At 63.0% G+C, this 57671-nt stretch carries 48 protein-coding genes and 2 tRNA genes (2 of these 50 cut by a window edge); 11 read left to right on the forward strand and 39 right to left on the reverse strand.

From position 1 onward, the window contains the following. Positions 1 to 568, reverse strand: partial view of a LysR family transcriptional regulator gene (locus tag HUK73_RS05415; protein WP_176590984.1) — the 5' portion only. Its footprint begins 356 nt before the window's first position; the window shows 568 of its 924 coding nt (coding positions 1-568); its start codon is at positions 566 to 568; its stop codon lies beyond the left edge, outside the window. Positions 569 to 660: 92 nt separating this feature from the next. Between HUK73_RS05415 and HUK73_RS05420 the strand changes: the two genes are divergently transcribed. After that, a complete protein-coding gene (locus tag HUK73_RS05420; RefSeq protein ID WP_176590985.1) occupies positions 661 to 2754 on the forward strand; it encodes a malate synthase G in 2094 nt (697 codons plus the stop codon). A 98-nt stretch (positions 2755 to 2852) separates the two neighbouring features. Then, entirely contained in the window at positions 2853 to 5519 is a 2667-nt protein-coding gene (alaS, locus tag HUK73_RS05425) for an alanine--tRNA ligase (protein ID WP_176590986.1), read from the forward strand. 74 nt (positions 5520 to 5593) lie between these two features. Here the strand turns inward: alaS and HUK73_RS05430 are convergent, their stop codons facing one another. The 6 genes from HUK73_RS05430 to HUK73_RS05455 form a co-directional block, all read right to left on the reverse strand. Then, positions 5594 to 5872, reverse strand: a complete 279-nt coding sequence (locus HUK73_RS05430) for a hypothetical protein (RefSeq protein WP_176590987.1) — start codon at positions 5870 to 5872, stop codon at positions 5594 to 5596. Positions 5873 to 5961: 89 nt separating this feature from the next. Beyond that, positions 5962 to 7641 carry an acyl-CoA dehydrogenase family protein gene (locus HUK73_RS05435; RefSeq protein WP_176590988.1) on the reverse strand — a complete coding sequence of 560 codons (1680 nt, stop codon included), beginning with the start codon at positions 7639 to 7641 and terminating at the stop codon, positions 5962 to 5964. Continuing rightward, the gene (locus tag HUK73_RS05440; protein ID WP_176590989.1) at positions 7638 to 8504 is read right to left on the reverse strand and encodes an enoyl-CoA hydratase; all 867 of its coding nucleotides are present in this window, start codon (positions 8502 to 8504) and stop codon (positions 7638 to 7640) included. Before HUK73_RS05440 ends, HUK73_RS05435 begins: the two co-directional genes overlap by 4 nt. 11 nt (positions 8505 to 8515) lie before the next feature. Continuing rightward, a complete protein-coding gene (locus HUK73_RS05445; protein WP_176590990.1) occupies positions 8516 to 9298 on the reverse strand; it encodes an SDR family NAD(P)-dependent oxidoreductase in 783 nt (260 codons plus the stop codon). Beyond that, complete coding sequence (locus HUK73_RS05450; protein WP_176590991.1) at positions 9295 to 10548, reverse strand: CaiB/BaiF CoA-transferase family protein; 1254 nt, start codon at positions 10546 to 10548, stop codon at positions 9295 to 9297. The genes HUK73_RS05445 and HUK73_RS05450 overlap by 4 nt, the downstream gene beginning before the upstream one ends. 132 nt (positions 10549 to 10680) lie before the next feature. Next, positions 10681 to 11055, reverse strand: a complete 375-nt coding sequence (locus HUK73_RS05455; RefSeq protein WP_176590992.1) for a cytochrome c family protein — start codon at positions 11053 to 11055, stop codon at positions 10681 to 10683. A gap of 122 nt (positions 11056 to 11177) precedes the next feature. Here HUK73_RS05455 and HUK73_RS05460 point away from each other — a divergent pair, with 122 nt between their 5' ends. After that, the gene (locus tag HUK73_RS05460; RefSeq protein ID WP_176590993.1) at positions 11178 to 12074 is read left to right on the forward strand and encodes a DMT family transporter; all 897 of its coding nucleotides are present in this window, start codon (positions 11178 to 11180) and stop codon (positions 12072 to 12074) included. A gap of 24 nt (positions 12075 to 12098) precedes the next feature. Here the strand turns inward: HUK73_RS05460 and HUK73_RS05465 are convergent, their stop codons facing one another. The 6 genes from HUK73_RS05465 to HUK73_RS05490 form a co-directional block, all read right to left on the reverse strand. Then, positions 12099 to 13295 (reverse strand): acetyl-CoA C-acetyltransferase, encoded by a 1197-nt coding sequence (locus HUK73_RS05465; protein WP_176590994.1) that lies wholly within the window; start codon positions 13293 to 13295, stop codon positions 12099 to 12101. Positions 13296 to 13317: 22 nt separating this feature from the next. Continuing rightward, on the reverse strand, positions 13318 to 14472 hold the full coding sequence (locus HUK73_RS05470) for an acyl-CoA dehydrogenase family protein (RefSeq protein ID WP_176590995.1): 1155 nt from the start codon (positions 14470 to 14472) through the stop codon (positions 13318 to 13320). Between the two features lie 93 nt (positions 14473 to 14565). Further along, positions 14566 to 15774, reverse strand: a complete 1209-nt coding sequence (locus HUK73_RS05475; protein ID WP_176590996.1) for a CoA transferase — start codon at positions 15772 to 15774, stop codon at positions 14566 to 14568. After that, a complete protein-coding gene (locus tag HUK73_RS05480) occupies positions 15767 to 16783 on the reverse strand; it encodes an NADP-dependent oxidoreductase (protein WP_176590997.1) in 1017 nt (338 codons plus the stop codon). Before HUK73_RS05480 ends, HUK73_RS05475 begins: the two co-directional genes overlap by 8 nt. Before the next feature lie 10 nt (positions 16784 to 16793). Next, positions 16794 to 17939 (reverse strand): acyl-CoA dehydrogenase family protein, encoded by a 1146-nt coding sequence (locus tag HUK73_RS05485; protein WP_176590998.1) that lies wholly within the window; start codon positions 17937 to 17939, stop codon positions 16794 to 16796. Between the two features lie 27 nt (positions 17940 to 17966). Next, entirely contained in the window at positions 17967 to 19148 is a 1182-nt protein-coding gene (locus HUK73_RS05490) for an acyl-CoA dehydrogenase family protein (protein ID WP_176590999.1), read from the reverse strand. Positions 19149 to 19418: 270 nt separating this feature from the next. Here HUK73_RS05490 and HUK73_RS05495 point away from each other — a divergent pair, with 270 nt between their 5' ends. Together HUK73_RS05495 and HUK73_RS05500 are read left to right on the forward strand one after the other, a co-directional pair. Then, complete coding sequence (locus tag HUK73_RS05495) at positions 19419 to 20645, forward strand: cytochrome P450 (RefSeq protein ID WP_176591000.1); 1227 nt, start codon at positions 19419 to 19421, stop codon at positions 20643 to 20645. Between the two features lie 14 nt (positions 20646 to 20659). After that, entirely contained in the window at positions 20660 to 20851 is a 192-nt protein-coding gene (locus tag HUK73_RS05500) for a ferredoxin (RefSeq protein WP_176591001.1), read from the forward strand. 33 nt (positions 20852 to 20884) lie between these two features. On the opposite strand, the gene HUK73_RS05505 is transcribed toward HUK73_RS05500, so the two are convergent. Next, entirely contained in the window at positions 20885 to 22360 is a 1476-nt protein-coding gene (locus HUK73_RS05505) for an aldehyde dehydrogenase (protein WP_176591002.1), read from the reverse strand. Between the two features lie 11 nt (positions 22361 to 22371). Next, on the reverse strand, positions 22372 to 23760 hold the full coding sequence (locus HUK73_RS05510; RefSeq protein WP_255326202.1) for an MFS transporter: 1389 nt from the start codon (positions 23758 to 23760) through the stop codon (positions 22372 to 22374). A gap of 378 nt (positions 23761 to 24138) precedes the next feature. Between HUK73_RS05510 and HUK73_RS05515 the strand changes: the two genes are divergently transcribed. From HUK73_RS05515 to HUK73_RS05525, 3 genes are all read left to right on the forward strand, one after another. Further along, positions 24139 to 27186, forward strand: a complete 3048-nt coding sequence (locus HUK73_RS05515) for a TonB-dependent receptor domain-containing protein (protein WP_176591003.1) — start codon at positions 24139 to 24141, stop codon at positions 27184 to 27186. 319 nt (positions 27187 to 27505) lie between these two features. Next, a complete protein-coding gene (locus tag HUK73_RS05520) occupies positions 27506 to 28849 on the forward strand; it encodes a UDP-glucose/GDP-mannose dehydrogenase family protein (RefSeq protein WP_176591004.1) in 1344 nt (447 codons plus the stop codon). 162 nt (positions 28850 to 29011) lie between these two features. After that, positions 29012 to 30352 carry a family 16 glycosylhydrolase gene (locus HUK73_RS05525; RefSeq protein WP_369805442.1) on the forward strand — a complete coding sequence of 447 codons (1341 nt, stop codon included), beginning with the start codon at positions 29012 to 29014 and terminating at the stop codon, positions 30350 to 30352. Here HUK73_RS05525 and HUK73_RS05530 read toward each other — a convergent pair. From HUK73_RS05530 to HUK73_RS26685, 16 genes are all read right to left on the reverse strand, one after another. Then, entirely contained in the window at positions 30337 to 31257 is a 921-nt protein-coding gene (locus tag HUK73_RS05530) for a glycosyltransferase family 2 protein (RefSeq protein WP_176591006.1), read from the reverse strand. The two genes, HUK73_RS05525 and HUK73_RS05530, sit on opposite strands and share 16 nt — an antisense overlap. Further along, positions 31257 to 32342, reverse strand: a complete 1086-nt coding sequence (locus tag HUK73_RS05535; protein WP_176591007.1) for an acyltransferase — start codon at positions 32340 to 32342, stop codon at positions 31257 to 31259. The genes HUK73_RS05530 and HUK73_RS05535 overlap by 1 nt, the downstream gene beginning before the upstream one ends. Then, positions 32339 to 33469 (reverse strand): endo-1,4-beta-xylanase, encoded by a 1131-nt coding sequence (locus HUK73_RS05540; RefSeq protein WP_176591008.1) that lies wholly within the window; start codon positions 33467 to 33469, stop codon positions 32339 to 32341. The genes HUK73_RS05535 and HUK73_RS05540 overlap by 4 nt, the downstream gene beginning before the upstream one ends. Further along, the gene (locus HUK73_RS05545) at positions 33466 to 34434 is read right to left on the reverse strand and encodes a glycosyltransferase family 2 protein (protein WP_176592828.1); all 969 of its coding nucleotides are present in this window, start codon (positions 34432 to 34434) and stop codon (positions 33466 to 33468) included. Before HUK73_RS05545 ends, HUK73_RS05540 begins: the two co-directional genes overlap by 4 nt. After that, positions 34434 to 35393: a glycosyltransferase family 2 protein gene (locus HUK73_RS05550; protein WP_176591009.1), complete on the reverse strand. Its 960-nt coding sequence runs from the start codon at positions 35391 to 35393 to the stop codon at positions 34434 to 34436. Before HUK73_RS05550 ends, HUK73_RS05545 begins: the two co-directional genes overlap by 1 nt. Continuing rightward, positions 35390 to 36319 (reverse strand): glycosyltransferase family 2 protein, encoded by a 930-nt coding sequence (locus HUK73_RS05555; RefSeq protein WP_176591010.1) that lies wholly within the window; start codon positions 36317 to 36319, stop codon positions 35390 to 35392. The genes HUK73_RS05550 and HUK73_RS05555 overlap by 4 nt, the downstream gene beginning before the upstream one ends. Before the next feature lie 8 nt (positions 36320 to 36327). Further along, on the reverse strand, positions 36328 to 37692 hold the full coding sequence (locus tag HUK73_RS05560) for an O-antigen ligase (RefSeq protein ID WP_176591011.1): 1365 nt from the start codon (positions 37690 to 37692) through the stop codon (positions 36328 to 36330). Position 37693: 1 nt separating this feature from the next. Beyond that, positions 37694 to 38986 (reverse strand): polysaccharide biosynthesis protein, encoded by a 1293-nt coding sequence (locus HUK73_RS05565; protein ID WP_176591012.1) that lies wholly within the window; start codon positions 38984 to 38986, stop codon positions 37694 to 37696. Next, the gene (locus HUK73_RS05570; protein ID WP_176591013.1) at positions 38979 to 39779 is read right to left on the reverse strand and encodes a WecB/TagA/CpsF family glycosyltransferase; all 801 of its coding nucleotides are present in this window, start codon (positions 39777 to 39779) and stop codon (positions 38979 to 38981) included. Before HUK73_RS05570 ends, HUK73_RS05565 begins: the two co-directional genes overlap by 8 nt. After that, positions 39776 to 40681 carry a capsular biosynthesis protein gene (locus HUK73_RS05575; protein ID WP_176591014.1) on the reverse strand — a complete coding sequence of 302 codons (906 nt, stop codon included), beginning with the start codon at positions 40679 to 40681 and terminating at the stop codon, positions 39776 to 39778. Before HUK73_RS05575 ends, HUK73_RS05570 begins: the two co-directional genes overlap by 4 nt. Next, on the reverse strand, positions 40678 to 42036 hold the full coding sequence (locus tag HUK73_RS05580; RefSeq protein WP_176591015.1) for a GNVR domain-containing protein: 1359 nt from the start codon (positions 42034 to 42036) through the stop codon (positions 40678 to 40680). Before HUK73_RS05580 ends, HUK73_RS05575 begins: the two co-directional genes overlap by 4 nt. Then, positions 42033 to 43472 (reverse strand): ATP-binding protein, encoded by a 1440-nt coding sequence (locus HUK73_RS05585; RefSeq protein WP_176591016.1) that lies wholly within the window; start codon positions 43470 to 43472, stop codon positions 42033 to 42035. Before HUK73_RS05585 ends, HUK73_RS05580 begins: the two co-directional genes overlap by 4 nt. Continuing rightward, positions 43469 to 44278, reverse strand: coding sequence for a polysaccharide biosynthesis/export family protein (locus tag HUK73_RS05590; RefSeq protein WP_176591017.1), 810 nt, complete (start codon positions 44276 to 44278; stop codon positions 43469 to 43471). Before HUK73_RS05590 ends, HUK73_RS05585 begins: the two co-directional genes overlap by 4 nt. A 27-nt stretch (positions 44279 to 44305) precedes the next feature. Then, on the reverse strand, positions 44306 to 45478 hold the full coding sequence (locus HUK73_RS05595; protein WP_255326204.1) for a hypothetical protein: 1173 nt from the start codon (positions 45476 to 45478) through the stop codon (positions 44306 to 44308). Positions 45479 to 45781: 303 nt separating this feature from the next. Beyond that, positions 45782 to 45982: a hypothetical protein gene (locus HUK73_RS05600; protein WP_176590057.1), complete on the reverse strand. Its 201-nt coding sequence runs from the start codon at positions 45980 to 45982 to the stop codon at positions 45782 to 45784. Positions 45983 to 46237: 255 nt separating this feature from the next. Continuing rightward, positions 46238 to 47629, reverse strand: coding sequence for a sugar transferase (locus HUK73_RS26685; RefSeq protein ID WP_255326205.1), 1392 nt, complete (start codon positions 47627 to 47629; stop codon positions 46238 to 46240). A gap of 664 nt (positions 47630 to 48293) precedes the next feature. Here HUK73_RS26685 and HUK73_RS05610 point away from each other — a divergent pair. Beyond that, positions 48294 to 48773, forward strand: a complete 480-nt coding sequence (locus HUK73_RS05610) for an Lrp/AsnC family transcriptional regulator (protein WP_176592830.1) — start codon at positions 48294 to 48296, stop codon at positions 48771 to 48773. An 80-nt stretch (positions 48774 to 48853) separates the two neighbouring features. Here HUK73_RS05610 and HUK73_RS05615 read toward each other — a convergent pair. From HUK73_RS05615 to HUK73_RS05645, 7 genes are all read right to left on the reverse strand, one after another. Beyond that, positions 48854 to 48929: transfer RNA gene (locus tag HUK73_RS05615), tRNA-Lys, on the reverse strand. A gap of 36 nt (positions 48930 to 48965) precedes the next feature. Then, positions 48966 to 49041, reverse strand: a tRNA-Lys gene (locus HUK73_RS05620). A 124-nt stretch (positions 49042 to 49165) separates the two neighbouring features. Beyond that, positions 49166 to 50278: a rod shape-determining protein RodA gene (rodA, locus tag HUK73_RS05625; RefSeq protein WP_176591019.1), complete on the reverse strand. Its 1113-nt coding sequence runs from the start codon at positions 50276 to 50278 to the stop codon at positions 49166 to 49168. Then, entirely contained in the window at positions 50275 to 52341 is a 2067-nt protein-coding gene (gene mrdA / locus HUK73_RS05630; protein WP_176592831.1) for a penicillin-binding protein 2, read from the reverse strand. Before mrdA ends, rodA begins: the two co-directional genes overlap by 4 nt. Positions 52342 to 52343: 2 nt before the next feature. After that, a complete protein-coding gene (gene mreD / locus HUK73_RS05635; RefSeq protein WP_176591020.1) occupies positions 52344 to 52874 on the reverse strand; it encodes a rod shape-determining protein MreD in 531 nt (176 codons plus the stop codon). Continuing rightward, complete coding sequence (gene mreC, locus HUK73_RS05640; protein WP_176591021.1) at positions 52871 to 53788, reverse strand: rod shape-determining protein MreC; 918 nt, start codon at positions 53786 to 53788, stop codon at positions 52871 to 52873. Before mreC ends, mreD begins: the two co-directional genes overlap by 4 nt. An 11-nt stretch (positions 53789 to 53799) precedes the next feature. Beyond that, positions 53800 to 54846 carry a rod shape-determining protein gene (locus HUK73_RS05645; protein ID WP_007685698.1) on the reverse strand — a complete coding sequence of 349 codons (1047 nt, stop codon included), beginning with the start codon at positions 54844 to 54846 and terminating at the stop codon, positions 53800 to 53802. A gap of 147 nt (positions 54847 to 54993) precedes the next feature. Here HUK73_RS05645 and mutL point away from each other — a divergent pair, with 147 nt between their 5' ends. Further along, positions 54994 to 56772: a DNA mismatch repair endonuclease MutL gene (mutL, locus tag HUK73_RS05650; protein ID WP_176591022.1), complete on the forward strand. Its 1779-nt coding sequence runs from the start codon at positions 54994 to 54996 to the stop codon at positions 56770 to 56772. 2 nt (positions 56773 to 56774) lie between these two features. Further along, a complete protein-coding gene (locus tag HUK73_RS05655) occupies positions 56775 to 57287 on the forward strand; it encodes a hypothetical protein (RefSeq protein WP_176591023.1) in 513 nt (170 codons plus the stop codon). Between the two features lies 1 nt (position 57288). Here HUK73_RS05655 and HUK73_RS05660 read toward each other — a convergent pair whose 3' ends face one another. Next, on the reverse strand, positions 57289 to 57671 hold the 3' portion of the coding sequence (locus HUK73_RS05660; protein ID WP_176591024.1) for a MaoC family dehydratase. It continues 82 nt past the right edge of the window; the window shows 383 of its 465 coding nt (coding positions 83-465); its start codon lies off the right edge, out of view; the stop codon is at positions 57289 to 57291.

Genomic DNA, 57671 nt, shown 5'->3' on the forward strand with positions numbered 1-57671 from the left:
CGAGCAGGCGATGTTTCCGCAGATCGGCGACGATCTCCGGAATCCCGAACCGCTCCAGATAGGCGGGCGCGGCGCACAGCACGCGCCGGTTGGTCGCCAGCCGGTGCGCCGACAGCCCCGGTCCCGGATCGGCGGTGATGCGGATGGCGAGGTCGGCCCGCGTCGCCAGCAGGTCGGCATAGTCGTCCGACAGGTCGATCCGCATCCGCACCTTGGGATGCGCTTCCAGAAACCGCTCCAGCCATGGCGCGACATGCATTCGCCCGAAGGAGGTGGGCGCTGTCACCCGCAGCGTGCCCGATGCTTCCGCCGACGTGCCGGACACGCGTCGCTCCGCCTCATCCAGCGCGGCCATGATCGCACGCAGATCCTCATGCAGCCTTTCGCCCGCCGGGGTCAGCGCCAGCCGACGGGTCGTCCGGTGGATCAGATGCGTGCCCAGCCGCTCCTCCAGCCGGACCAGCCGCTTCGACACCATGGCGGGCGAAATACTGAGCCGGCGCCCAGCCGCAGCCATGCCGCCTTCATCGACGATGGTCGCGAACAGGTCGTAATCCGGGTCCATCATTTGTTTCACCAGAGGAAAGTCTGAATTTGAATAATAGCGTCTACACGGCATAATGCGACCCGTCTATGGTGCTGCGCAAAGGAGATCATCCGATGACGAGCATGACCGACCGCGCGGGCCTTCAGGTCGCGCAGGACCTGACGACCTTCATCGAGGAGCGGGCGCTTCCGGGCACCGGCATCGACGCCGATCGCTTCTGGCAGGGCACGGCCGCGATCTTCGCGCAGTTCGCGCCCGAAAATGCGACGCTGCTCGCCAAGCGCGACGATCTTCAGAACCGGATCGACGCTTATTATAGCGAACGGGTCGGCCAGCCTGCGGATGCGGCTTCGCTGCGCGGTTTCCTGAGCGAGATCGGCTATCTCGTCCCCGAACCCGCGCCGTTTCAGGTCGGCAGCGAGAATGTCGACGATGAGGTTGCCCGTCTTGCCGGGCCGCAGTTGGTCGTCCCGATCCTCAACGCGCGCTTCCTGCTGAACGCGGCCAATGCACGCTGGGGCAGCCTGTATGACGCGCTCTACGGCACCGATGCCATTCCGGGTGCGGCTTCGGGCAAGGGCTATGACGCGGCTCGCGGAGCGCAGGTCATCGGCTGGGCCAAATCCTTCCTCGATGAAGCTATTCCGCTCGCCAACGGGTCATGGGCTGATCTGAAGAGCGACGACATCCGGTTGGCCGATCCGACCCAATATCGCGGGCGGAGCGAGAAGGGCCGCCTGTTCCGCCACAATGGCCTGCACATCGAAGTCGTCTTCGATTCCGCGCACCCCATCGGCAGGGACGACCCGGCGGGCATAGCCGACGTCATCCTCGAATCGGCGCTGACCACCATCTGCGACCTGGAAGACTCGGTCGCTGCCGTCGATGCGGAGGACAAGGTTGCCGCCTATACCAACTGGCTCGGTCTGATGCAGGGCGATCTGACCGACACCTTCGAGAAGAACGGCGCGCTGATGACCCGCGCTCTTAACCCGGACCGCAGCTATACCGCGCCCGATGGCGGCAACTTTACCCTGCCGGGCCGCAGCCTGCTTTTCGTTCGCAATGTCGGTCATCTGATGACTACGCCCGCCATCCTGCTCCCCAACGGTACGGAAGCCCCGGAAGGCATTCTCGACGGCATCGTCACCAGCCTGATTGCCATGCACGACCTGAAGCGTGACGGCGGCAACAGCCGCACCGGCAGCGTCTATATCGTCAAGCCCAAGATGCACGGCCCGGAGGAAGTTGGCTTCACCAACCGTCTGTTCGACGCGATCGAGGATCTGCTGGGCCTTGCTCGCCACACCCTCAAGGTCGGCGTCATGGACGAGGAACGCCGCACTTCCGCGAATCTCGCAGCCTGCATTGAGGCTGTCCGTGACCGCATCGTCTTTATCAACACGGGCTTCCTCGACCGCACCGGCGACGAGATGCACACTGCGATGCGCGCCGGCCCGATGATCCGGAAAGGCGAGATGAAGACGTCCGACTGGATCACGGCCTATGAGGACCGCAACGTTCAGATCGGCCTCGCCTGCGGCCTGTCCGGTCGTGCCCAGATCGGCAAGGGCATGTGGGCCGCGCCGGACCGCATGGCCGACATGCTCGACCAGAAAGTCGGTCATCCCAAGAGCGGCGCCAACACCGCCTGGGTTCCGTCCCCGACGGCAGCGACGCTGCACGCGACTCACTATCACCGCATTGACGTCTTCGCCCGCCAGACCGAGCGCAAGGCCGAAGCCATCGCCCCGCTCGAAAAGCTGCTGGCGATCCCGGTCGCGCAAGGCCGCAACTGGTCGGAAGTAGAAATCACGCAGGAACTGGACAACAACGCGCAGGGCATCCTCGGCTATGTCGTCCGCTGGATCGATCAGGGCGTCGGCTGTTCCAAGGTTCCCGACATCCACGATATCGGCCTGATGGAAGACCGCGCCACGCTGCGCATTTCCTCGCAGCATATGGCGAACTGGCTGCTCCACGGCGTCTGCACGAAGGAAGAGATCGACGCCGCCTTCATTCGGATGGCCGCCAAGGTTGACGCCCAGAACGCAGGCGACCCACTCTACCGGCCGATGAGTGGCAATCCGGCAAGTCTCGCCTGGCGGGCCGCCCGCGCCCTCGTCTTTGAAGGTGTCGCGCAGCCTAATGGCTATACGGAGCCTCTGCTCCACAAATATCGGGCGCTCGCCAAGGCCGCGGACTGAACAAAATGCGGCCGGGCTGAACGCCCGGCCGCATTTCCTATGCGATCCGACGAAAAGCCCCGCTTGTGCGCCGGGCCGGTTCCAACTAAATCGCCCCCATGACATCGACCAACGACATTCGCCGCTCCTTCCTCGACTATTTCGGGGCCAACGGCCACACCATCGTTCCGTCAGCGCCTCTGGTGCCGCACAACGACCCGACGCTGATGTTCGTCAATGCGGGTATGGTGCCGTTCAAGAATGTCTTCACGGGCCTCGAAACCCGCCCCTACAACAAGGCGACGTCGAGCCAGAAGTCGGTCCGCGCCGGCGGCAAGCATAACGACCTCGACAATGTCGGCTACACCGCGCGCCACCACACCTTCTTCGAAATGCTGGGCAATTTCAGCTTCGGCGACTATTTCAAGGAACAGGCGATCCTGCACGCCTGGACCCTGCTGACCAAGGAATGGGGCATCCCGGCGGAAAAGCTGACCGCCACCGTCTATCACACCGATGACGAAGCCTTCGACCTCTGGAAGAAGATTGCGGGCCTGCCTGAAGAGCGCATCATCCGCATCCCCACCAAGGATAATTTCTGGGCGATGGGCGATAGCGGCCCCTGCGGTCCCTGCTCGGAAATCTTCTACGACCATGGCGATCATATTTGGGGTGGCCCTCCGGGAAGCCCGGAGGAGGATGGCGACCGCTTCGTCGAGATCTGGAACCTTGTCTTCATGCAATATGAGCAGGAAGCGAATGAGATCGTCAGCGAACTGCCCAAGCCCAGCATCGACACCGGCATGGGTCTGGAACGCATCGCCGCCGTGCTTCAGGGCGTCCACAACAATTACGACACCGACACCTTCAAGGCGTTGATCGAGGAATCCGCCGCGCTGACCCGCACCGCCGCCGACGGCGAGTTTCAGGCCAGCCACCGCGTCATCGCGGATCACCTGCGCTCCACCAGCTTCCTGATCGCGGACGGCGTGCTGCCTGCGAACGAAGGCCGCGGTTATGTGCTGCGCCGCATCATGCGCCGGGCCATGCGCCACGCCCACATCATCGGCGCGAAGGAGCCGTTGATGCACCGTCTGGTGCCCAGCCTCGTCTCCGAAATGGGCGGCGCCTATCAGGAATTGGTCCGCGCCCAGCCGCTGATCGAGGAAACCTTGGCTCGCGAGGAAACCCGTTTCCGCCAGACGCTGGAAAAGGGCCTCAAGCTGCTCGACGAAGCGACCGGCGACCTGTCGGAAGGCGGCACGCTCCCCGGCGAAACCGCGTTCAAGCTCTACGACACTTACGGCTTCCCCTATGATCTGACCGAAGACGCGCTGCGTTCGCGCGGTCTTGGCGTCGATCGGGAAGGTTTCGACAAGGCGATGGCCGAGCAGAAGGCCGCCGCCCGCGCCGCATGGAAGGGTTCGGGCGAAAAGGCGTCGGACGAAATCTGGTTCGACATTGCCGAAAGCGCCGGCAGCACCGAGTTCATCGGCTACACCGCCACCGTGGGCGAGGGCGAAGTCCTAGCGCTGGTCAAGGACGGCGCCCGCATCGACGCTGCCGGGCCGGGCGATGACGTCACCATCATCACCAATCAGACGCCTTTCTACGGAGAAAGCGGCGGTCAGATGGGCGACGCTGGCACGATCAGTTCGCAGGCCGGCCTCGTCGCGGACGTCGAGGACACGGCCAAGCCGCTCGGCCGCCTCCACGCCCACAAGGCGAAGGTCGGCGCGGGCAAGATCAAGGTCGGCGACACGGTGCACCTCAGCGTCGATACCCACCGCCGCGACCGCATCCGCGCCAACCACAGCGCCACGCACCTCCTGCACGCCGCGCTGCGCAACGAACTGGGCGCGCATGTGACGCAGAAGGGCAGCCTTGTCGCGCCGGATCGCCTGCGCTTCGACTTCTCGCACCCCGAAGCGCTGACGCACAGCCAGATCGCGGCGATCGAATCTCAGGTCAACGAACAGATCCGCCACAATGAAGCGGTGACGACTCGCCTGATGACCCCGGATGATGCGATCGCTGCTGGCGCGATGGCCCTGTTCGGCGAAAAATATGGCGACGAAGTCCGCGTCCTGTCGATGGGCAAGGGCGATGGTCAGGATAATGGGCACAACTATTCGGTCGAACTGTGCGGCGGCACCCATGTCCGCGCGACCGGCGACATCGCGATCCTCAAGATCATCTCGGAAAGCGCGGTTTCATCCGGCGTCCGCCGTATTGAAGCGCTGACCGGCGAAGCCGCGCGCCTCTGGCTCTCCGACCGCGAGGATCGCCTGCGCCAGTCTGCCGCCGCGCTCAAGACGACCCCGGAAGAAGTCCCCGCCCGCATTGCAGCGCTGGTCGAACAGAGCCGCAAGCTCGAACGTGAACTGGCTGAAGCGAAGAAGGCGCTGGCCCTCGGCGGCGGTGGTGCCGCTCAGGCGGCTGGCCCGGAAAAGGTCGGCGCGATCAACTTCATCGGCCAGGTGATCGAAGGCCTCGACCCCAAGGAACTGCGCGGCCTCGTCGATCAGAACAAGGCGACACTTGGCAGCGGTGTCTCAGCGGTCCTCGCAGTGGTCGATGGCCGCGCCACCATCGCGGTCGGTGTCACCGATGATCTCAAGGACAGCATCAGCGCCGTAGACCTCGTCCGCGCAGGCGTCGAAGCGCTGGGCGGCAAGGGTGGTGGTGGCCGCCCTGACATGGCGCAGGGTGGTGGCCCTGAAGGCGACAAGGCTCAGGCCGCCATCGACGCGGTCAAGGCTGCGCTCGCCAGCGTCCCCGCATAAGCGCCTTTTGGCCAGTTAAATCCCGAAAAGGGCCGGTTCCGGGAACGGAACCGGCCCTTTTCGCATGACCAATATCAGCAGCCGTGGCGCCGGTTTTGTGCCGCGTCATGTTTCTTGTCGAGATGCCGGCCCAACAGCGCACCTCCGACGCCGCCTGCAACGGTCGCTACCGGGCCACCCACGACAGCATGACCCAGAAGGGCGCCGCCGGCACCGCCCGCGATCAGGCCGGTCGTGCCGCTGCTGCGTTTGCAACGTGAGTGATGGTGCCGGGCTGCCATAGCAGCGTCGGGCACAAGTGCCGGAGTCAGGATCGCCAAGGAAAGGACTGCGCCCATGATCTTCGCTTTCATGACTCTACTCCTGTGTGTGGCATGTGTGGCTGACAATGGTTTGATCAAGCAACAAACCATATGAACTGTCACTTAATGTCACCCCAGATTCAATTCCCTCCATCCAGCAAACGCCGGGCGATCACCTGCGCCTGAATTTCACCCGCGCCCTCGAAAATGTTGAGGATGCGCGCATCGGCCAGCAGGCGGCTCACTTGATATTCGGTGGCGAAACCATTGCCGCCATGGATTTGCAGCGCGTTGTCGGCCGCCGCCCAGGCGACGCGTGCGCCGATCAGCTTGGCCATGCCCGCTTCCAGGTCGCAGCGCTTGCCTTCATCTTTCTTGCGCGCCGCGAAATAGGTGAGTTGGCGGGCGCCCATGATCTCGGCCGCCATCATCGCCAGCTTGTTGGCGACGCGGGGAAAGTCGAAGATCGGCCGCCCGAACTGTTTGCGGTCGAGGGCGTAGCCCAGGCCGATGTCGAGCGCGGCCTGCGCCACGCCGATGGCGCGGGCGGCAGTCTGGATGCGGGCGGATTCGAAGGTGGCCATGAGTTGCTTGAACCCTTGCCCTTCGACCCCGCCGAGGAGATTGGCGGCGGGCACGCGGAAATCCTCGAAGCCGATCTCATATTCCTTCATGCCGCGATAGCCGATCACCTCGATCTCGCCTCCGTTCATGCCGGGGGTGGGGAAGGGATCGTTCACCGTGCCGCGCTGCTTGGGCGCGATCAGCATGGAGAGGCCGCTGTAATTTTTCGTTTCCGGATTGGTGCGGACCAGCAGGGTCATCACGTCCGCGCGGGCCGCGTGGGTGATCCATGTCTTGTTGCCGGTCACGCAATAGTCGCCGTCCGCCAGCGTGGCGCGGGTGCGCAGCGAACCAAGGTCGGAACCGGTGTCCGGCTCGGTAAAGACAGCGGTAGGCAGGATTGAGGCATTGGCGATCTGGGGTAGCCAGTGCGCCTTCTGCTCCTCCGTGCCGCCGGTCAGGATCAGTTCCGCCGCGATTTCCGAGCGGGTGGCGAGCGATCCGACGCCGATCCAGCCGCGCGACAGCTCCTCCGAAACGACGCACATGGCGGTCTTGCCCATGCCGAGGCCGCCAAATTCCTCCGGGATGGTCATGCCGAATACGCCCATTGCGCCCAGTTCCTCGACCAGCGGCAGGGGGATCAGCTCGTCCTTGAGGTGCCATTCATGCGCGAAGGGCGCGACTTTCTCGTTCGAGAGCGCGAAAAATTGTTCGCGCACCATGTCGAACATCTCGTCAAGGCCGCAATTTTCCAGCGTCGCATGGCCGCGCTGGTCTACCAGATGGCGGGCGATGGCGCTTTTGACCGCCTGACCACCGCCCTGACGAATGAGGGTGCGGAAGGCCGGGGCGTCAAGCGCTGACAGATCATCGGTCAGGTCGGTGGCGCGGATGACCTCGCCCTGATTCATGGGGATGCCGCCCAGCATCTGCGCGCCATATTCGGCGAAGAGCAGTTGCGCGAGCAGGGCTTCGATCTCTCCGAACGCGCCGTCGGCGGCGAGATTGGCGGCCCAATTGGCCACTTCCCGCATCATTTCGGCATAGGAGGCGAACCAGCCGAAGCCGTGGACGACATGTTGTTCGACATCGGCCAGTTCGCGGTCGACCTGCCCTTTTTCGTTGGTGATGCGGGCCTTGACCTGCGGCTGGGCGGCGGCGGCGAAGGCTTGCGCCGCGTCGGCCGCACCCGACAGCAGGGCCGGGAGGTCGGGAAGCACTAGCACCGTCTTGTCCATTGCTGCCGCGTTCATCCTTCGCCTGCCTGTTTCTTGTTCGCCGCCGCCATCGCCTTGGCGTCGAGGCCGCCCACGAGATTGCCGGTCATAAGCTGGTTATGGGCATGGGCAAGGTGGTGCATGTGGAACACGCCGTCCATCGCCTGCCGCTTGCCGCGCAGATCCTCGACGAAGTTGAACGCCTGCTTGGTCAGCGCCAGCCCGAAGCGGTCATGCTGGGCGATCTCGGCGGCGATCTTGGCGACTTCCTCGCGCAAAGTCTCGCGCGGGAAAATCTCGTTCACCATGCCGAACTGATAGGCGCGCTGGGCGGGCATTCGCCGCCCGAGCAGCAGCAATTCGCGCGCGACCCGCGGCGGCAGCTCAAAGGCATGGGCGAAATATTCCACCCCCGGCTGGGCCATGCGCTGCACCGGGTCCTGGAAGAAGGCATCCTCTGACGCCACGATCAGGTCGCAGACCCAGGCCAGCATCAGCCCGCCTGCGATGCAGGCGCCCTGCACCATGGCGATCATCGGTTTGGGAATATCCTGCCAGCGGCGGCAGAGGCCAAGATAGCCGTCCTGTTCCAGCACATATTGCCGCTCGGCCCCGCCCTTGTTGAGATGATCCCACCACATGCTCGTGCGGAAGCGCGGCATGTGGCTGTCCTTCTCCGGCGTGCCGATGTCGTGCCCGGCGGAGAAATGCTTGCCCTCGCCGCCGAGGACGATGACCTTGACCTCATCATCCTCGACCGCGCGCTTGAAGGCATCGTCCAACTGGCCGAGAAGTCGGTAATTCTGCGCATTGCTATATTGCGGGCGGTTCAGCATCACCCATGCAACGCCTGCTTCGACCTTATAGGTCACATATTCGGGCTGCACTTCCTCGGACATCGCATCTCTCCTCAGCGGGGCGGCATGCGCAGGCCGCCATCCAGCCGCACATATTCGCCGTTCCAATAGTCATTCTCGATCATCGACAGCGCCATGGCGGCGAACTCCTCAGGCTTTCCGAAGCGCTTGGGGAAGGGCACTGTCGCGGACAGCGCATCGCGTACCTTGTCGCTCGCCCGAGCCATCAGGGGCGTGTCGAAAATGCCGGGCAGGATCGCGTTGACGCGGATGCCTTCGCCCATCAGGTCGCGGGCCATGGGGAGGGTCAGGCTGACGATGCCGCCCTTGGACGCGCTATAGGCCGCCTGGCCGATCTGCCCGTCTATGGCCGCGGCGCTGGACGTATTGATGATGACGCCGCGCGCATTGTCCTCCAGAGGTTCCAGCGTCAGCATTCCCGCCGCCGCCTTGGCGCAGCAGCGGAAGGTGCCGATCAGGTTGATCTGGATGATCCGCTCGAACTGGTCGGTCGGGAACGCCTTGATCGCGCCCGTCTCGCGGTCTCGGGCAGCGGTCTTGATCACATTGCCGGTGCCCGCGCAGTTGACGATGATCCGTTCCTGCCCGTGGACGGCGCGCGCCTTTTCGAACCCGGCATCGACCGAGGCTTCATCGGTGACATCGACCTTGCAGAAGGTGCCGCCAATCTCTGCCGCGACCCTGTTTCCGGTCTCCTCGTTGAAGTCGAACAGGGCGACCTTCACACCCTTTGCGCCAAGCGCGCGGGCGGTTGCTTCGCCAAGGCCGGAGGCGCCGCCGGTGACGATGGCGGCTATGCTGTGGTCGAGCTTCATGTCCCATTCCTCTCCTTCGACGGGCGCTGGGCGATCGCACCCTCGGCAGTCAGCGCATCGAGCGTCGCATCGTCGAGGCCGAGCCACTGGCCCAATATCTCCCGGCTATGTTCGCCCACGCGCGGCGGGCAGTAGCGATAATCGGCGGGGGTCGCGGACAGCTTGCCCGGATAGGCGACGGTCGGGATTTCGACGCCATCCTCCTCGCGGCGGAAACGGTGGACGGTGTTGCGCGCCTCTATGAAGGGGTCTTCGAACACATCCTTGATGCTGTTCACCGGCCCGGCGGGTACGCCCTTCGCCACGAAACGCTCCATCAACGCGTCGCGGTTGAGGGGGCGCACCAGTTGCTGCACCTTCGCCTCGATCGCGTCACGATTGATCAGCCGCTGGGCGCTGGTGGCGAAGCGGGGATCGGTGCCCAGTTCGGGATGGCCCATTTCCTCGCACAGAGCGCGAAACTGGCGGTCATTGCCGACCGCGATGATGATCATGCCGTCCGCAACCTCAAAGGTCTTGTAGGGTACGACGGTCGGATGGCGATTGCCCAGCCGTCCCGGCACCACGCCGCCGACAAGGAAATTCGCGCCCTGATTGGCCAGCATCGCGATCTGCGTGTCGAGCAGCGATACGTCGATCTGCTGTCCTTCGCCGGTGCGTTCGGCGTGGCGCAGCGCCATCATGATCGAAACGGTCGCATACATGCCGGTGGAAAGGTCCGCCATGGCGACGCCCGCACGCAGCGGCCCGCCATTTTCCTCCCCGGTGATGCTCATGAAGCCGCCCATGCCCTGCGCCACGAAGTCGTAGCCGCCCCGGTCGGCATAGGGGCCGTTCTGGCCGAAGCCGGTGATCGAGCAATAGACGAGTCGCGGATTGACGGCGCGCAGGCTGTCATAGTCGAGGCCATATTTGCGGAGACCGCCGACCTTGAAATTCTCCACCACTATGTCCGCTTCGGCGGCGAGTTTGCGGATGAGGTTCGCGCCCTGCGGCGAAGCCAGATTGATCGCGGCTGATCGCTTGTTGCGGTTGCAGGAAAGATAATAGGCGCTGGTGCCGATCTCCGCCTCGCCATCCGCGCCGGTCAGATAGGGCGGACCCCAGGCGCGGGTGTCGTCACCATGGCCGGGCAGTTCGATCTTGATCACGTCCGCGCCGAAATCGGCGAGGATCTGTGTCGACCAGGGACCGGCGAGGACCCGCGACAGGTCCAGCACTTTCACCCCTTCAAGAGCGCGGGCGTTCATGTCCGCGCTTTGATCATCATGTCGTTGGAAGATCGCATCCGCTCCTGTCCCTCTGTTGGATCATTGGATTCAACAGATAGCGGGACAGGGCGGTCAGTGCAATGATTATTGCACTATAGGATAGTTTTCAGATCATTTCTTGGAGGCGCTGGCCAGATAGGCGATCAGATTGGCCCGATCCGCCGGATTGGGCAGGCCGGCGAAGATCATCTTGCTGCCGGGCACCTGGGCGGCGGGTTTGGTCAGGAAGGCATCCAGCGACTTGGCATCCCAGCGAATCTTCGCGTTCTTCATCGCAGGGGAATAGGCGAAGCCCGGTACGGAGCCGGAAGTGCGGCCGATGACGCCCGCCAGCGAGGGGCCCAACCGGTTCACGCCCGGATCGACGGTGTGGCAGGCCATGCAACGCGCGAAGACGGCCTTGCCTTTGGCAGCGTCGCCGGTCTGCGCCAGCACGGGCGATGCGATCAGAACTGCGGCGGCAATAGCGGTAAATTTGGCAATCATCCGGAATCCTCTTTCCTTCATCCCACACTGGAATCTATACCACTGTGCACAAATAAACATTAGCAGCAAGAGTCTGAACGGCCATTGAAGCAGTCAGGCCGCCATAACAAGAAGGAAGCGCGATGGAGGAGACTGCAGGAGAGGTGGCCCGGCGTCTAGGCCCGGTGGGCATGATGCTGGCGTTGCTGGTCAATGTGATGTTCGCGTTGAATGTGATCGCGATGAAGGTGGTGGTGGACGCGACCGCGCCGCTGTTGTCAGTGGCGCTGCGGATGGGGACGGTATTCCTGCTTTGCGCGCCCGCCATTCGCCCGTTGCCGGGCAGGACGGGATGGCTTGCCCTCTACGGCTTTCTGAATGGCGGCTTCTTCCTGCTGCTGCTGAACCTTGCGCTGTTCATGGCGACCAATGTGGGGGCGTTGGCGATTGCGGGCCAGTTGAGCGTGCCTTTTTCCCTGCTGCTGGGCGCTCTGCTGCTTGGTGAAAAGCTCAATGGCCGAAAGATTGCGGGCGTCATATTGGCCTTTGCGGGGGTGGCCGCTCTGGTGTTCGACCCGCATATCCTGACCGAAATTCCAGCCGTTCTGGTCATGGCGTGCGCGGCGATGATCTGGGGCGGTGCGACGCTTGTGCAGCGCAAGCTTGTTGGCGTGAGCGTCATGAACGGGCAGGCGTGGAACGGCCTGATGGGGATGGCGACGCTGGCGCCCTTTGCGCTGATCTTCGAACGGCCGGCGATTGCGGGGCTGGCGCATGTCGGCTGGGTGCCGGTCGCCTGGTTCGCGTTCACATGCCTGGGATCGACGATCATCGGGCAGGGGACGCTGGCCTGGCTGCTTCAGCGTTATCCGATTTCCACCATCATGCCGCTGATGCTGGCTTCGCCGGTCATGTCGACCGTGTTCGCGTCGCTCTATTTCGGGACGCCGATTACCGCGGTCATGGTTGGCGGCGGGACGCTGGCTCTGATCGGGGTGACGATCATTGCACTGTCGCCGGACCGGAAGGAGGTGGGGTAGGAAAATCCTCCCCACCCTGTCCCGTCAGGCGCGCTCGAACACGGCGGCAAGGCCCTGACCGCCGCCGATGCACATGGTTTCCAGCCCATAGCGCCCATCGCGCCGCTGCAATTCGCGCAGCAGATTGGCGAGTATCCGCCCGCCCGTCGCGCCGATCGGATGCCCCAGTGAAATGCCCGATCCGTTGACGTTCAGCCTGTCGCGATCATCCCAGTTCCAACCCTTCAGGCAGGCCAGCACCTGCGGCGCAAAGGCTTCGTTGAGTTCGACCAGATCGATATCGTTCCAGCCAAGCCCTGTCCGCGCAAACAGCCGTTCCACCGCCGGGACCGGCCCGATCCCCATGCGTGACGGATCGCAGCCCGCCGCCGCCCAGCTATGCAGATAGCCCATGGGTTCAAGGCCGAGTTCATGGAGCTTGTCCTCCGCCACCACGAGGCAGGCAGCGGCGGCGTCATTCTGCTGGCTGGCATTGCCAGCGGTGACGACGCCGTCCTTTTCGATAGGCTTGAGCAGCGCCAGGGATTCCGGCGTCGCGTCGGCGCGGAAGCCTTCGTCTTTCGCGAACATGACGGGCTCCCCCTTGCGCTGGGGCACGGGAACGGGGACCAGTTCGTCGTCGAACTTGCCCGCTTCCCAGGCGGCGGCGGCGCGCTGATGGCTCATCGCGGCATATTCGTCGCAGGCTTCGCGCGAGATATTATAATCCCTGGCGAGATTGTTGGCCGTCTCGATCATGCCGCTGATGATGCCATAGCGGGCGACGGGCTGGGACATGACGCGACCCCGCGTCAGGCGATCATGGAACTGCGTCGAGCCGGAGCGCGCGCCCCAGCGATGGTCGATCGAATAATATTCGACGTTCGACATGCTTTCGACGCCGCCCGCGATGACGATATCGGCTGCGCCCGTCTGGATACGCATGGCGGCGTCGACCACCGCCTGAAGCCCGGAACCGCAGCGCCGGTCGAGCTGCACGCCGGGAATGGATTCGGGCAAACCCGCCGCCAATGCCGACCAGCGGCCGATGCACGGCGCTTCGCCATTGCCATAGCCCTGGGAGAAGACCACGTCGTCGATCCTCTCCGGGTCGACCTTCGTGCGTTCGACCAGCGCCTTGATGACGATCGCGCCCAGATCGCCCGCTGTCATGGATTTCAAAGACCCGCCATATTTTCCGACAGCGGTGCGGATGGGGGCGACGATGGCGGCTCTGCGCATGGGAATTTCCTTTAAATATAGGTCATCGGGCGGCTTCGGCCTGCCGGATCATCTGCTTGGCGATGATGGTCTGCTGGATCTGGCTCGTGCCCTCATAGATGCGAAGCAGCCGGACATCGCGATAGAAGCGCTCGACCTTATATTCGGCCATGTAACCCGCGCCGCCATAAATCTGCACGGCCTTGTCCGCGATGCGCCCCACGGCTTCGGATGCGTGATATTTGAGTGCCGCGCATTCGAGGCTGACGGGTTCGCCCGCATCATATTTCGCGGCAACCGACTGCATCAGCGCCTCGGCCGTCAGCATGTCGACCTTCATGTCGGCCAACATGCCCTGCACCAGCTGAAAATCGGCGATCCGCTGGCCGAACTGCTTCCGCTCCAGTGCGTAGGAGAGCGCCATGTCGATCAGCCGCCGACACATGCCGAGCGACACGGCGGCGATGTGGATGCGCCCGCGATCCAGCACCTTCATCGCGGTTTTGAAGCCGCGCCCCGGCACGCCCCCGATGATGTTCTTTGCCGGCACCACCACATCGTCGAGGATGACGTCGGTGGTGATTGACCCCTTCTGCCCCATTTTCTTGTCGGGCTTGCCGAAGCTGATGCCGGGCGTGTTCGCGGGCAGGATGAAGGCGGAAATCCCGGCCGCGCCCTTCACATCGGGTTCGGTCCGCGCCATCAGCGTGAAGACGCTGGCGCGCGGAGCGTTGGTGATGAAGCGCTTGGTGCCGGTGATGCGGTAATTGTCGCCATCCCTGATCGCGACGGTGCGCAGCGAGGCTGCATCCGATCCCGCTTCCGGTTCGGTCAGCCCGAAGCTGGCGATTGCCTCGCCAGTTGCGAATTTGGGCAGCCATTCGCGCTTTTGTTCCTCGGTCCCGTCCATGACGATGCCCTGGCTGCCGATACCGACGGTCGTGCCGATGACGGAACGGAAGACGACCGAGGCGCGCGTGATTTCGCGGATGATCGCCGCTTCCTCCGCCATGGTGCAGCCGAGGCCGCCAAATTCCTCCGGCACGGAAAGGCCGAACAGGCCCATGTCGCGCATCTGCTGGATGATGCTTTCGGGGATGGCATCGGCTTCCTCGACGGCATCCTCGGCAGGGATCAGCTTTTCCGCGACAAAGCGCTGGACGGTGGTGCGGAACAGCTCGAATGTCTCGGCGTCCATCGTGCAATCTCCTCTCTGAAATTCAGTATGCGACCTTGGCCACCGTCGCGTCCATCCCGTCGCCGCGAATGGCGCGGCAACGGCGCCTCACGGTCATGCCACCAGGCCTTCATCATGCAGCCGCCCAATGGCCCCGCTGTCGAGGCCGAGGACGGCGGTGAGCACTTCATCGGTATGCTGCCCGAGCTTCGGCGCAATCGCCACGGCGCCGCGCGCTTCATTCGCCAGCGTGCCTGCCGGGCCGGATGTGGGATAGGTCAGGCCGCTGGGATGCGTCAGCGTTTCGAACAGGGGATTGGCGGTGAACAGGCGCGGGTCGCTCGTCACCGCCTGATGCAGCGTCTGATATTCCCCCCAGGTGACGCCGCCTGCGTCGAAGGCGGGCTTGAGTATCTCTGCGTCTCGCGCCGCAAAGGCGGCCTCGAACAGGGGGAAAAGGCGTGCCCGGTGGGCGAAGCGGGCGCCTTCATTCCGGGCGAAGCTGACGCCCAGTTCCGCTTCGATCGCGCCGATCGCATCGTTCAACTCCAGCGTCTTGAGCAGGCCGGTCCACTGGCGCGGGGTGATGGCGACGACGATCAGCCGTTTGCCGTCCGCTGTCAGGAAATCGCGCCCGAAGGCGCCGAACAGGTCGTTGCCCATGCGGGGGCGGTCGCCAGCGGACAGCACTTCCGCCACCGATCCCAGATGCGAGAGGCTGGATGCCGCCAGATCGGACAGCGGCACCCGGATTTCCGCGCCCTGACCGCTGATCCGGCGCCGGATCAGGGCCGATGTCATGGCGAAGGCGGCATAGGCCCCGCCCAGCAAATCCCATGCTGGCAGGACATGATTGACCGGCCGCACATCATCGGCAGGTCCCGTCATCTGTGGTACGCCGACCGCCGCGTTGATCGTATAGTCGACTGCGGGCGATCCATCCGCCCAACCCATCACCCGCACGGTGATGATGTCCGTCCGCCTGGCCGCCAGCGCGTCGTGGCTCAGGAATCCCTTCACCGGATAGTTGGTGAGGAACAGCCCCGCATTCTCCCCCGGCGCGGTTGCCAGAGCCACCGCCAGTTCGCGGCCTTCGGGGCGGCCAAGGTCGATGGCGATCGATTTCTTGCCCTTGTTCAGCCCCTCCCAATAGAGGCTGTCGCCATTGGGCGCGATTGGCCAGCGGCGATAGTCCGGGCCACCGCCGATCGCGTCGAAGCGGATCACTTCGGCGCCCATTTGCGCCAGATGCAGTCCGCAGGACGGCCCGGCGATGAAGGCCGCACCCTCGATGACGCGCAGCCCTTTCAACAGTTCATACATGCAGTTTCACCATGGTTCGGCCGATATTGGCGCCGGTGAACAGACCCCAGAAAGCGTCCAGCGCTTTGTCGATCCCTTCATAGACCGTCTCCGCCGAAGCCATTTGTCCGGCAGCGTTCCAGGCTGTCATCCGTACCACCATCTCCGCTTCAAGATCCATATGGTCGAGCGCGATGAAGCCCTCCAGGCGGATGCGCTTGGTCATGATCATGGTGAGGTTGCGGGGCACGACCGGCGCGTCGGTGACATTATATTGCGAAATCATTCCGCACACCGCGAAGCGCGCGAAATTGTTCGCCAACGACAGCGCGGCCTGAAGATGGTCGCCGCCGACATTCTCGAAATAGACGTCGATGCCGCTGGTGCCGATGGCTTTCACCTCACGGGCGAGCGCCTTGGTGAGGTTGGGTTCAGCCTTGTAATCGATGGCTGCGTCGACCTTCAGTACATCGCGCAGGAAGGCGGTCTTTTCCGGGCCGCCCGCCGAGCCGATGACCTTGCAGCCGCTATTGCGCGCGATCTGGCAGGCGATCGATCCCACCGCACCCGATGCGGCGGAGACGAACACCACCTCATCCGGCTTCAGCTGCGCGATACGGATCAGCCCAGCATAGGCGGTAAGGCCGGGCATTCCGGCAAAACATAGATAGGCCTGAGCCGGCAGGGCGGCCTTGTCCCGCTGCTGGAGCGCGCCGGCAGGTGCGTTGAAAATTTCCCGCCAGCCGAGCCGCGAGAAAACCAGATCGCCCGGCGCGAAAGCCGGATCGTTGGAGGCGATCACCTCTCCGATCGCCGGTCCCTCCATCGGCGTGTCCAGCGCGAAGGGTGGGACATAGCTTTTGGCATCGTTCATCCGCCCACGCATGGCAGGGTCTACCGCCATCCAGAGGTTGCGGACCTGCACCTCACCCGGCCCAGGCGATGGCGTATCGACGATGACCGTCGCGAAGTCTTCCGCGACGGGCGTGCCGATCGGGCGGCGTTTCAGCTGTATTTCCCGTGATTGCATCTGCCCTGCCTTAATAGCCGTTGAGCCGTGCCCAGCGTTCGCGATGCCAGGCGGTCGAGCCATAGCATTGCGCCGCCACCCGCGCGCGCTTCAGATAAAGACCGGCGTCATGTTCATGGGTCATTCCGATGCCGCCGTGAAGCTGCACCATCTGGGAGGAAATGCCTTGCAGAGTCTCCCCCACGGTCGCCTTCGCCAGCGAGGCGAGGGCGGGAAGGGCGGGGTCGTCCGCATCGATGGCCTCCAGCGCTGCCTCGACCGCCGAGCGGGCAAGTTGCAATTCGCCGAACATCTCTGCCGCGCGATGCTGCAACGCCTGAAAAGAGCCGATGATCGCCCCGAACTGCACCCGCGTCTTGAGATAATCGAGCGTGGTGTCGAAGGCCTGGGTGGCATTGCCCAGCATTTCCGCCGCCAGACCGATGGCCGCGCGGTCGAACAGTGCGTCGAGCAGGTCGACGCCATTGCCTACCTCACCCAGTACGGCGTCCGCGTCCACGACGACATTATCGAAGGAGAAGAGGGCGGGACGGCGTGCATCGATCTGGTCCAGCACCTGACGCGTCAGACCGGGGGCGTCGGTTGCCACAAGAAACAGCGTGATCCCGTTCCGGTCGCCCGGCGCGCCGCCGGTGCGGGCGGCGACGATGGCGAGGGTCGCGACCATGCCGTCCTGCACCGGGCGCTTGATGCCGTTCAGAATCCAGCCGCCTGTTGAAGGCGTCGCCGTCAGGGCGATCTTCTCACGCCCATGTTGCGGACCTTCCTCCGCCGCCAGCGTACCGATGGCCGATCCGTCTGCAATAGCCGGCAGCCAGCGAGCCTGCTGCGCTTCGGTGCCGCCCAGCCGCAGCGCGGATGTCGCGACCAGCGCGGAACTCAGCAGCGGAGAAGCCGCCACAGTTCGCCCCAGTTCTTCCAGCACCAGTCCCATGCTGCGATAGCCGAAATCCGACCCTCCATGCGCTTCCGGCACCAGAATGCCTGTCCAGCCCATTTGCGCCATTTCGGCCCAGGCTGCGGGATCATAGCCGTCCGCATCGGGCCGTCCGCCGCCGTCATGGCCATAGAGCGACCGCAGCGCCGTCACGGGCAGGCGATCGCGCACCCATTCCGCCGCCATATCCTTCAGCATCTGCTGTTCTTCGTTCAGCATCCTCCCGATCCCATCCTTATTCTTTACTCAGGCCGGCAGTTCCAGCGTGCGCTTCGCCGTGATGTTGTTCTGGACTTCGTAGCTGCCGCCGTAGATCGAGAAGGCCTTGCTATGCAGCCAGGCGCGTGTCGCTTCCCGTTCGGCGTCAGTATAAGGATCACCCGCCCAGCCAAGGCCATTGGCGCCCATCAATTCAATCAACAGTTCGGATCGGTCCTGAATGATCCCCGACCAGAGATTCTTGAGCGCTGACACACCATTGCTGGGACCGCCGCTTTGCGATTCCCGCGTCAGGCGGGCCACTGTCGCCAGATAGGCTTCGTGCCGCATCGCATTGCGCACCATACGGGTCCGAAGGTCCGGATTGTCGATCCGTCCCAACAGGTCGGTGCCGCAATATTCATGGGCAAGCGGGGCAAGCGGCGTGATCTCCGCCTTCACGTCCGAAAGGCTGTTGCGTTCGAACTGAAGCAGGCGCTTGGCGATGGCCCAGCCCTGATTGACCTCGCCCACCAGATTGGCCTTTGGCACCTTCACATCGTTGAAGAAAACTTCGCAGAAATGGGTCGAACCGCTGATCAGGATGATGGGCCGGGCTTCAATGCCTTCGGATTTCATGTCGATCAGCAGGAAGCTGATGCCGCTCTGCTTCCGGCTGGTGTCGGTGCGGACGAGGGCGAAACACCAGTCGGCCTGATCGGCGCCCGATGTCCAGATTTTCTGCCCGTTGACCAACCAGTGATCGCCCATGTCGACGCATCTGGTCTGGAGCGAGGCGAGGTCGGACCCCGCACCAGGCTCCGAAAAGCCCTGGCACCAACGTCGCTCATTGGTGGCAATTCCGGGCAGATGCTCCAGCTTCTGCGCCTCATTGCCATATTCCAGCAGCGTAGGGCCGAGCATCATCGTGCCATAGCTGCGGATCGGGTTGAAACCGCCAATCGCCGCCAGTTCCTCGCCGATGATCTTGCCATGCGCTTCAGTCAGGCCCGCGCCGCCATAGCGCGGGTCCCATGTGGGCACACCCCAGCGCTTTTCCGCCATGCGCTGTCGCCAGAGGCACCAGTCGGGGTTCGATTCCGCCGCGCGACGGTCACTGACGAAATGGATCGACGGAGCGTTGGTCAGCGAAGGCGGGAAATTCGCCTTCAGCCATGCGCGCGCTTCCTCCCGGAACAACCGCGCTTCCATTCCCTCCAACTCGACCATGCATCCTGTTCCTGTTCTGCACGAAAGGCTGCTCGGGCCCTTCGATGGGAGCGATCCGCTTCCATGACCGAATCCTTAAGCCAATTCTGCACCGCTGGCTAGTTATAAATTGCACAGGTGGGTAAAATTAGTGGCTATATGCTTCCCGGCAAAGCGATGGTTGACAGTAGGATTCTGCGTCATAAACTATACTCAAATGCAAAATTCATAGAGTTGGTCGAAGCCCCAAGCGATTCGCGGGGCACGGCTCGCACATAGGAGAGCGCGCATATGGAAACCTTTGCGACCCAACCGATTCCGGCCCATGTTCCGCCGGATATGGTCGGGGATTTCAGTCTGTTTTCCTCCCCAGGCATGCAGCCGACGCCCAATGGTGATCCTCAGGCGGCGGCGGCGGTCGTGCATCAGGGGCCACGCATCTTCTATTCGCCGGTCAACACCCGCGACGGGCACGGCACCTGGGTCGTCACCCGCGCGCAGGATCAGCGGAAGGTGTTGCAGGACCCGGAAACCTTCTCCAGCCACCGCAGCATTTTCGCGTCGGCGCTGGGCGAAAGCTGGCCGATGATCCCGCTGGAACTCGACCCGCCTGAGCATGGCAAGTTCCGCTCGCTACTCAATCCGCTGCTGTCGCCCAAGCGCGTGATGGCGTTGGAAAGTGCGGTACGGGAACGGGCGATCAGCCTGATCGACAGGATCGCGGCGGCAGGCACGAGCTGCCATGTGATGGAGGAATTCGCCTTTCCCTTCGCGGTGAACATCTTCCTCCGTTTTCTCGGCCTGTCGGATGATCGCCTGGATGAATTTGTCGGCTGGGCGAACAATCTGCTGCACGGGGACAATGTTCAGCGCCCCGCAGCAGCGCGGACGATCATTGCCTTTATCGACGAACTTTCCGCCGAGCGGCGCAAGCGGCCGGTCGATGATTTCATGTCCTTCCTCGTCCAGTCGAAGATTGACGACCGGCCGCTGACCGATCAGGAAATTCGCGGGACCGGCGTCCTGCTGTTTGTCGCCGGGCTGGACACGGTGGCGGCGGCCATCGGTTTCGATCTCAATTATCTGGCGCGCCATCAGGACGATCAGGAACTGCTACGCCGAGAGTCTTCCCGCATCGTGCTGGCGGCGGAGGAATTGCTGCGCGCCTATCCGACCGTGCAGATGATCCGGGTCGCGACGAAGGATGTGGATTTCGAAGGTGCGCCGATCCACAAGGGGGATTATGTGTCCTGCGCGACGATGATCGCCAATCGCGATCCGCTGGAATTTTCGAATCCTGAAAAGATCGACCTCGCTCGCGAGGATAATCGCCACACCGCCTTTGCCTATGGCCCGCATCGCTGCCTGGGGTCGCATCTCGCCCGGCGGGAGATCGTGGTCGGGCTGGAGGAATGGCTGAAGCGCATCCCCACTTTCCGTATCAAGGAAGGCACTGCGCCCATCACTTTCGGTGGGCATGTCTTCGGCATTGAAAATCTGATCCTCGACTGGTCCTGAGGAGGGACAAAGCCATGAAAATCATCGTGCACAATGACAAATGCCAAGGCCATGCGCGTTGCTGGGCGATGGCACCCCATATCTTCGAACTGGATGATGAGGGCTATATCAAGCCCGGCGACATCGACGTGGCGGAGGCGGATGAAAAGCTCGCCTGGAAGGGTGCGAAATCCTGCCCCGAACGCGCGCTTGAAATCGAGAAGTGAAGGGGAGGGGCGCTTGAACGGCGCCCCTTTTCCTTAGGTCCTGATCCAGACGCCCTTGGTCTGGAGATAGGCTTCGATATGTTCGGAGCCGCCCTCACGTCCGAAGCCGCTCATCTTATAGCCGCCAAAGGGCACGGACGGGTCCATTGCGAAATAATGGTTCACCCAGATCGAGCCGGCCCGGATGCGCTTCACGGCGGTCATGGCCTTGCCGATGTCCCTGGTCCACACGCCGCCCGCCAGGCCAAAACGCGTCGCATTGGCGCGACTGATGACCTCGTCGAAATCATCGAAGGGCATGATGCAGGAAACGGGGCCGAAAATCTCCTCCCGCGCGATCCGCATTTCATCTTTCACATCGGCGAAAATGGTTGGGGCGACCCAATGGCCCTTGTCCAGATCGCCGCCGGTGACGCGCTGCCCGCCTGTGACCAGCCGCGCGCCCTCCTGCGGGCCGAGTTCGAGATAGGAGGAGACACGGGCATATTGCTTGGCCGATACCAGCGGGCCGATCTGGGTTTCGGGGTCCAGGCTGGGTCCGATCTTCAATTGCTTCGCGAAAGCGGCGACGCGCTGGACCATCTCTTCATAAACAGGCCGTTCCACGAACAGCCTTGTGCCCGCCGCGCAGACCTGCCCCGAATTGTTGAACACGCCCATCGCGGCCGCAGGCGTCGCCATGTCGAGATCGGCATCGGCAAAGATGATATTGGGCGATTTGCCGCCTAGTTCCATCGTCACCTTCTTCACCGTGCCCGCCGAAGCGGCGATGATCCGCTGCCCGGTTTCGCAGGAGCCGGTGAAAGCGATCTTGTCGACATCGGGATGGGCCGAAAGCGCTCCCCCGGTTCCCCCGGCCCCGGTCACGACATTGACCACGCCCGGCGGCACGCCTGCCTCCAGGCAAAGTTCGCCGAAGCGCAATGGGCTGAGCGAGGCGTCCTCCGCAGGCTTCAGAACGACGGTGCAGCCGGTCGCCAGCACAGGTCCCACTTTCCACGCCGCGCTGAACAGCGGGCCATTCCATGGGATGATCGCTCCCACCACGCCCACCGGCTCGCGCAACGTGTAGGAGAGCAGGTCGACCGGGAAGCTGTTGGACAGCGTTTCTCCATGGATCGCCGTTGCCGCACCCGCAAAATGGCGCAGCGAGCGTTGCAGCATCCCGCGCAATCCCCGCGCCGCGGTGATCGGACGGCCCATTTCGATGCAATCGAGCAAAGCGAGGTCGTCGAACTCCGCATCCACCAGATCGGCCAGCTTCAGCAGCACGGCTTGACGGTCGGCAGGTTTGAAGCGGCTCCATGGCCCCTCAAAGGCTGCGCGAGCGGCGCGGACGGCGCGATCCACATCCTCCGCGCTTGCCAGCGCCAGTTCGGCCACCAACTCGCCGGTCGATGGGCTGAAGCTCTGGAACGTCCCGCCCGACAGGGCATCGACATGTTTGCCGTCGATCAGCAGCTTTTTGGGCTTGCCATCGATGAAGGCGGGGCGGTGGTTCTCGATCATGGAATCATCCTTCAGCCAAGGGCTTCATGAGCGCGCCGCATGGAGGCGCGCCCGAAAGCGAAAAGAAGCGCGGCGGGCAGCAGCACGCAGAACACGCTGATGACGAGCGACAGGCCGACTTTCATTTCGTCGCCCAGCAGTTTGTCGGTGACAAGGCCGATGAAGGCAGGCCCGCCCGCCATGGCGATCAGCCCCGACGCCAGCACATAGAGCGCCGACACGCGCCCGCGCAGATATTGCGGCGTCACGACCTGCACCGTCGCCGGTCCCATGCTGGATGTCGAAAGGATCAGCGCCATGAAACACCAATAACAGCCGACCGTCGCCCAGGGACTGCTCACCAGAAAGGCCGCGATGCCGAAGGGAGCGGCCGCCAGCACCGTCAACAGGCACCAGAAGAGATGCGCGTCGCGCTTTCCCCCGCGATAGAGCCGGTCCACCGTCCAGCCATGGACAGGGATCAGCGCCGCCGCCGCGATCTGGGCAAGGCCGATCACCGGGCCGATCCTTCCCGGCTCCCAGCCATGGACCCGCGCCAGATAAACCGGGGTCCAGAGCTGGAACCCGATGGTTGCGGCATAGGCCAGGCCGAAGCCGACGAAAGTCGCCAGATAAAGCGGCTTATACTGGCGCATATAGGCCCATGCCTCACCATAGCCTGCGCCCGCACTGAGCGTCTTGCGGCGGGGCGGCTCGCGAAAGACGAAGACGAGGAAAGCCAGCAGCAGACCGGGCGCGCCTGTCATGATGAACACTTGCTGCCAGGGCTGCAACAGGCCGAAGACCGGCCAGACGGCGGGACCTGCCTTCATTGCGGTGGCGACGATCGGGCCGCCGAACAGGAACACGATGCCCGCGCCCATGACCCCGCCCATGATGAAGACCGACATGGCGAGCGACACCTTATGCGGCGGAAAGCTGTCGCCGACGACCGAATAGCTGCCGGTGCCGAAGCCCGACTCGCCCGCACCGACTCCGGCCCGCGCCATGGCGAGCGCGGCAAAGCTGCCCGCGAGGCCGCAACTGGCCGTCGCGATGCTCCACACCGTTACCGACAGATAGAGCACGACTCGCCGGCTGAAGCGATCCAGCGCCATGCCCAGCGGAATGGCGCAGATGCAGAACAGAATGGCGAAGGCCGGTCCCTGCAAAAGGCTGATCTGAAGATCCGAAAGGCCGAGATCTTTTTTTATCGGCCCGACCATCAAGGCCATGATGTTTCGGTCGGTTAATGATAATATGTACAGCAGGAACAGGATCGCGACGGTCAACCATCCCATCAAAGGCGAAGGATAGGCGGCCTGTTCGGGAATAGGGGTAGTGGCGATGTCGGACTGGACATCTCCGTGCGTGCCGCTCGATCCAGACGATGGCGCCATCGTCGCGGAAGCGCGACTCATGGCCGTGCCCGCAGATCGGACATGGCGCAGGCTGTACGAAGATCGGACGGCAAGGACACTCTCCATCTCTTATCCCACAGCCCTCGAACGGGGTGTGGCTGCTTCGATCAGTATAACGCACATTTTTGCACAGTAGGTCAATATGTGTTCCGGACCTGGTGTCCGGGCGACAGCATATTCCCAGTTGAACGAAGGGATTTGGCGCAAAAATTTCGCACGATGGGACGAAGGGACGGGATTGGATTAAACTTTTCCCACTGGTGCAAAATTAGTTGACATCAGCCTTGGGAAGAGTATCTATAAAAGTGCACACCGGGATAATAATGGTCAGGCCGGGTGTCATACCCGGCCAGGATCGTGCAGGGAGAGGTAGAGGAAATGGCGAAGAGCACTCTGTTCACGTCGTCGCTGGCGGTCAGTGCCAGCATCATTGCATTGTCGGTGCCCGCCTGGGCGCAGGAAACGGCGGCGCCCGCGCCGGCCCAGCAGGACGCAGCTCCGCAGGCCGCTGCGCCGGTCAGCACGGCCGATATCGTCGTCACGGGGTCGCGCATTGTACGCGACGGTTATACCGCGCCAACTCCGGTGACGGTCGCCTCGACCGAGGAACTGGCGAAAACCACGCCTTCAGGCGTCGCTGACGCACTCAACAAGCTGCCGCAATTCAACAACTCACTGAGCCCGTCCAAATCGGCCAATAATTTCTCGAACCTGCCGATCCATGGCAATGTCCTGAACCTGCGTGGCCTCGGCACGCCTAGCAACAACCCGAAGGGGCCGCTGCGCACGCTGGTCCTGTTCGACGGCATGCGCGTGTCGCCGACCGAATATGTCGGCACCATTGACACCAACGTCCTGCCGCAGCTCCTGATGCAGCGCGTCGACGTGGTGACCGGCGGCGCTTCGGCCCAATGGGGCTCGGATGCGGTCGCGGGCGTGGTCAACTTCATTCTCGACAAGAAATTCACCGGCTTCAAGGGTGTGGCGCAGGCTGGTGTGGACCAGCGGGGCAATAACGGCAATCAGCGTCTGGGCGGCGCCTTTGGCGCGGATTTCGCCGGCGGCCGGGGCCATGTGCTGCTGAGCGCGGAATATTCCAACAGCGAAGGCATGTTGCGACAGGATCGCAGCTTCTCCACGCAGGGGTATAATTTCGTCGGCAGCGTGACGAGCAGTTGCGCGCTTGCCGGCAGCAAGCAGCAGTTCAGCTGCACGGCCGTGCCCGGCTCAGCCGCCAACCCCTATGTGATTGCTTCGGATATTCGTATTTCGGCGCTGGCGGCCAATGGGCGGATCGTCGGTTCCAGCGTGGCGGGCAATCAGTTCGTGGGCCAGGTCATCAACAATGACGGCACGACCCGTCCGTTCAATCTGGGCACGCTGGTCGGCACCACAGGTTTCCAGCAGGGTGGCGACGGCTACAAGATCCCGAACGACACCAATGCCATCGCGCCGCTCACCAACTATAACGGTTTCGGGCGGATCAGCTATGAATTGACCGACAATATCACGGCCTTCGTCCAAGGCCTCTATGCCCGCAGCAAATATCATTATTTCACCCAGGGCAATTCGCTGATCCCGTCGACCGAGTCTGCGCGCATCTACAAGGGCAACCCCTATCTGTCCTCAGCGCTGGATGCGGCTTTGACTGGCCCGAACGATTATTATGTCGTCGGTCAGCAGGACGCCGGCCAGCCCAAGCCGATCGCCTATGAACAGACCGATTACTGGAGTGCCACGGCAGGTCTGACCGGCAAGTTTGCGAACTTCAACTGGCAGGTCACCTATAATCACGGCGAGTCCAAGCATAAGATGGACAATGTCGGACTGTACGACAATCGGAAGCTCTATGCTGCGCTTGATGCCGTACGCGGCCCGGATGGGCAGATTACCTGCGCAGTGTTGCTCAATCCGACCTATGCATCGCAATTCGCGGGTTGCAAGCCGATCGATGTGATGCATGGCGACCCGTCGAAATCGACGCCCGCAGGCTATGCCTACGCCACCGGCACGTCGAGCTATCGTGCGCGCTTCAAGCAGGATGCGGTTACCGCAAACATCAGCGGCAGCCTGTTTGACCTGCCCGCCGGCCCGGTCGACATCGCGGTTGGCGTCGAATATCGTCACCAGTCGTTGAACCTGACCAGCAACGCCGATCCCGCATTGCTACTGACCGACGCGCAGAAGAACGCCTATTTTGCCGGTTTGCGCGGTTTGCCGCGTGTGGAAACGACGCTGCAGCCCTATCCGACGGGGCCGATCAACACATTGGCCTTCTGGTTGACCAATGTCGGCGCTAGCCAGGGCAATCTGAACGTCAAGGAAGCCTATGCCGAAATCGCGGTGCCGATCCTCAAGGATACGCCCTTCTTCCAGGAGTTGAGCGTCAACGGTGCGATCCGCGTGACCGATTATTCGACATCGGGCACGGTGAAGACGTGGAAGGCGGGTGCAACCTGGAAGCCGGTCAGCAGCCTACTGCTGCGCGGCACATACTCCCACGACATCCGCGCGCCCAATCTCTATGAGCTTTATGCGGGACCGCAGAGCGGCATCGGCATTGTGAATGACGCAAAGAATGTGGCTGGAACCTATGGCAGCGGATCGAACGTCAACGCCAACACGCTCACCGTCGGCAACCCCAATCTGAAGCCGGAAGTCGCGAATACTTACACCTTTGGCGGGGTATTTACGCCTGAATTCATGCGCGGCTTCTCGGCCTCCATCGACTATTACCACATCAAAGTCGACAAGCTGATCGACTCCCTGTCGGCGCAGCAGCTTATTGATAATTGCCGGAATGCAGGCGGGGCGGGCGTGATCGAGTGCAGCCAGATCGACCGTCCTTCACCGACGGTCTTTCCGACGCTCATCCATCTGGTTCCCCAGAACATCGCGTTCCTAGAAACGGCGGGCATCGATTTCGACTTCACCTATAGGACGGCGGTGGGCAATGGCGGTCTTGGTGTTCGGCTGTATCTCAACTATCTGGACAAGTTCGATGCCCAGCAATATGCGACCGCTCCCATCGCCCATTATGCAGGCGTCAGCGTTGTCACCAGCAATCCTCAGGGCTTCCCGCGCTGGCGCGGCAATCTGACGGTTGACTATACCAACGGCCCCTTCGGTCTGACGATCGGCGAGCAGTATATCGGCAAGATGCGGCTCGACATTCCGGGGGGCACCGCGCCGATCCAGTTCGTCAATCCAAAGGTGAAGCCGGTCTGGTACACCGACCTGACTCTGCGTTACACGATCCCGCATTCGAACGGCAATTTCGAGTTCTTCACCACGGTCAACAACCTGTTCGACAAGGACCCGCCGCTGATCCCCGGCACCGTTCCGGGCGTCAACCCGCCGACCAACATCGCGGTCTACGACATTGTCGGCCGCGCCTTCACGGCGGGCGTGCGCGTCAAGTTCTAAACGCTTCCGGGCGGGGGAAGAAGGGGGCGGGGCAGCAATGCCACCGCCCCCTTTTCATGGCCTAACCCTCTGATCCGCGCCCATATGTGTTCTGCGAGCGGCGGGCTGCGTTGCATCCATGCCGCCGGGGCAGCTATGTTGCGCTGCGTCAATGGCTGGCTGGTTCCGGCATATGGGGCGTAGGGCAAGATCGCTCGACGTTCAATCTGTGGTGAGGGGGTAGGGTCCGCATAACCGGATTTTCCGGCGCGGTTTCGTGCGCCCTTTTTCAATGGGTTGGCTGTCGGTCGAAAAGCCTTTTGTAGAAGGAGAAAAGTTGATGCGGATCGTTATGACCGGATCGGGTTATGTCGGCCTGGTTTCCGGCGCGTGTCTCGCGGATTTCGGCCATGATGTCATCTGCGTGGACAAGGATGCCCGCAAGATCGAGTTGCTCCAGGGCGGCGGCGTGCCGATCTATGAGCCGGGCCTTGCCGATCTGATCGCGCGCAATGTGAAGGCGGGGCGCCTGACCTTCACCACCGATTTAGCCGGATCGGTTCCCAGTGCCGATGTCGTATTCATCGCCGTTGGCACGCCGGCCCGGCGCGGCGATGGCCATGCCGACCTGAGTTATGTCTACGCAGCAGCGCAGGAAATCGCTTCCAACCTCAGCGGCTTCACCGTCATCGTCACCAAGTCGACCGTGCCCGTCGGTACCGGTGATGAGGTAGATCGCATCGTTCGCGAAACCAACCCTGACGCGCAATTCGCTGTTGCCTCCAACCCGGAATTCCTGCGCGAAGGCGCCGCGATCGAGGATTTCAAGCGCCCCGACCGCATCGTCGTCGGTATCGAGGATGAACGCGCCCGCCCGGTGATGGAGGAGGTCTATCGTCCCCTCTACCTCAACCAGGCGCCGATCCAGTTCACCGGCCGCCGGACGAGCGAGCTGATCAAATATGCCGCCAATGCCTTTCTGGCGATGAAGATCACCTATATCAACGAGATGGCAGATCTGTGCGAAAATGTTGGCGCCGATGTGCAGCAGGTGGCGCGCGGCATCGGTCTTGATAACCGTATTGGTTCAAAATTCCTTCATGCGGGGCCGGGCTATGGCGGCTCCTGCTTCCCCAAGGATACGCTGGCGCTGGTCAAGACGGCGGAGGATGCGGGCGCACCCATCCGCCTGATCGAAACCACCGTGGCGATCAACGAAAGCCGCAAGCGGGCCATGGCGCGCAAGGTTGTCGCCGTCTGCAACGGTTCTGTCCGTGGCAAGACGATTGCCGTTCTGGGCCTGACCTTCAAGCCCAATACCGACGATATGCGCGATGCGCCGTCGCTCTCGATCATCCAGGCGTTGCAGGATGGCGGCGCGCAGGTCCGCGCCTATGACCCGGAGGGCATGGATGCCGCCCGGACCATGCTGTCCAGCGTCGACTTCTGCGACAATCCCTATGTGGCTGCCGAAGGGGCCGAAGCGGTTGTCATCGTTACCGAATGGGACGCCCTGCGCGCGCTTGATCTGCCGCGTCTCAAGGGCGTCATGAGCGGCGAAGGACTGGTCGACCTGCGCAACATCTATCGGCCGGACGTCGCGGAAGCCGCTGGCTTTGCCTATGTCAGCGTCGGTCGCGGAGCCACGCCGGAAGTGGAAGAGCTGATTCAGGCGGCTGAATGAAACATGAACGGCTCGTCGCAAATGGCAAGAGTTTGCGACGAGCCGTTCTTGACCGGAAGCTTTTATTAACCTCCTTATTGGACCCTATAAGGGTTCAAAAAAACCGGGGGTTGCAAAATGTCTTCCAGATCAACTGGCTCCATATTTGGAGCCGGAATAGCCATGTTATGCATCGTCGCTGCAGGAGCCGTGACGGTTATGTCTGGAACTTCCACAACGACGACTACGTCATCTGGTTCCACAACTTCTTCAACAAACAGCAATACGACAACGATATCTTCTTCGGCGTCGTCCACCAGCACGGCCACGACCAGCACATCGTCGGATTTCGCCGATTTCGACTTCGCCAACGGAACGAAACTTCCCGACAAGGCAACGCTGTGGATCGCAAACGCGACTTTCCAGCCCGGAAGCAATGTCGCCTATGTCCCGGTCAAGCTGGACCGGCCGACGCCCAATACGGTGATTGCGCGGATCACGACCGTCAACGGTTCGGGGACGCAGCGCGCCCTGTCGGGCTATAATTATCAAACCGTCGATACGGTGGTGATCTTCCGGCCCGGCGATCCGCTGACGCAGACCGTGGCTGTTCCCATCATCACGGCAACGGACGGTCAGCAGTTCCAGTTGAAATTGCGGGAGGCACCCTGGGGGGCGCTGCAAGGTCAGTCGGTCGCAACGGTCACTGCAAGCTACGGTGCGGCCACCGCCAGGGCGACGGGCACTTTCCGGGAACCACGCACGTTCGAGGCGACCGGCACGCTCCAGTTCGAACTGGCGAAGGATACGCATAAGCGCTCGCCCGACGGCGGATGGGATCGCTGGGCGACTTCGCTGTCCCATGGGCGGACCCAGGTCGCCAATGGTGAAACCGGGCTGTATCTCGACTCCACGATCTTTTCGGGGATCGAAGGGCCGGTCTATTGGGGAACCTACGGACTGGTGCTGCATACGCAGAAGCTGAAGACGCCGATCAGCTATGATGGCCAGAACTGGTATTATGGCTCTTCGGTGCTGGACGGCCGCAATTTTCTGGCCTCGCAGATCGGCTATGGCCAATATGAATGGGAAGCCAGAATGCCCAACCGGCGCGGGTCATGGCCGGCGTTCTGGCTGATCTCGACCAGTGGCTGGCCGCCGGAAATCGACGTTTACGAGGGCTTCGGCTATCAGAGCTATTGGGATTTCGACCGGCATATCGCGCATACGGTCCATGTCGGCGCGAACAGCACACGCTATGATGCACGGGGAATTACCATCCAGGCCGAGCAGGCCTATGGCCTATCCGGCTTTTCGCAGGGTTTCCATCGTTTTGCCGTGGATATCCAGCGCGATTACATCACCTGGTTCGTGGATGGTGTGGAAACCTATCAGTCGGTCAATCCGTTTCAGGGCTTCCGTTTCTACCCGATCATGGATGTCGCCGTGAAGACGACCGGTGCCTATGACGACGGTTCAGGCGACATGATCATCAAGAGCTTCAGGATCTACAGCGCGCCATAATGGTTCTGGGCGCCTCCTGCGAGAGCATAGAGGCGTCCCCAGCTCTTGATCCACTGCCCGGCAATGTCGACCCGTCGTGCGCCGGGCAGCAACATGGCGGCCAGCCCCGCCGTCCGCAGCGCGAGAATGGCCAGCGACCGGGCAAGCAATTTTACCTTGCCAAGGCGGCCGGGCAGGGATTTCCGCCGGGCCATGGTTTCGGTACAGCCGATGCGCCACATGCGGCGCAGCACCCATGACAGGCGCGCCCGCTCCGCCGGCACCCATTCGCTGACCCGCGCATCGGGCGACCAGCCGAAACGTGCGCCCGCGTCGCGCAGCCGGGCCAGGAAATCCAGATCCTCCCCACCGCTGCGGTTGAAACGGGGATCGAAATAGGGCGCATCGAGCATCGCAAAGGCCCGGCGGCTGACCAGCAGATTGTTGCTGGCCCATAGCATCGGCGCTGCGCCCCATGGCCGTTCCTCCGGGCGGAAGACCAGGGTTTCCTTTGCCCAGCGCGGCGGATTGCCGACGAAGCAGCTGTCGACTGGCCCGGCGACGACATCGGCGCCGACCTGCGCCTGACAGATCAGCAGTGCGTCCAGCCAGCCCGGCTGTGGCCATTCATCATCGTCGATCATCGCGATGAAACGCATGGCCGGATCGGCCAGCGCGGTATCGGCAATGGCGTTGCGCACGGCGCAGAGGCCGGGTTGCCCGACCGTCAGCAGCGTCAGGGGCAGGGGATAGCCCTCCGCCTGCATCTGCTGCACGACGGCCACGCCCTCCAGTCGTTCGGGATCATTGTCCGCGACCAGCACCATTACATCATGACGACCTGCTACGCCTGGCAATGTCTGCAGCAGATGGGTGAGCCGCTCCGGTCGCCGGAAAGTGGGAATGGCAATCCATATCGCAGGCATCAGGCGGTGGCCTCCCGCGCAGGCTTGCGCGAGCGGCGGCCGCGCTGGAGCCATTTGATGAGCTGATGCCCGCGCACCTCGATCAACGCATAGCTTGCCCAGCAGAGCAGCCATGTCGCGATCAGCATGGCCACGATGAACAACCAGTCGAAGCCAGCCATGCCATGCCTGTGCGCCACGCCCATGGCGCGCGCCGCCACGTCGCGGACCAGCGGATGCCAGAGATAGATGGAATAGCTGATGAGGCCGAGATGGAAGCTGACCGGATTGGCCATCACCGCCCGCGCCGCCGCGCCGTTATAATAGCAGCTCAGCACCAGCAGCGGCATCAGGCAGACCACCAGCACATCGGCCTTGCCCGGCAGCAGCAGCGCCAGCACGATCAGCCCGCAGACGATGGCAAAGCCGCCTGTCCGGTCCACCAGCCGCCTGCACCAATTCTTTTCCGCGCAGCGATAGGTGAGGACGCCCAGTGAAAAGCCGGCCAGACAGCGCAGCAGGGTCAGCACCGTATCGCTGTCGTTGACGTCCAGCGGCCCGCTGGACCCCAGGCCCGACCCGGCGACCAGCGCCAATATCCCGACGCAGAGCAATCCCTGCGCCCATGCCAGCCGCGAAAAGGCGATGATGGCGATCAGCGGATAGATGAGATAGGCGGCAACCTCCGTGCTGACCGACCAGCTATTGCCCGCAATCGGTTCCGTGCCCCAGCCCCAGCTTTGGATCATCAGCATGTTGGTGGCCACATTGGGGAAGTTGAGCGCGATCGCCTGATTGCCTGACACGTTGAGGATGATCCGCGCCATAAACACCAGCGTCACGATCAGATGCAGCGGCCAGACCCGCGCCATGCGATTGACGAGGAAGTCGACATAGCTCGCGCGTCCCAGATGGTTCACCACCCGGTCGTGATAGCCGAAGGAAATGACAAAGCCGCTCAGGATGAAGAACAGGTCGACCGCCAGATAAGCCCGCGAAAAGAGCGGGATGCGAAAAGCCTCGAAGGTCGGGTTATGCGGTATATGGTACAGCAGCACCGATACCGCCGCCACGCCGCGCAGGCCGGTGAGCGATGAAATTCTCATGCGCGGCTGTTCCTCATGGGCGGTGCGGCGTCGAAGGCGGCGGCGATGGCGTCCCACAATGGCTTGCGGCGCATCTGTCCGTCCAGCGGCAGGCCGCGCGAAAGCTGGCCGTCGGCCCATTTATAATCAGGAAAGTTGGACAGCCAGCTGTAGCGGTCCGACAGGCCCCAGCAGAGGATGGACCGCATCGCCGGATTGTCGAGCGCCACGTCCAAAAAGGCCTTGGCGACGGCGGCGACTTCATTGTCGCGCTTGCCCGGATTGGGTGGGCCGCCCTTGTCCGCCACGTCGAATTCCGTCACCGACAGCGCCAGGCCATATCCGCTGAGCTGTTCCAAAAAGCGCGCGAAAACCGCCTGGTTGAAGCCCTCCTTATAGGGTTTCAAATGCCCCTGTATGCCGATCGCGTCGACCGGCACATTGCGGGCCATCAGCCGGTCGAGCAGCTTCAGCATCGCGGTACGACGCCGCTCGCAACGGGGCGAGTCATGCTCTAGGCCGAAATCGGTCAGAAACCGCATGGGCCGGGGATCGACCTCGCGCGCGCGGTGGAAGGCGATGTCGATATAGTCCTCACCCAGCGCGTCCAGCCACATGCTTTTCGCGCGCATGCCGTCGGCGCGGCCGTCATTGGGTTCGATGGCTTCATTCACCACGTCCCATTCGCTGATCTTACCGGCATAGCGCGGCATTGCGACGTCGATATAGCTGGTCATCAGCTTTTCGCGCCCAGTCTGGTTCGCCTGTTTCAGCGCGGGCTCCAGCCAGTCCGGCTGGGCTGCGTACCAGACCAGCGCATGGCCGCGCGCCTTCATCCCATGTTTCTGGGCGAAGGCAATGATCTGGTCGGCTCCGCTGAAATCATATTTGCCGGGCTTGGGCTCGGTGGTGCCGCGCTTCAGCTCATATTCCTCGACCACCATGTCGCATTCGCGGGCGATGGCGGCCGTGAAATCGGGGTCCTCGCGAAGTTGGCGGGACTTGATCGCCGCGCCGAAATAGCGACCCGACCTGCGGGCATGGGCGGCAAGCCCTTCGGAAGAGATGCTTTCCTGCGCCCGGCTGGAGGGCACAGGGGAACAGGCGCCGAGCGCGAGCGCACCGGTCAGAAATTCACGCCGTTTCATAGACGTTGTCCTTTACCCGCAATCATGTGGGAGATGTCGATCAGCCGATCGGACATGCGCCGGTAGACGGGGTCGGGCATGACGATCTGGAGCAGTACGGTCGCCGCCATTCGTGGCCCGAAGGCACCCCGGCAGACGGCTTCGAGATAATAGCGTATCGCCCGCCGCCTGCTGGTCGGCCAGATGCTCTTCGCCGCGTGCCAGCCCATATAGCCGGAAAAGGCGCGGGGGGAGATATGGGGCTTCAGGTCGCGAAGCCAGGTAAGGCTGCCGACATTGCCGCGCACCTGCGACAGCCGATCTTCGGCCTGCCGGTCGGCCCAGATGGTGCCGGGCCGCTCCGTCATCAGGAAGCGCGCTCCCGCGAGCGACAGGCGCATCGCGAAATCGGTATCGTCGCCGAATTTCACATCCTCACGATAACGGACCCGCTTCGCCATCGCCCGGCTGAGCGCCATGCTGCTGGTCTGGATGAAGCCGCGGTCGCACATCAGATATCGTTCCATCGTCTCGCCATGGGCAATGGCGCGCGGGGGCTTCAGGAAATTGCGTCCTTCGCCCCGGTCGGCCAGCACCTGGCCATAGGCGACGATCTCATCGCTTTCCTGCACCAGCGGCAGCAGATCGGCCAGATGATGCGGCAGGAAACGGTCGTCGCAGTCGAGAAAGGCGATGTAGCGCCCGCGCGCATGGTCGATGCCCTTGTTGCGGGCGGCCGCCGCGCCGCGATTTTCCTGTACGATGACCTTCAGGCGCGGGTCCTTGATCGCGCCCAGCGCAACCTCCGTCCCATCGGTCGATCCGTCGACAACGACGATGACCTCGATGATCGCGATGGTCTGTTCCAGTGCGGAGACGACGGCGGCGACCACGGCATCCTTGCGCTGGTAAGTCGGGATGACGACCGAAAAAAGCGGCGCGGCGACGGTCGCCTTCAGGCTGGATGGTGGTTGCCATGCGGTCATCACGAACTGGCTCCGCCATGCACAGCCCCCGCCTTGCCGAAGCGCAGGACGAAGCCATTGACCAGCGAGCGGTAGAGCGGTTTCGGCAGATAGGAACGCAGCACCTGCCGGGCGATCACGCGGGGCGGGACGCCGCCCGCCACCATGCCGACCGCCAGATCCTTGATCGCGACCACCGGCTTGATCGGCGCCATATGATAGGCAAGCACCGTCGCCCGATAGCCCCGCCGCGCCCGATTGGTCAGCATATGGCCGCAGCGGTCGAGCCAGTCGAGCGAGGTTTCATAGCCCTTCACATAGGATGTGCGGCCTGCCTCCGTCGCATCCAGCCAGACGGTCAGCGGCTGGTCGATCATCCGGAACCGCGCGCCCGCGCCCTGAAGCCGGACGCAGAAATCGAGATCCTGTCCCTTCTTCAGCGCGGGGTCGAACAGCACTTCCTGCGCCATGGGCGTCGGCACGACCATGGTGCTGGTCTGCATGAACTGATTGGCGCAGAAGAGATATTCGCCCACATCCTCGCCATCGCGAATGCCGCGATCGGGCCTGATCCAGTAACGGTCGACGCCCCGGTCCACCTTCATGCGGGAATAAAGGACGGAACGTCCGTCATCCCCCGCCAGCGCTTTGGCCATGATGGAAAGCTTGCCCGGCAGGAACAGGTCGTCGGAATCGAGAAAGGCGATATAGCGCCCGTCCGCCGCCATGATCCCTGCGTTACGCGCCGCGCCGCCGCCCGCATTATCCTGTCGGATATAGCGGACGCGCGGATCGCCTATGGCGTCGATCACCGGGCCGGGATTGTCACGCGAACCGTCATCGATGACGACGATTTCGAAATCCTGCCAGTCCTGCGCCAGCACGGAACGGATCGTGTCGCCCACGATCTCCGCCCGGTTGTAGAGCGGGATGACGACGGAGAAAAAGGGCGGCCTGTCGTTGGGGGCTGCATTGCTCATGCGCCATGCACCTTTCGATATTCTTCATAATGAAATCCGGCGAGACCGGCGATCTTGCCGGCGGCGCGGTAGAGCTTGCCGAGGCGCTCGACCCGCTTGCCCCGGTCGAGCGTCGCGACGGCGCCCAGCGAGCCGATCAGGAAACCGGCAACGATGCGTGGCGCCTCGCCCAGCAATGCGCGCAGCCGCCCCTTGTGGAAACGCTCCACCATCATGTCGGTCATGCCCACACGATAGCCGCGCATCAGCAGCCATTTGGCGGTGACGCGGCTGGCCGGGATCAGTTCGGTGACGACTGCCTCCTCCGACCAGCCGAAGCGGAAACCCCTGCGCTGCATCCGCGTGAAGAGCTGCTTGTCCGACCCGCCGGTCAGCGCCATGCGGTCGTCGAACGGGCGATCACCCATGGCCCGCAGGGCCGTCGCCGCCATCAGCACATTGGCGGTGCTGTCCACCAACGCAACCGGACCGGACTGCCCGCGCTGCTTGGGCGCGAGCAAGGGATGGCGGGCCGCCCAGGGCGCAATCTGGCTGTCCATTTCGCGCAGCACGGCGCCGCCGACAATATCGGCCTCCCAGCGCGCTGCCGTATCCGCCATGGCATCGATCCAGCCGGGGGAGGCCGCTTCGTCATCGTCCAGCATCGCGACATGGGTGACGCCCGGACGAGCCAGAGCCGCCGCGACCAGCGCGTTGCGCACCAGTGGAATGCCCCGCTCCGCCACCAGCAGCGCCTCGATCGGCCAGCGATAGCCCTGCGCCGCCATTTGCTCGACGACGGCCATGCCGTCCTGACGGTTCGCGTCATTGTCGGCCACCAATATTTCCAGATGATGCCGCGTTTGCTGCGCGGCAAGCGAGCCCAACGTCCGCCGCAAACCCTGCGGCCGATTGCATGTGGCGATGCAGACGATGATCTTAGGCATTTGGGGTCCTAGCCATTCCCGGTCTCCGTCTGATGTTGCAGTTGCCGCCGGCTCCATTGCGGGCGCGGCTTGGCCTTGAAGGTGGCGTGCGCGGTCGCAATGGCCGCGAGGAAGATCACCCAGACCTGGCGATCCTTGTCGAAGAAGCTGGTTTCCAGCAGATTCTGGTACATGACGAAGACCCAGATCGCGAAGGCCGGGACCATCAGCGCCTGGTTCTCCTTGGTCGATCCGGTCAGGAACCAATAAGCGGGCAGGGCAAGGAAACTGATCAGCAGCAGGATCAGGCCCACCGGTCCGGTCGTGACCCATATTTCCAGATAGCCGTCATGCGAATGCGCCGTCAGCATCTGGAATTGCTGGTTGAGGTAATCATGCGCCGGTGAATTGGCGCCGACCTGCCAGAAGCCGCCAAAGCCTGCGCCCAGATAGGGGTGATCGGCCAGATAATCGAACACCACCCGCCAGATCGACACGCGGCCGGTGAAGCTGGTGGGGTCAGCGAACAGTCGTTCGATGGTCGGCTGATAGGCGATGTAGAGGCCAAGGAAACCGACCATGCCAAAGCCCAGCATCAGCAGGAGGATCGCGCGTTTCTGCGTGTTGTCGCTGAGTGCGCGATAGATGTTGCTGATCGCGAGCATGCCCACGCACAATGCGAGCGACGTCTTGCTCTTGGTCCCGATCACGAAGACGAAGGCCATGACCGCGAACAGGGCATAATACCATTTGCGCTTGTCGATCCAGCTATTGCCGCAGACGATGAAGCACAGGGCCATGACCGCTCCGGCGATGTTCTTGTGGAAGAAGAAGCCGCGCCATGCGCCGATCAGCGCCTTGTCGCTTTCCGTCGGCGGGTGCACCGCGGCGGGCGTCAGAGGTAGTGAAATCCAGCAGATGATGAGCGACACGATCAGCGCCGCGCGCAATGCGTTGAAAAGCCGTGCCGGTCCCATCAGCGAGAGTGCGCAGAAGGTGATGTAGATCACGATGAGCTGCTGCATCGCCCGTTTGAAGGATACGAACGGATCGACGCCCCAGCTACAGGTGATGAAGAACCAGCCCAGCATGATCGCCAGCGGCCAGAAGGTGAACCGATATTTCAGCGGTTGCTTGCGCATGATCTGCACGGCGGTCAGCAGCAATGCGAAGCCGATGAACAGCGCCTGCTTGAAGAGGTCCGACCCGTCATTTTCCTGCGCCATCGCGACCAGTTCGTCCTGGGTACGCGATGCGAAGGGTTGTTGGCCGATGAAGACCATCATCAGGAAGACGAAGTAGAAGACCTGCGCGACCCAGATGAGGTTGCTGCTGCCGCTTTCGGCCTTGGCGATGGGGGCAGCATGCCCCCTGCGATGCCAGCTTGTCGCCATGTCAGATGACCTCCCGCCGGTCGCGTCGCCATTTGCGGTCGAGCTGCCAGATGCCCAGCATCATGACGAGTTGCGACAGCACCACGCCGCTGATGGAAAAGACCGGCGCGGTGCCCCAGACCAGCAGGGTCACGGTGACAAGGCCGACCATGCAACTGCGCATGCTCTGCGCGGCCAGCGGACGGAAGGCGCGCCGGGCCTGCGTCATGACGCTCATCGGCGTCTGCACACATTGGACGAGGGAGAGGAGGGCACAAAGCCCCACCGCAATCATCACCAGCCGGTGGTCCAGCGTCGGCTTCAGGATCAGCCCCGGAAAGACATAGAGCGCAATCGCCGCCACGACGCAGGTCGCCAGCCACAGCATGACCAGCGCAGCCATGAACACACGTTCGGACTTGATCGCCGCGCCATGGTCGCCGCGCGCGACCGCTCGGGTCATGCGCGGGCGTTCAAGCTGGGTCAGCGCCGTGATGCAGACATTGACCGGGCGGAAGAACAGCATTCCCACCGCAATCGGCGCGAAGGCCGTCGGCCCCGCCAGCAGCGTCACGATATAGCTGTGTGAGTTGGAGGTGGCTTCGGTCGACAGCACGCCTACCAGCGTCCAAGCCGATTGCTCTTTCCACACCGGACGATAGGCGCTGATCGCCCGGCCCGGCGCCATGGCGAAATGCCGCCGTACATAGGCAAGGCCGAAGGGCAGCAGCCCTATCAGGCTGGCCGCCACCAGCATCCCGCCAATGGCGGGCATGTCCGCTCCCGTCCGCATCGCGATCAGCAGGCCTGCAAGGATCGTCCCGGCATAGGCGAGGTCGGACCGGGCCGCACGGGCCGGGGCGTGATGGGCATAGGCATTGGACCGCCCGAACCAGCGGATCAGCGAGAGCATCCCCGCAAGGCCGAACAGCAGCGCCGCCATCGGGGAGGCCGTCGCCCATGCGATGGCCGCGGAGATCAGCCCCTGACTGGCCGCCAGCATCAGGTTGACGGGGAAGAAGAAGTCGAAGCTTCTGGTCTCCGCATCGTCGCCCTGGTTCACGGCGATGGTGTAGGGCGTCGACACCAGCGCATTGGACAGGCTGTAGCCGAACTGGATGATCACCAGCAGGAAGGCCAGCGTGCCGATGGCCGCGGTTTCCAGATGATGGATCGAAAACAGCTGGACCAGCAAATGGCTGACCGAGACGATCGCTGACGACAGGCTGGCCAGCCCGAAGCGGCCGAACAGGCTGCCAAGGCGCTGGACGCGACCCGTCGCAGGGCGCTCTTCCACCGCTTGGGCTTCAGCCATGGCGATGCTTCCAGATCAGCCAGAGCGCGTGCGGATTGGTCGTGATATAGCGCCAGGCCAGCTCCTTGGGCCGCGTCGCCATGCGGTGCAGCCATTCGAAGCCCGATTTCTGCATCCACAGGGGCGCGCGCGGATAATCGCCGGTGATATAGTTGAACAGGCCGCCGCAGGTGACGATCCAGCCCGCCTTGATCCGGTCGCGATTGCGCACGCAGAAGGCCTGCTCGCGCGGCTTGCCGGTCCCGACCCACAGCACGTCGGGCGCGGCCGCGTTGATCGCTTCGATTATCGTGTCTTCTTCTTCGGGTTTCCAGAAACCATTGCGGCGACCGGCGAGTTGAAGTCCTGGAGCCATGGAAAGGATTTCGCGGGCGCAGGCCGCATTCACCTTTTCCTCGCCGCCGAGCAGGTAGTAGCTGACACCAGCCTTTGCCGCTGGTTTCAGGCTGTCGATGAACAGGTCGGTCGTGCTGGAGCGGTCGGCGATATGGGGTTCCCCGAACCAGCGGGACGCCGCGACGATGATCTGGCCGTCGGCGTGGATCAGGTCCGCCTGCGCTAGATTGGCCCGGAAAACCGGGTCGCTGGCGTTCATGGACAGGCCCTGTCCGTTGGCGTCGAACACCAGCAGCGGTTCTCGCTCCAGATTCCGGCGAAGGGGTGCCTCGACCAGCATCTTCGCGATCAGGGCGTCCAGCGCCAAGGTGGTAACGGGCACGCCGCCAATCCTGGCGACGGGCGCTTCCATATTCATGCCAAGGGATGGGCGTGCCAGCATATTCTCTACGTTCATGCGATCACCGTCCCGGCAATGGGCACGCCATGGCGGTCGAGATCGTCGATCACGCGCCGCATGTCGGCAATGGCGGTGTCGCCGCGCCGCGCGACGATGACCACCGCGTCGAAACCCGCCAATATGCTGCCATAGGGCGTCTGGTCGCCCTTACGCTCAGCAAGGTAGAACAGCATCGTCGTGTCGCGCAGGCCCCAGCCATTGGCCGTTTCCGCCAGCGGTCCGCGGGTGATGAGGCTCGTCGCGCTGCCCGAAGCCCGGCCCGCGGTCATCAGCCACAGTCCCTCGATCGCCGTTTTGGCTGCGGGAAGCAGCGCCGCGCTGCCCATCAGCTGCTCGGCAAGGCCCGCCTTGTTGGCGATGCGGAAAAGCCGGTCGAGCGAGGGCCGCCCCATGTCGACGTCGATCAGCATCGTCTGCCCGTCCATCTGGGCCAGCACGACCGCCAGATTGGCCGCCATGATCGCCGCTTCGTCACCCGCCTCAATGGCCAGAACCGCCAGGCGCAGGGAGGCGGGATCGCCATCCTTGGCCGCCGCCCGCATCTTGGCGCGGATCGTGCGCACCTTGGCGGCATAGGCATTGGCGGGATCGAAGGCCGCGATCACCAGCGGATCGACCCTCTGGTCGCCCTTCGGCAACAGGGCGAAGCCGCCCTGCAAGGCCGCGAGGATACCCGCATCTTCCGGGTTCAGCAGCCCCAGATCGACCGCCGCATCGTGCAGCGCCAGACCCTGCGATCGGGCATGGGCCTCGACATTGTGCACATCACTTTCGGCCAGAAAGCCATGCTCCACCGCGAGACGGGCGAAATTATGGCTGTCACGAGCGCGGGGACGCATCGTGCTCGTGCTCCCGGGCGTGAGTTGAGGCGGTGCGCCTGCCGTGGAACGCAGTCTCATGCGGCCTCCTGCTGTTTGAAGAACCAGCCGCCACCTGTGGGGACCGGCATCAGTTCGATAATGACTTCGACTTCGGTCGCACGGGCCACGCCAGCGGCCGAGCGAACGCGCGGATGGATGATTTCCATGAGGATCACGGCCGCAACGCCGCCGACCAGACCCAGCGCGATCCCGCCGATCAGCCAGAGCATGATATTGGGCTTGGCCGGGAGCAGGGGCACGGTTGCTTCATCCAGCGGGCTGGCATTGGGTTGCGAGATCTGGCTCTTCAGGGCCGCCTCGTTGAAGCGCTGGCGCACCGTGTCATAGGTCTGCCGCGCTGCATCGACGTCGCGCTGGAGAACCATCAACTGGTCCTGCACGTCGGACATGCGGATCATGCGATCCTCCTGCCCCGCCATGTTGGACTTGAGGTCGCCCTCCCGGCGGTTGGCGGCCACGCTGTTGGCGTTGACCGCGCCCGCCTGGCTGGATCGCGCCGCCGCCAGCTTCGACTGAAGCTCCGACAACTGCGCATTGGCCGCCGCCATGGTCGGGTGGTTGGGTCCAAGCGTCTTTTGCAGTTCGGACACGCGGGCGGATTGTTGCGCCACCTGTTCCTGCAAATTCTGGACGATCAGCGACCCTTCAATGTCGGACACCGCACCCGCGCCAGCCTTCGACCGGGCGGCGGCAGCTTCCGCCTGCGCCTGCGTCAACTGATAGGACATGTTCTTCAGCTTCTCGGCCTCAAGGTCCATCCGGTTGATGCCGATGATGTCATGCGCCCGCTGAAAATCGGACAGCTTCTTCTGCGCCAGTTCGTAGCGGCGGCGCACTTCCTGCGTCTGTTCGTCGAACCATTTGGCCGAACCGCGTGCCGGGGAGGCGCGCAGTTCCACCTGCTCGCGCATGTAGATCCTGGCGATCAGGTTCGCGACCTTGGCCGCGACCTGCGGATCGGGATCGAGATACTGGATCTGGAGTACATTGCTCTGCCGCCCGGTGGTGACGATCATGTTCTTGCTCACGACGGCGGCCGCCGCCTGAAGCCGGGCATCGGCGGGTATGTCGGTCGGTTGGGCGTCGATGAAGCCCGCCTCCTTGGCAACGGCGTTCATTACCTTGCCCGAACGAATAATGTCCGTCTGGGTACCAAGAATGGAATCCGTGTCGGGCTTCACGCCCTGCGCCGAATTGGTATCGGTCGGGTCCGTCTGTGACAGGTCGAGCAGCAGCGAGGCCGTGCCCATATATTGCCGGGGCTGGATGAAGGCGAGAATGGCGATCATCAGGAACAATATGCCCCCGATCATCGCCGCCGTGCGCCAGCGCGCCTGAAGCGCGGCCAGCAAATCCATCGGGTTCATGGTCATAGCCCGTCCACTCCCTTGAGCAGCGCGCGCATTTCCTCAGCGGGCGTCTGGACAGGCGGTGCGCTCTGCACCGGCTGCTTCGCCATCAGCAGCAGGAATTGCGGCGCCAGCGTATCTTCGAACATCCAGAGTTCACCATTGGGCGTGGGGACCAGCGCGGGCTGAAGCCGCGCCATGGCATCACGCGCCTGTCCTTCGTTGATCGAGCCGCCGCCCAGCACTTCATGACCGAGCTTCACCAGCCGCTCATAGGAAATGGCCGACATTTGCGAGGCGGCTACCGCGGCCAGCGCGATCATGCGGCGCCCATTTCCCGGAACTGAACCGGCTTCCCAGAGGATGCGGCGGAACAGCGCATGGGTCTGGCCGCTCATTTCCTCCCAATCCTCAAGCGCTGATACCAGCCCCTGCTCGATGTCGGACAGGACCATGCGGTCGCGCCCGCCGGCCTCCGTCACGAGGGCCGCCGACATGCCGAACAGCCGCGCATGATAGGGCGATCCCATCGCCGCGCCCGCCAGTACGTCCAGCGCATCGTCATCAATGGACAGCCGCCCATTATTGGCGCAGGCGAGCAGCAGCCGCTCCAGTTCCGGTTTGGGAATGGGTGCGACCCGTTGCGGCGCGAGGTGGCGGCGGAGCGAAGGATGAGCCGCGATCAGCCCGTCAATGTCGCCCGCAATGCCGACCAGCACGACCTGCACGGGCGAATGAATGTCGGTCAACAACTTCAGCAGCGTCGCCACTTCCTGCTTGGCCGTCTCCGATTGCACCCGGTCATATTCGTCGATGATGAGGATGGACCGTTCGCGCACCTCCTCCACCAGCAGGGCGGAGAGGCGGGAAACGTCCAGCGGCTCGCCCATCATCTTGCGCACGCGCTCCTGCCCGGAACTGCTCATCGGCAATTCGGTCAGGAAGGGGCGGAAGAGGGAGTCGAAATCCGCTTCGCCATTGGCCGAGGCATAGAGGGCAATGCAGCCCGCTTCATCGGCCAGATCGCCGAACACGCGGGCGAGCGATGTCTTGCCCGATCCACGCGTGCCGAAGATCACGGCATGCTTGCGCTGGACGACGATGGCCTCGACCAGCTTTTCCAACTCGCTGTTGCGACCGGCCAGCCCATGGCGATCCGTCACCGGCATGGCGGTGTTGAACGCAGCATAGATGCTGTCGCGACGCAGGCTGATCGGCTTGATCGGCGCAGCCATTGCGCTCATCGAAAGGGGACGGTGGCCGGGCTCCTCCAACTCCGCCGTCGCCGCCTCCTGCCGGAATCCAGGCAGTGCAGGCACGTCCAGATGCAGCGGCACATCCTCTGGAATGACGCGTTCGTTACGCTTTTCGGCGGTGCGCGTCAGCGACAGAAATCGGTCGAAAATACCGGATTTCTGGCCGGAGCGTTGTTGCGCGCAGCCTTGATCGAGTGTCGTCAAAACAGCTTCTCCCGGATGATGAGGATATCTTCAGGCTTCACCGGATCATCCAGATTGGCCTGTACTTCCTTCCCCTCCCGCCGGACTTTTATGCGTTTCGTTGAACCTGCCAGCGTCGGCCCGCCCGCCAGCGCCAATGCCTGGCGGAAACTCTGCCCCGGTACATAGGAAAAGGCGCCGGGCTGCTGGACCTGACCGTAGACATAGATTTTCTCGGCAGGCGGCACGAACAGCGTGTCGCCCGCCTTCAGCGGCCGCATTGCAGCCCCGGCCATGTCGGCAAGGGAAATGCGCATCGGCCCGCTGCCGTCGGCGGGCGTCAAAATGACCGCATTGGCGCCATCCTTGGTCGACCCGCCTGCCTTCGCCAGCATCGATGCGACGGTATAGTCGCGGTCGAGCGGATAATTGCCCGCCTGCGGCACATTGCCGAGCACGGTGACGAAGCGGCTGACATAATTGCTCACCTCGACACTGACCGAGGGGCTGGTGAGATAGCCGCCCTTCGCATAGCCCGCCGCAATATCCTGGGCGAGTTGAGAGGTCGTCTTACCCCTGGCCGACACGGGGCCGACCAGCGCAAGGGCGACGGTGCCGTCCTCCTTGATGCGGGTCGTGGTCGACAGGTCGGGTTGGCCGAAGACGGAAATCTTCACCTCATCGTCAGGACCAAGCTGATAGCCCGGATTCGTCGCCTGCGGGGCAGTCGTCGCTGCGTTTCCGGTGGCAGTCTGTGCAGTTGCAGTCAGTGGTCCTGCAATGATGAGCAGGGTGGAAACGGTCTTGAGGAGAGTATCGGCCTTCACAGCGCAAAGCTCCCAATATTTAGAGGATCAGAAATGCAGAGCTGCGCCCAGCGTCACTTGCGTTCCGCTATAGTTGGAGACGCTGGTATCGGTTCTGCGGATATAATACTGGGCATCGAGCGTAAGATCGAAACGGTCCGAAAGTTTCCGGGTCAGTATCCCGCCGAAGCGACGATTACGATCGGCCGTGATCGAATAGGGACGAAGCGCGGCGTCCTGACGGAACTTGCGCCGATCCCACTCCGCATAGAGCCCTGCGGAGGTCAGTTCGGAGATCGAGAATTCGCCCTGCACCCGGTAAGTCGTGTCGATGGCGAAACCGCTGGCGATCAGGCTGTCGTTGATGATCGCCCGCTCCGTCGTTGCGGTCAACTTCAGGCGCGGAATGGCGGTGGTGGACAGGCTGACTTTCCAGCCCAGACCGCTATAGTCACCAACCGCCGCGCTGTCGCTGCTCACGTCCAGCCAGCGTACATCCGCGTCGATCTGCGTGATCGGGCTGACATTGCGCTGGAAACGCAGGCCGTAGCTGTTGATCCGGTTCTCGATCCCCAGCGTGTCGCGTTTGCTGTTCACCCGTTCGTAATAAGCGGTCAGCGTGCCAAGGCTCGGCTTGTTGTAACCGATCCCGCCCATGAACGTGTTGCTGGTCTGGTCGGCATAGTCGAACTGGCTGGCGTTGCGCGTCGTATCACGTGCATAGCTCGCCACCGGGAAGAAACCCGGCCTTTCGCAGGTGAAATCCGCGCCGATGGTCGAGAATTTCTGGAGGTTCTCGGTCGCCGAATTGATGTCGCCATAATCGGCCCGTTGCTGGCGATAGGCCGCATGCGGCGTCACCAGGCAAGTCGCGCCGAAGCGGATATTCGCCTTCGCTTCCGAATCCAGCCGCAACTTGCTGCGCTGGCCTTCGGAAATGAAGCGATCATAGCCGATCTTGCCGCGCAAAAGGACGTCGTGCCGCCCGATCGGCATGCCATAGGTGGCTTCCAGAGAGGGCGTGACAATCAGGTCGTCTGTCGGATTTTCCACCCGATCGTCGACGCGATAGACATTGTCGTCATAAAGAAGATCCAGCCCGGCGGTCAGGTTCAGACCATATTCCTTAAGACGCTTCTCTTCGGTCTGGTCCTTCGGGCGCTTTTCTACAGTTGACGCGTCGTCTTCCTGCGCGTGCAGCACAGAAGGAAATGCCGTCATCACCGTCGCTCCACTGAAAGCGGCGACCATGAAAATACGTGACCACAGATATTTCTGCTCACAGGGCGCGTATGAACGGCCCCGCAAACGCGGACTATTATCTCTATACAATCTTATCGACCCTTATTGCATTGCAGCAATATTGGTCATGCTAGAGGGATTTCTGCGTAACGCCACCGCCTGAAAAGCAGTTTGTCGTGCCAAAACAACGGCTCGGTTCATCGCAAAGAGGGCGCGCCGGACCCATGCCCGACGCGCCCTGAGGCTGTTAATGTGGGAGAAAGCTAAATGAAGGAGGTCTGGTCAGATCACCAGCCAGGCAATGGCGGCCACCGCACCGACGAAAGCAAGGATGCCGGCCCAGCGCGACAGCAACTGCACCCCTTTTTCGGCGCGGTCGGCAAAAGTCACGGCATCGGCGCGCGCCGGAACATTCCGGCGGGCTTCCATCTTTTCATTCAATGAAGGTTGCGCCACCGCAACGCCCGCAAAATCTTCCGCCACGTTGATATTCCCACCGCCCGATTGCTGATGGCCTTAATATCCGATTTTGCGGTTAACAAATAGTTGTGGGGAAGGGCGGGATGACATCAATTCGTCGCATATGACAGTGTTTGAGGCGACGAATCCTGATGTGAGATAATATTTTCCCGTGATGAACCGTTAACTGTCACGGTTCATCGCAAAATTGCGGTTCCGTAACTTCTCGACCGGAACCTTTTTTCCTCCTGCGTGTAGCCGCGCCTTTTTCGAGTCGCCTCAATAGGCATTCTTGTGCACCAGGACATTGACGGTCCCCAGCAGGATCGCGAGGTCGCGCGTCAGGCTCCAACCATGCAGATATTCCAGGTCCGCTTCCACCCGGTTCAATATGTCGCGCCGGGTTTCCGTGGCGCCGCGGAAGCCGCGGATTTGCGCTAGGCCGGTGATGCCGGGCTTCAGCGCGTGGCGGTGCCAATATTGGCGGTCGACCTGCCAGAAGAGTTGCTCTTCCGCCGTCGATCCCAGCGCATGGGGACGAGGGCCGACCAGGCTCATCTCACCCAGCAGCACATTGATGAGTTGCGGCAGTTCATCGATGCTGGTCTTGCGGATGAATGCGCCGACCCGCGTGATCCGGTTATCGTCCCGCTGGGTGGAGGTCGCACCAGCGGCATCGCATTGTTCGACCCGCATGCTGCGGAATTTCAGGATATGGAACAGCATGTTACCGCGCCCGATGCGTTCCTGTCGGAAGAAGACCGGACCCGGCGAGTCCAGCTTGATGAGAATTGCGATGACCGCCATCAGCGGCGCCAGCACGATCAGCACAGGTACAGTCAGAGCGATATCCAGCAGCCGCTTTTTCGCCCGGTTAGCAAGGTTCAGCGGCCCGCGCGATACCACCAGCGTGGGCGTACCGCGATAGGCGCGCACCGCCAGCGGCGCCATCGGGTCCAGTTCAGGCACGATGATCTCGCCAAGGATATTCCCGCCCTTCAGCATCTGCGCCCAATCGGCCTTGCGTTCCGCAGGGCAGGAGATCACGACGCGATCATAGTCGCGCAGCAATGTGCCGAGACGGTGCAGCATATAGGGATCATCAAGATCGGCGCGCAGCCCGATCGCGCCGGCATCGACCAGCACCATGCCGCTTACATCTTCGGGAATGATGCCGTGATCGATGATCAGCAATTGGGCGAAGAGCCCGTCGGCAAAGTTGCGGCGGACGGCCTGCACGATCATCAGACGTTGCAGCACGATCAGCATCCCGCTGCACAAAATACCCATTGAAACGCCCAGCCGGGACAGTTCCCCCGTCGCCTTCAGGGAGAAGACGACCAGCAGGAAGATCAGCAGCGTCCCTGCAAAAGCCATGGTCGCTGCGCGGCAGGATTGCGTCATGCGCGTCAGGCAATGCGGATTATAGGCCTGGTTGTGGAACGCCAGCACGCCATAGACGATCAGCCCCCCGGCCAGGGGTTGCCATTGTCCGTCCGAAAGCCAGGGAATGCCGGCTACGCGCAAACCCAGCGCAAAACCCGTGGTCAGCGCCGCCATATCAGCCACCAGCAGCAACAGACACAGCCAAAGCCTTGCATTCCGCTGTCCGGCGGCTGTTGCGGGCTGGCGACTGGGAACACCTTCGATCGCCAGATCAATTTTCGACATCTGCAACCCTTTTTATGTCATGACGTCAAACGGACCACCGCCGGGAGGCAGTGTGTAAGCATCAGACATCCGCTGCGTTTTGATTTATGTTGCGCAGCAGCAGGGCATAAATGCGGAGGGCTGACAATCGGGCGTGGGATGCTCGGACCCGCTTTTCCGATGATCCGTTTGCTCTGAATGACGCTCTGCCCTGTATTTGCGGTGACCTGATCGGGTCTTGCTTCCGGTTGCGGGATGTTTTGAGCCTGCCTGAGAGCGCTTTTTCCGAATCGCCAATCGGATCAGTGGATTATCCACCAGCCCAACAGACATAGTGTCAGGATCAACGTCACTGGACCGGCCCAGCGCGACAGGCGTTGGATGATCGTCTCGGCCTTCTCTTGCGGAAATTGCCATGACCGCCGGATCGTTTTCCCCATAACCGGGTCGCGATTCAGCGGGTCGTGCTGCGGGGAGGGTGGAGCCGCAGAAACGGGGCTCTTGTCAGGATGTTGCGGAGAAAGGTCCACCATTTGCGCAGCCCCATTCGACCTGCCGTCAGAATAGCTCCGCTGGCCGAAAAGGGAAACATATTTGGGGAACTTTTTTAGGGGAGCCGCTCACTTGAGCGCCGTCCATGACTGCCCCCTTGGATGAAATCGAATGCATGCCTATTCTGCCCGTCATGAAACAGGAACGGCAGATTGACGCGATCGACCGCAGAATCATCGCAGCGTTGCAAGAGGATGCCACGCTCAGCCATGCTGATCTGGCGGAACGGGTAGGGGCGTCCAGCGCGTCCTGCTGGCGGCGTATCAAGGCGCTGGAAGGCGCAGGCATTCTGGCCGGGACAGTGCGGCTGGTGGACCCGGAAAAGATCGGATTGGGCGTCAATGTCCTCTGCAACATTCGCATGCGCAGCCATGCGCAGGAAGCGCGTCGCGCCTTTGAACAATTTGTCGATGGCCGGCCGGAGATCGTCGAATGTTTCTCCATGTCGGGGGAGTGGGATTATTTGCTGCGCATCGTGGTCGCGGACGTGGCGGACTATAACCGCTTCCTGATGATGACGCTGTTGGGGCATCCCTCTGTCGCGGGTGCCGCGTCACACTTTGCACTGTCGATGACGAAATTCACGACAGCATTGCCGGTCGGCCTATCCTGAAAGCAGGCCTGTCTGTCGGAATGCGCTAGCGCTGGGTGCCGAAATGGCACCGGGCGTTTTTCGTGTCTGTTTAGAAGATTTGGTGGACGCACTAGGGCTCGAACCTAGGACCCGCTGATTAAGAGTCAGCTGCTCTACCAACTGAGCTATGCGTCCACACGGCTTTCGGCTGATGCCGTCGGCTAGAAGATTTGGTGGACGCACTAGGGCTCGAACCTAGGACCCGCTGATTAAGAGTCAGCTGCTCTACCAACTGAGCTATGCGTCCACACCCGCTTTCGGCTAGTCCCGGTTGGGCCGTCGCCTTGGCGTGGGCGGGCTGTTAGCAGCCGTGTCGGACTTTGCAAACAGTAAATCGCCTGTCGGTGCAAATTTTTGTGAACGGGTCCGATTCAACCCCAGCTTCCGGGCCGGCTGCGCTGCCGCCCCGACCGTTCGATCGCCATGATGATGCCGACACACAACATGACGGTCAGCATCGATGATCCGCCATAGGACATGAAGGGCAGGGGAATGCCGACCACCGGCGCCAGCCCCATGACCATCATCAGGTTGATCGCGACATAGAAGAAGATCGTCGTGGTCAGCCCTGCCGCCACCAGCCGCGCATATTTATCCTGGCTGCGCATCGACACGCCGATCCCCCAACGGAACAGCAGCATGAAGGCGCCGATCAGCAGCACGCCGCCCAACAGCCCCCATTCCTCCGCCATGGTGGCGAAGACGAAATCGGTATGGCCCTCGGGCAGATAGTCGAGATGGCTCTGCGTACCCTTCAGGAACCCCTTGCCGAAGATGCCACCCGAACCGATGGCGATCTTCGACTGGCTGATATGATAGCCCGCGCCCAAGGGATCGCTTTCGGGATCCATGAAGATCAGCACGCGGTTCTTCTGATAATCGTGCAGGAAGCTGAAGGCGATCGGCACGATGGCGGCGAAGGCCAGCCCCGATCCCACGAAAAGCCGCAAAGGCAGCCCGGCAAGGAACATCACCGTCACCCCACCCGCCGCGATCATCGTCGCGGTGCCGAGATCGGGCTGCACCAGCACCAGCATGAAGGGCACGCCGATCAGCACCAATGCAGGCCAGATGGCGTTCCAGCGCCGGATTTCCCCCACCGGCAACAGCGCATAGAAGCGCGCGACGGCAAGCACGATGATCGGCTTCATGAATTCAGATGGCTGGAGCTGCATGAAGCCAAGATTGATCCAGCGCTGGCTGCCACCCGCGACGCCGCCGATGAGTTCGACCATCAGCAGCGACACCAGCACGGTGCCATAGGCCGGAAAGGCAAAGCGCGCGAAGAACTCCAGCCTGATCCGGCTCAACACCAACGCCATGCAGGCAAAGATGATGAAGCGGACCCCCTGGTTGATTGCCCAAGGCGTGATGCTGCCGCCCGCTGCGCTGTAAAGCACCAGCGTGCCGAAACCGGCTATGGCCAGCAAAATGCCGAGCACCCGCCAGGGAAATTGGGTCAAAGGTTCAGGGACGATGCTCATCGCGCCGTGTCCGCCGGAGGAGGAGTATCGTCGGCGTCGGCAGGTGTAGGCGCCTGAGGTGCGGGCGCCGTGCCGTTGCCTGCCTCGGCCGCGTTCATGGCATTGGCTGCTGCCGGGGGTGGCGCTTCGCCCTTCTCAATGGCTTTGGCGAGGCGATAGGCTGCCATCTGCCGCGCCATACGCTCCGCCGGAGTGCCGCCCCAGCCCTTTTCCAACGTCTCCAGCTTCTCCATCGCCTTGGCCTGGTCGAACAGGAAGGTCATGGTGTCCGCCGCGATCATCGGTGAGTCTTCGTTCCGGTTGACGTGGCCGCCATGTTCCAGAATGCAGGCGATAGCGTAGCGGGGATTATCGAACGGGGCGAAGCCTTGAAATAGCGCATGGTCGCGCAGCTTGAAGGGTAGGGATGCGTTGCTACGCACGCCCCCGCCGCGCTCTGCCATGGTGATGCGTCGGACCTGGGCCGTGCCGGTCTTGCCCGCCATCAGCACGCCCGGAAGGGACATCCGTGCCGCGCCGCCTGTGCCGCCGCCGTTCACCACCGCGCTCATGGCGTCGCGGATCGTCACCAGATGCTCTTCATTCACTCCGACCGGCGCTGGTTCCGGTCGCTGCGCGCCGAAGATGAAGTTCGGCATCAACTGTTTGCCCGTCGCCAGCCGGGCGGCCATCACCGCCATCTGGAGCGGGTTGATCAGCATATAGCCCTGACCGATGGTCGCGTTGACAGTGTCGTAGACCTGCCATTTCTGATTGTATTTCTTCAGCTTCCACGCAGGATCTGGCACTGTGCCATAGCTTTGGCTGGGGAAGGGCAAGGCGAATTTCTGGCCCATGCCGACGCGTCGCGCCATGCTGGCGATGCGGTCCATGCCGATGCGCTGCGCCATGGTGTAAAAATAGATGTCGCAACTCTGGGCAATGGCGCCGCGCATGTTGAGCGATCCATGGCCACGCTTCTTGTGGCAGTGGAACAGGGTGTTGCCGACCCGGATTGCGCCGGCGCAGTTCACCGTGTCCATCGGCGAAATCCCAGCCTCCAGCAGCGCCAATGCCACCATCGGCTTCACCGTCGACCCGGGGGGATAAAGGCCCTGAAGCGTCTTGTTGCGCAGCGGAACATGGTCGTCCTTCGACAACATGTCCCATTCCATATGGCTGATGCCGTCGGAAAAGCTGTTGGGGTCGAAGCTGGGCATCGACGCCATGGCCAGCACATCGCCATTATGGCAGTCGATCACCACCACCGATCCGCTCTGCGTGGCGAGGCGACGGCCCGCATATTCCTGCAAGCCCGCGTCGATGGTAAGCTTGATCGGATTGCCGGGCGTATCGGGCCGGGTGGTGAGTTCCCGCACAATCTTGCCGCGCGCCGTCACCTCGACCCGCTTCGCGCCGGGCTTGCCGGTCAGCTCCCTGTCGAAGGACCGTTCCAGCCCGTCCTTTCCGACCTTGAACCCCGGCGTGATCAGCAGCGGGTCCTTACGTTCCTCATAATCCTTGGCCGAAGCCGCACCGACATAGCCGAGCAGATGCCCAACCGTGGCGCCCGCCGGATAGTTGCGCGAAAAGCCCTGGCTGGGCGCGACGCCCGGCAGGTCGGGCAGGCGCACGGATACGGCGGCGAACTGGTCGTAGGTCAGCTTTTCGGCAACCTGCACCGGACGGAAACCGGCGGATTTGTCCAGTTCCTCCTTGATCCGGTCCACCTCGTCATCAGTCAACGCCAGCAGATGGGCAAGGCTGCGGATCGTGGCTTCCGCATCCGTCATCCGTTCCGGGATCAGGTCGACGCGGAAATCGGTGCGGTTGTTCGCCAACGGGCGGCCATTACGGTCGATGATCCATCCGCGCCGTGGCGGGATCAGCGTCAGGTTGACCCGGTTGCTTTCCGACAGCAGATTATATTTCTCGTTCTCCGCAATGCTGATCCAGCCCATGCGGGTCACGAGCATCGCGCCCACCGCCCCCTGCAATCCCCCCACAACCATCGCGCGGCGCGTGAAGGTGAAGGACAAGGAGGCTTCGGTAACGGTCTTCTTCTTGAGCAGGGGCAGCTTCAGCTTCATGCCATCACGCGCCAACGGTCGATCCGGGCGCACTGCCGGACGACAAAGGGAAAGAGCAGGACCGTCCAGAGCATTTGCGGCGCAACCAGTTGCAGCTTGATTTCTCCTCCACCGGTGATCCGGGCGAAGAAGACGCCGCCGGCAATGCAGAAGATAATCGCCATGGCCGCGATTAACCAGTCCTGCCGATAGCTGCGCCAGACCATGCGATGTTCGATGGCGTCGATCCCAATCAGCATGACGGTCCACAGGAACATGGCGGAACCAATGGGTTGCCCGCTCGTCATATCGTCGAACAGGCCAAGAGGCAGTCCGATCCACGCCCGCCATAATTCGGGGCGCAACAACCGCCATGACAGCAGCAGCAGCAGGCCGAAGGGCGGCATTACCGGCGATTGCGCAATGACCGGCAGGGCGGTGACGATCGACCCCAGCATCACCGTGATGACGGGCGTGCCCGTCAATCGCCAACGCGATGGCTGACGGCCAAGGCGCGGCACGGCAGGCTGGAGATGCGGATCGATCATGGCGTGATCGCGTTGCCCGTCGGCGTGTCGACAGGGACGGTGGTCGGCACATTGGGGTCGGGCCGCGTCACCGTTTCCTCAAAGGAGCGTTCCACCACCACGGCATCCACCTTGGACGGGTTGGCGAGCGGTACGCCATAGCCGATTTCGCCTTCGATCCGCACGATCACCGCGACCGGGATATTGGGCTGATAGACGCCGCCAATGCCCGATGTCACGAGCAGATCACCCGGTTTGAACGGGTTGCGCCCTGCCGCCAGCGCGCGGATTTCAAGCGTCCCGTCGCCAAGGCCCGTGGAAATGGCGGGGACGCTGTCATTGGCCCGTCGAACCGGCACGATATTGCTGGTGTCGGTGAGCAGCAGCACCTCCGCCGTATTGGGCGTCGTGATGTGGATGCGCCCAATCAGACCTTCGGGCGCACGTACCGGCATGCCGGGCCGCACACCCTGCCAACGTCCGGCATTCAATCGCGCATAGCGGCGGGTGCTGGAGGAGGAGGAGGCGATCAGCCGCGCCGTCAGCAATTCGCTGCCATCATCCTCAACCAGCTTCAGCAGCTTTTTCAGGCGCAGATTTTCCTGCGCGATCGCCTTGGCTTCGATGATCCGGTTGCGGTCCGCCTCCACCTGCCGGCGCAGCGCCACATTCTGCGAACCCGCCTGCCAATAGGAAGCGAGCACCTCGTCGATCGAACTGACCCCGCTCACCATATTCTTGAGGCCGACGGACGCCGGACGCGTGGCCTCGCTCGTCGCGATGCGGATCGCGGCGAAGCCGGTTGGGTCGAAAATGGCGACAACCACCAGAAGCAGGCCGACGGCGGCGCCAGTCATCGCCACGACATAGCTGGCGAAGAGGCTATATTGCGCCTTCCGGTTGTGCCCGGGGCGTCGGCTGGGTGGCCGCGCCATCCACTAGCTCCTTAAGCGGTTTGGAGCACGCCCCGGAAGATCGGATCTTCCATCGCCCGGCCGGTGCCGATCGCGACGCAGGTCAGCGGGTCTTCGGCGATGGTGACGGGCAGGCCCGTCTCGTCGCGCAACTCGTCGTCCAGCCCCTTGAGCAGCGCGCCGCCACCGGTCAGGACGATGCCCTGATCGACGATATCGGCTGCCAGTTCTGGTGCGGTATTTTCCAGCGCAATGCGAACGCCCTCGACAATGGTGCTGATCGGCTCGGCCAGCGCATCGGCGATCTGACCCTGATTGATCGAGATTTCCTTGGGAACCCCGTTCACTAGGTCGCGGCCCTTGATGTGGATCGTCTCGCCCACGCCGTCTTCGGGCGGCTGCGCGACGCCGAACTGCTTCTTGATCCGCTCGGCGGTCGCTTCACCGATGAGCAGATTGTGGTGACGGCGCACGAAGGAGACGATCGCTTCGTCCATCTTGTCGCCGCCGACGCGGACGGAGGTGGTGTAGGCCAGACCACGCAGCGAAAGCACCGCGACTTCGGTCGTGCCGCCGCCGATATCGACGACCATCGAACCGATCGGTTCCGTCACCGGCATATCGGCGCCGATCGCAGCAGCCATGGGTTCTTCGATCAGGAACACCTGAGAAGCACCGGCATTGCTCGCCGCGTCGCGAATCGCGCGCCGTTCCACGCTGGTCGAACCCGACGGTACGCAGATCACGATCTCGGGGAAACGCCAGGGCCGTGACTTGCCACCGTGCACCTTGGTGATGAAGTGCTTGATCATCTGCTCCGCGACATCGATGTCCGCGATCACGCCGTCTCGCAGCGGCCGGATGGCTTCGATCGAATCGGGAGTCTTGCCCATCATCAGCTTCGCGTCGTCGCCGACCGCCTTCACCCGCTTCACGCCGTTCAGCGTCTCGACGGCCACCACGGAAGGTTCGTTCAGCACGATTCCGCGCCCACGCACATAGACCACGGTGTTTGCCGTGCCGAGGTCGATGGCCATGTCCTGAGAGGAGAGTTTGAAAAGTCGCGAGAAGATCGACATGCCTGTTCCTGTTCAACCCGCATGCCCCGGCGAAGCGAACCGGGACAGTCGGAAAGTTCGCCCCACGTTCCACCCGCCCCCTGGGTAATCAATTTTTCTAAGGCTTGCGTCTCGCGGAAAGCGCTCGCTTGGGCTAGTCACAAATCAATGTCAATACGCCGTCTGCCCGAACATCTGGTCAATCGCATCGCCGCGGGTGAAGTGGTCGAAAGACCCGCCAGCGCGCTCAAGGAAATCATTGAAAATGCACTGGATGCCGGATCGCGCCGGATTTCGGTCCGCATTTCCAATGGCGGACTGGACCGGATCGAGGTGAGCGATGATGGCTGCGGCATGGATTCGGGTGAGATCGCGCTGGCGCTGGAACGGCACGCGACCTCCAAATTGCCCGACGATGCCATAGAGAATGTCGCGACTCTCGGTTTCCGTGGCGAAGCGCTGCCCTCCATCGCCAGCGTCGCCCGCCTGTCGATCGACAGCCGCCCGGCGGGCCAGGACGGCTGGAACCGAACCGTCGACAACGGTGTGGTCGTGCATGAAGGTCCCGCCGCCCTGCCGCCCGGAACACGGGTCACGGTGGAGCAACTCTTCGGCCGCGTGCCGGCGCGCCGCAAATTCCTGCGCTCGGCCAAGGCGGAATATGCCGCCTGTCTGGATGTGGTCCGCCGCCTCGCCATGGCGCACCCTTCGGTCGCCTTCAGCATGGAGCATGACGGCCGCCGGGTGCTGGGCGTGCAGGCCGACGAAGCGCGGGAAGACCGGGTGGCGGCGCTGACCGACCGGGCGCTGGCGGAAAATCATGTCATTGTCGCGCTGGAACGGGAAGGGGTCCGCCTGTCCGGCGTGGCCTCGCTGCCGACCTATAACCGGGGCGTGGGCGATCACCAGTTCCTCTTCGTCAACGGTCGCCCAGTGCGTGACCGCCTGCTGGTCGGGTCAGTCCGCGGCGCCTATGCCGACATGTTGGCGCGCGACCGGCATCCGGTCGTCGCCCTGTTCCTCGACGTTCCGCCGCTGGAGGTCGACGTCAACGTTCACCCCGCCAAGACCGAAGTGCGCTTCCGTGACCCGGCGCTTATCCGTGGCATGATCGTGTCGGGCCTCCGCCGCGCACTGGACGCGGAAGGGTTTCGCGCCGTGCAACATGCCGATCCGGCAGGCCTTTCCGCCTGGAAGCCGGAGCCGGTCTCGCCCACGCCGATTGGCGCCATGCCGATCTTTGAAGCGGCAGGCGCGCCTTCACCCGCCCCGAGCTATTCCGTGGCCGACCGCCGCCCCAGCTTCTTCACCCCGCCGCCCCAGGCCCGCGCCGAACCCGCTGCCGCGCCCGCCCCGGAAGGCAACAGCTTTCCGCTCGGCGTCGCCCGAGGTCAGGTCGCGCGCACCTATATCGTCGCGGAGGCGGAGGACGGCCTTGTCATCGTCGACCAGCACGCCGCCCATGAGCGGTTGACGCTTGAACGGATGCGACGGGCAATGGAGGGGCAGGGCGTCGCGGCGCAGGCGCTGCTGCTTCCTGAGGTGGTGGAACTGGATGAACCCGCCTGCGACCGGCTGGAAGCGCGGATCGGAGAGTTGAGTGAGTTCGGTCTGGAACTGGAGCGCTTCGGCCCTGCCGCCATGCTGGTTCGGGCCACGCCGGCGATGCTGGGGCAGGGTGATGTTCAGGGGCTGGTGTCCGATCTGGCCGACGATCTCGCCGCCTATGACAGCGCGCTCTCGCTGAAGGAGCGGCTTGATCTGGTCGCGGCCACCATGGCGTGTCACGGCTCCGTCCGCGCCGGGCGAATTCTCAGCGTGGCGGAGATGAATGCCCTGCTGCGCGAAATGGAAATCACCCCCCGCAGCGGCCAGTGCAATCATGGCCGACCGACATGGGTGAAACTGGGGCATGGCGACATAGAGAAGCTGTTCGGGAGGAAATGAGGATGAAGCGGCTGCTGTTCCTGTTGGCACTCTGCCCGATGGCGGCGCATGCCGCGCCCGATCCCTGCGCGGTCGTACCCCGACTGGCGGAACCCTGGACAAGCTGGACGCAAAACGGCGCGGCCACAGGCGGCGGCACTGTTTCAACCGCGCCCCGCCTGATCCTGGGTAAGCCCGTCACCGCCAGCCTGCGTCCCGGCGCGCAGGTCCAGTTTGCTGTTCCGCCGGGCAGGAGCGCACCGAAAAGCTATGCCGGCCTCTTCACGCTGGCGGTAAAGGACGCGGCGCGGATAGGTATCGCCCTGTCGGAGGGGGCGTGGGTCGATGTGGCAACGGGGTCGGTCGCGCTTTCGTCCGTCGATCATGGCCATGGCCCGGATTGTTCGGGCATCAGCAAGATCGTCTGGTTCGACCTGCCGCCAGGGCTTCACACCATTCAGATCGCGGGGTCGCCCAAAGCGACCATCCGCATCATGGCCGCCGACGCCCGCGCCAACCAACCGCGCCCTCAATAGGTCAGGCTGGACGCGTACGGAAAATGGCGATGGGAATCATCTTCAGCACCGGCTCGTCGCGCTGATTGAACAGCGTTACGCGGGACCTCACAATGCCCATTTCCGGGCGGCTTCTCGACGCCTTCTTCTCGATCACTTCCGATGTGCCGCGCAGCGTGTCACCGGGGCGAACGGGTTGCAGCCAGCGCAATTCGTCCACACCCATCGCGCCCAGGCTGGCTGCCTGAACGCCCGGCTGTTTCTGCCAGGCGGCCACCATCATCTTCATGCTGAGCGCCGTCGTATGCCAACCGCTGGCGGAGAGGCTCCCGAAATGGGTTTGCGCCGCCGCCTCATCCGACAGGTGAAAGGGCTGAGGGTCGAACTCGCTGGCAAAGGCGATGA

The sequence above is a fragment of the Sphingobium sp. EM0848 genome, from assembly GCF_013375555.1.
In the GTDB taxonomy this organism is placed as follows: Bacteria; Pseudomonadota; Alphaproteobacteria; order Sphingomonadales; family Sphingomonadaceae; genus Sphingobium.

What these genes read in the sequence shown, in the direction of transcription:
- HUK73_RS05420 (WP_176590985.1), top strand. Translation starts at nt 661, where the DNA reads ATGACGAGCATGACCGACCGCGCGGGCCTTCAGGTCGCGCAGGACCTG.
- alaS (WP_176590986.1), top strand. Translation starts at nt 2,853, where the DNA reads ATGACATCGACCAACGACATTCGCCGCTCCTTCCTCGACTATTTCGGG.
- HUK73_RS05430 (WP_176590987.1), bottom strand. Translation starts at nt 5,872, where the DNA reads ATGAAAGCGAAGATCATGGGCGCAGTCCTTTCCTTGGCGATCCTGACT.
- HUK73_RS05435 (WP_176590988.1), bottom strand. Translation starts at nt 7,641, where the DNA reads ATGAACGCGGCAGCAATGGACAAGACGGTGCTAGTGCTTCCCGACCTC.
- HUK73_RS05440 (WP_176590989.1), bottom strand. Translation starts at nt 8,504, where the DNA reads ATGTCCGAGGAAGTGCAGCCCGAATATGTGACCTATAAGGTCGAAGCA.
- HUK73_RS05445 (WP_176590990.1), bottom strand. Translation starts at nt 9,298, where the DNA reads ATGAAGCTCGACCACAGCATAGCCGCCATCGTCACCGGCGGCGCCTCC.
- HUK73_RS05450 (WP_176590991.1), bottom strand. Translation starts at nt 10,548, where the DNA reads ATGAACGCCCGCGCTCTTGAAGGGGTGAAAGTGCTGGACCTGTCGCGG.
- HUK73_RS05455 (WP_176590992.1), bottom strand. Translation starts at nt 11,055, where the DNA reads ATGATTGCCAAATTTACCGCTATTGCCGCCGCAGTTCTGATCGCATCG.
- HUK73_RS05460 (WP_176590993.1), top strand. Translation starts at nt 11,178, where the DNA reads ATGGAGGAGACTGCAGGAGAGGTGGCCCGGCGTCTAGGCCCGGTGGGC.
- HUK73_RS05465 (WP_176590994.1), bottom strand. Translation starts at nt 13,295, where the DNA reads ATGCGCAGAGCCGCCATCGTCGCCCCCATCCGCACCGCTGTCGGAAAA.
- HUK73_RS05470 (WP_176590995.1), bottom strand. Translation starts at nt 14,472, where the DNA reads ATGGACGCCGAGACATTCGAGCTGTTCCGCACCACCGTCCAGCGCTTT.
- HUK73_RS05475 (WP_176590996.1), bottom strand. Translation starts at nt 15,774, where the DNA reads ATGTATGAACTGTTGAAAGGGCTGCGCGTCATCGAGGGTGCGGCCTTC.
- HUK73_RS05480 (WP_176590997.1), bottom strand. Translation starts at nt 16,783, where the DNA reads ATGCAATCACGGGAAATACAGCTGAAACGCCGCCCGATCGGCACGCCC.
- HUK73_RS05485 (WP_176590998.1), bottom strand. Translation starts at nt 17,939, where the DNA reads ATGCTGAACGAAGAACAGCAGATGCTGAAGGATATGGCGGCGGAATGG.
- HUK73_RS05490 (WP_176590999.1), bottom strand. Translation starts at nt 19,148, where the DNA reads ATGGTCGAGTTGGAGGGAATGGAAGCGCGGTTGTTCCGGGAGGAAGCG.
- HUK73_RS05495 (WP_176591000.1), top strand. Translation starts at nt 19,419, where the DNA reads ATGGAAACCTTTGCGACCCAACCGATTCCGGCCCATGTTCCGCCGGAT.
- HUK73_RS05500 (WP_176591001.1), top strand. Translation starts at nt 20,660, where the DNA reads ATGAAAATCATCGTGCACAATGACAAATGCCAAGGCCATGCGCGTTGC.
- HUK73_RS05505 (WP_176591002.1), bottom strand. Translation starts at nt 22,360, where the DNA reads ATGATCGAGAACCACCGCCCCGCCTTCATCGATGGCAAGCCCAAAAAG.
- HUK73_RS05510 (WP_255326202.1), bottom strand. Translation starts at nt 23,760, where the DNA reads ATGAGTCGCGCTTCCGCGACGATGGCGCCATCGTCTGGATCGAGCGGC.
- HUK73_RS05515 (WP_176591003.1), top strand. Translation starts at nt 24,139, where the DNA reads ATGGCGAAGAGCACTCTGTTCACGTCGTCGCTGGCGGTCAGTGCCAGC.
- HUK73_RS05520 (WP_176591004.1), top strand. Translation starts at nt 27,506, where the DNA reads ATGCGGATCGTTATGACCGGATCGGGTTATGTCGGCCTGGTTTCCGGC.
- HUK73_RS05525 (WP_369805442.1), top strand. Translation starts at nt 29,012, where the DNA reads ATGTTATGCATCGTCGCTGCAGGAGCCGTGACGGTTATGTCTGGAACT.
- HUK73_RS05530 (WP_176591006.1), bottom strand. Translation starts at nt 31,257, where the DNA reads ATGCCTGCGATATGGATTGCCATTCCCACTTTCCGGCGACCGGAGCGG.
- HUK73_RS05535 (WP_176591007.1), bottom strand. Translation starts at nt 32,342, where the DNA reads ATGAGAATTTCATCGCTCACCGGCCTGCGCGGCGTGGCGGCGGTATCG.
- HUK73_RS05540 (WP_176591008.1), bottom strand. Translation starts at nt 33,469, where the DNA reads ATGAAACGGCGTGAATTTCTGACCGGTGCGCTCGCGCTCGGCGCCTGT.
- HUK73_RS05545 (WP_176592828.1), bottom strand. Translation starts at nt 34,434, where the DNA reads ATGACCGCATGGCAACCACCATCCAGCCTGAAGGCGACCGTCGCCGCG.
- HUK73_RS05550 (WP_176591009.1), bottom strand. Translation starts at nt 35,393, where the DNA reads ATGAGCAATGCAGCCCCCAACGACAGGCCGCCCTTTTTCTCCGTCGTC.
- HUK73_RS05555 (WP_176591010.1), bottom strand. Translation starts at nt 36,319, where the DNA reads ATGCCTAAGATCATCGTCTGCATCGCCACATGCAATCGGCCGCAGGGT.
- HUK73_RS05560 (WP_176591011.1), bottom strand. Translation starts at nt 37,692, where the DNA reads ATGGCGACAAGCTGGCATCGCAGGGGGCATGCTGCCCCCATCGCCAAG.
- HUK73_RS05565 (WP_176591012.1), bottom strand. Translation starts at nt 38,986, where the DNA reads ATGGCTGAAGCCCAAGCGGTGGAAGAGCGCCCTGCGACGGGTCGCGTC.
- HUK73_RS05570 (WP_176591013.1), bottom strand. Translation starts at nt 39,779, where the DNA reads ATGAACGTAGAGAATATGCTGGCACGCCCATCCCTTGGCATGAATATG.
- HUK73_RS05575 (WP_176591014.1), bottom strand. Translation starts at nt 40,681, where the DNA reads ATGAGACTGCGTTCCACGGCAGGCGCACCGCCTCAACTCACGCCCGGG.
- HUK73_RS05580 (WP_176591015.1), bottom strand. Translation starts at nt 42,036, where the DNA reads ATGACCATGAACCCGATGGATTTGCTGGCCGCGCTTCAGGCGCGCTGG.
- HUK73_RS05595 (WP_255326204.1), bottom strand. Translation starts at nt 45,478, where the DNA reads ATGACGGCATTTCCTTCTGTGCTGCACGCGCAGGAAGACGACGCGTCA.
- HUK73_RS26685 (WP_255326205.1), bottom strand. Translation starts at nt 47,629, where the DNA reads ATGTCGAAAATTGATCTGGCGATCGAAGGTGTTCCCAGTCGCCAGCCC.
- HUK73_RS05610 (WP_176592830.1), top strand. Translation starts at nt 48,294, where the DNA reads ATGAAACAGGAACGGCAGATTGACGCGATCGACCGCAGAATCATCGCA.
- rodA (WP_176591019.1), bottom strand. Translation starts at nt 50,278, where the DNA reads ATGAGCATCGTCCCTGAACCTTTGACCCAATTTCCCTGGCGGGTGCTC.
- mreD (WP_176591020.1), bottom strand. Translation starts at nt 52,874, where the DNA reads ATGATCGATCCGCATCTCCAGCCTGCCGTGCCGCGCCTTGGCCGTCAG.
- mreC (WP_176591021.1), bottom strand. Translation starts at nt 53,788, where the DNA reads ATGGCGCGGCCACCCAGCCGACGCCCCGGGCACAACCGGAAGGCGCAA.
- HUK73_RS05645 (WP_007685698.1), bottom strand. Translation starts at nt 54,846, where the DNA reads ATGTCGATCTTCTCGCGACTTTTCAAACTCTCCTCTCAGGACATGGCC.
- mutL (WP_176591022.1), top strand. Translation starts at nt 54,994, where the DNA reads ATGTCAATACGCCGTCTGCCCGAACATCTGGTCAATCGCATCGCCGCG.
- HUK73_RS05655 (WP_176591023.1), top strand. Translation starts at nt 56,775, where the DNA reads ATGAAGCGGCTGCTGTTCCTGTTGGCACTCTGCCCGATGGCGGCGCAT.